The organism is Bradyrhizobium sp. S3.12.5, assembly GCF_040548225.1.
In the GTDB taxonomy this organism is placed as follows: Bacteria; Pseudomonadota; Alphaproteobacteria; order Rhizobiales; family Xanthobacteraceae; genus Bradyrhizobium; species Bradyrhizobium cytisi.
Genome location: NZ_JBEPRF010000003.1, coordinates 339292 through 396962, shown reverse-complemented (window position 1 = coordinate 396962; position 57671 = coordinate 339292). Strand labels below are relative to the sequence as shown.

The following is a 57671-nucleotide window of genomic DNA, read 5'->3' as shown; positions in this document are numbered from 1 at the left end:
TTGAGGCAACATGAACGACGATTTCGACTTCGATCTTTCGCCGGATCAATGGGCAGCCCTGCGCACACTTCGTAATCCCGTAGCGAACAATCGCCTCGCGAAGGCCTATCTCGTCGACAGCCTGGTCAAGCTTGGTCTCGTTGTCATTGATGATGGCGTGCCCGCGATGACCCCCATCGGACGCAAGGTGCTCGTGCGCGGATCGTGCCGACTGCTGGACCTCGCGGCTTGACGCACGCGTCAAAAGATCTGTGCGATCACGATCGCGTATGCGACGAACACGACCCCGAGTCCCCACACCATCGCCGGAATCTGCGACCGCCGGCCGACCGCCACTTCGAGAGCGATGTAGCTCAGCGTGCCCAGCGCCATTCCGTTGATGAGGTTGTTGGTCAGCACGGTGACGAGCAGCGTCAGCACGATCGGGACGGCGTTGACGAGATCGGTCATGTCGATGCGGGCAAGTCCTTGCATCATGAGCACGCCGACGAGCACCAGTGCGGGCGCAGTCGCTTGCGGCGGGATGATGACGAAGATCGGCCAGAAGAACAGCGCAAGGAAGAAGAATCCCGCAACTGTCAGCGAGGTCAGGCCGGTGCGACCGCCCGCCTGCACGCCGGTGATGGATTCGATGTAGGCCGTGACGACGGAGGTCCCTAGCAACGGTCCGACGATTGAAGCCGTCGCGTCGGTCGCAAAGGCGGCGGTAGCATTCGGGATGGAGCCATCGGGCTTGCGCAAATTGGCGGCCCCCGTCACGCCGATCAGCGTGCCCAGCGTCGAGAAGAATTCGGCGCACAGGAAATAGAACAGCAGCGGCAGGGCCACGACGAAATGGCTGAAGAGATAGCCGATGTCGAGCGCCATGAAGGTGCTGGTCGGCCAGCGCGGCCAAGCCATGATGGCTGATGGCACTGACGTCACCATCTTGCCGTTGGCGCCTGGGACGAAGAAGCCGATCAGCGTGAGCACCGCGATCGACAGGATCAGCGCCGCCGGCACCCGGCGCACCACCAGCACCGGGGTGAGCAGGAGGCCGAACAGCGTCAGCAGCACCGGCGGGCTGCGCAAGGAGCCCATGGCGATATAGGTCGACGGGTTCTGGACCACGAATCCGGCGCCCCGTAGCGCAATGAAGACGATGAGGGTGCCGACCGCAGCCTGGATGCCGATCTTCAGCGCTTCCGGCACGTCCTTTGCGACTTTCTCGCGCAGCTTCGACAGGCTGAGGATCAGGAATAGCACGCCGGTGAAGGCGACCATGGCGAGTGCGCCCTGCCAGGGCATCCCCATCTGCTTGACGATGACATAGGTGAAGATGACGTTCGAGCCCATCGCGGGTGCTACCGCAAGCGGCAGATTGGCCCACAGCCCCATCATCACCGAGCCGACGATCGCGGCGAGCGCGGTGGCGCTGACGAGATCGGCACGGTCCATCCCAGCGTTGGACATGATCGCAGGATTGACGGCGATGATATAGGCCATCGCCGCGAACGTCGTCGCGCCGGCCATCACCTCGCGACCGACGCTCGTGCCACGCCCGGTGAGGTCAAAGGTACGATCAAGCAGTCCCGAGGCTGCGCGCGGTGCCGGCTCGGCAGGAGCGGCTTGCGGCTTCGTCATCTCGTTCATCCCAGTTCTCCCCTACCAGACCACCGGGTGCGCTTCGCCGGTCTGCACATTGATGAAGCCGAGCGGCGCCTGCTCGCACGGCGCCACCAGCACCCAGCTCCAGGGCGCACAGGTCAGCGTCGCAAACATGAGCCTCTCCGGAAATCCCGGATACCAGCGCGGCCGGAACGTCGGCTCGTACATCCAGTCGACCTTGCGACCTTCCGCATAAAGCGCCTGCATCTCGTCATCGAGCGCCTGCGCCGAACGGCAGCTCATCAGCCCGCCGACCTCGAAACGCACGGTGGCAACGAGCTCGCCCTCGCGCACCAGCGCCCAGCCGCCCTGAAGCTCGATCAGCGCGTTGACCGCCTTTGCCATCGCCGCGTCGGACGAGCCGACCACCCAGATGTTGTGCTTGTCGTGCGCCACCGAGCAGGCAACCGCCGTCTCCGGCGTACGCGGACCACAGCCGCGCCAGAACATCTTTGCGATGCGCCCATCGCCGGAGAAGCGATCGACGATGGCGAATTTGGTGATGGCCTCGCTCTCGTCTCGCTGCACGGCACCGTCACGGACCGGCAGCTCGAGGGTGTAGAATTCGGGATGCCAATGGAAGGGACGGATCACCGCCGCCTTCATCGTGGAACGGCCAGGCTCGGCCGGCAGTTCGAAATCCTGAGGCTTGATCGAACGCTTGATGTTGATCGTCTGCGTTGCCCAATCCGGCCACTGGATTTCGGGCACCTGACCAAGATAGCGCTTGCCCTCGGAGACCTGCGCGCCATCGGCCCACACCTCGGCGATCGCGAGCTTGGCGACGTCCGAGAGCAGCACGACGTCGCCGAAACGCCCCGGGGCCAGACTGCCGACGAACGGCGTGATGCGCATATGCCGCGCCGGGTTGATGGTGAGACACTGGATTGCGATTTCAGGCGCAAGACCGGCTTCGATCGCAACCCGCGCATTGTGATCACTGGCGCCGAGCTCGAGCGTGTGGCTGGCACTGCGGTCATCCGTCGTGAACGCGATCTGCGACCAGTCCTGCAGACCCTTCGCGAGCAGCCATTTCACGATCTCATCCATCGCGTAGACACGCAGCTCGATGAACAAGCCGCGGGTGAGCTTGTCCCAGGTCTCTTCCGGAGTCTGCACTTCGTGGTCGGAGGCGAGCCCCGCCGCGGCGAAGGCGTTGATGGAAGGCAGGTCCCGCAGGCCGGAGGCGTGGCCTTCGACGACGCCGCGCGCTGCGAACGTCGCCTCGATCATGCCCCAGAGCCGCTTGTAGGAGGGATTGTCGGGATTCCACACCGCCGGCCAATCCATGACCTCGTCGAGCCCGGTGACCATCAGGCTCTCGCTCATGAAACGCGCCTGCTCATCGTGGCCATACCAGCCGCCACCCCATTCGTAGGCCGTCGGCGGCACCGCCGATCCCGGCTGCGGAAAGATCTTGAGCGGCGAGCCGCGTCGGCGTGCCTCGAACCAGAATTCGAGATTGCGCGCGCCGTTGACGTTGGAGAACTCGTGGCTCGCCTCGCAGGTCCAGGTATTGCCATGTGGCAGCACCAGTGCCGCCTCCCATTCCGGCGTCAGATGCGAGCTTTCGATGTGCTTGTGCACCTCGCCGAAGCCGGGGACGGCCGCAAGATCCAGCCGATGCACGCGCTCGCGGACCTCGCCGGGATAGCTGCCGGCCGGCCCGACCCAGGCAATGCGCCGGCCCTTGAAGACGATCTCCTGATCCTCGCTCCAGGTGCGGCTGTGCACATCGAGCAAGCTGCCGACCCGCAAGGAGCGATCGGCCGGGCGCCGGCCGAGCGCCGTCAGCACCAGGTCCTGGCGGATGCGAACCTCGTCGGGCGCGTTGATCAGGAGGTCGTCGGGGATTGCATTCATGGCCTGCCTCACTCTACGCCGGCGCTCTCGCGCGCGGTGGTTCGCTTGCGCGGCGATTTGCCAGCCTTGCCGTTGCGCGCTGCAGCGGCATCGCGCTGACGGACATCGTTCAAAAGGGTCGTGAGCGCCCACTCGACCGTGTCGGCGATCTCGACGCTGGACATGCCAAAGTCCTCACGCATCGCATTCCAGGCCAGCACGTTGTTGAGATAGGACGCGACCGCCTCCGCCTGGCGGACCTCCTTTGCGGGGAGGTGCCGCGCCAGCGGCGCCATCGCCTTGCGATGCTGCTCGATCAGGTGCCGCCGGAAGCCGGCACGCACCCGGCGGCCGGCCCGCGTCATCGCAATCGCGCGCGCCAGGTTCGGATGACGGTCGAACCGCTTGCAGAGCTTGCGGAAAATCTCCGGCAGCTCGTCGGGCGAGGTGAAGGGAATATAGCTGAAGACGTTGTCCTCGATCCACTCGCCGGCCGCCGCAAACAGCTCAGCGCGGGTCTTGAAGTGCCGATAGATGGTTCGCTCGGCCACTTTTGCGCGCTTGGCGACCGCGGCCATGGAAATGTCGTCGGCCGCCTCGTCCTCCAGCGTCTCGACAAAAGCCGCGACGATGCGCTGCCGCGTCATCTCGGCATATTCGTCGCGAAGGCTGGCGACATGTCGCTTTGCTGTACTCATGTCATAAGTCTGACATCAGGCGGATTGGAGGGTCAAGCCGAGACTTGAGGCACACCCCGCCGCGACAATGGGCGTCGGCATGCTCTGGGGCCGGGCGGCCCATGCGGGCACGGCTATGCCTGCCGCCTGAAAAATGGACTTTTGCGCGCTGCCAAAATCGGATTTGCTCTGCCGAGAACTGCGCGCAACGGCGTCGCGCGGATGGCAAGGAAGCCGACGTAGGGAGCTGATCATGAACGGGCTTGGCGGGTTGAACAAATCGCCTGAGGGCGTGGTCATCGGACTGGTTCAATTGCAGCTGCCGGTCGTCGTGACCAGGGCCGATCTCGCCAAGCAGACCGAGCGCATCGTCTGGATGGTCGGCAAGGCGCGCCGCAATCTCTCCACCATGGATCTGGTGGCATTCCCCGAATATTCGCTGCACGGCCTCTCGATGGACACCAATCCTGAGATCATGTGCCGGCTCGACGGGCCCGAGGTCGCGGCATTCAAGAAGGCCTGCATCGACAACAAGATCTGGGGCTGTTTCTCCATCATGGAGTTCAACCCGCACGGCAATCCCTACAATTCAGGCCTGATCATCGACGATCACGGCGAGATCAAGCTCTATTACCGCAAACTCCATCCCTGGATTCCGGTCGAGCCGTGGGAGCCGGGCGATATCGGCATTCCCGTGATCGAGGGCCCGAACGGGGCGAAGATCGCGCTGATCATCTGCCATGACGGCATGTTCCCGGAGATGGCGCGCGAATGCGCCTATAAGGGCGCTGAGATCATGATCCGGACCGCCGGCTACACTGCGCCGATCCGCGAGGCCTGGCGCTTCACCAACCAGGCCAATTCATTCCAGAACCTGATGGTGACGGCCAACGTCTGCATGTGCGGCTCGGACGGTTCGTTTGATTCCATGGGCGAAGGCATGATCGTCAATTTCGACGGCACCGTGCTGGCGCACGGCACCAATGGCCGGGCGGACGAGATCATCACAGCAGAAGTGCGGCCCGATCTCGTGCGCGAGGCCCGCATCAACTGGGGCGTCGAAAACAACATCTACCAGCTCTGGCACCGCGGCTATGTCGCGGTGAAAGGCGGCGCGATGGACTGCCCCTACAGCTTCATGCAGGACATGGTCGCGGGCACCTACCGGCTGCCATGGGAAGATCAGGTGAAGATCACCGACGGCAGCTCCTGCGGGTTCCCGACCCCGAGCCGGATGTACGGCAAGACGGCGAAAGCGGCCGAATAGCCCGCTTTCTGCAAAAGACGCGACATTCTGGCACGGTTGTTGCTCCTATTAACGATCAAGACGTCGTTGAAACGGGGGATTTGTCATGTCGACCATTGCCGCGGCCCCGGCCGCAGAGCGCAAGCCACTTTACGCCTCGCTGTTCGTCCAGGTTCTGGCGGCGCTGATCCTGGGCATCATCCTCGGCGTGGTCGCCCCGGACTTCGCCATCAGCCTCAAGATCCTCAGCGACGCCTTCCTGAAGCTGATCTCGATGATCGTGGCGCCGATCGTGTTCTGCGTCGTCGTGCACGGCATTGCCGGCGCCGGCGATCTCAAGAAGGTCGGGCGGGTCGGCGTCAAGGCGTTGCTCTATTTCGAGGTGATGACCACCGTGGCGCTCGTTGTCGGGCTCATCCTCGCCTACCTCTTCGGTCCCGGCCATGGCATGAACATCGATCCCTCGACGCTCGATGCCAAGGCGCTCAACACCTATGCCGACAACGCCCACAAGCTGCAAGGCGCCGGCATCGGCTCCTTCCTGCTCAACGTGATTCCCAGCACTTCGTTCGACGCGCTGTCACGCAACGACGTGCTTCAGGTGCTGTTCTTCGCGGTGCTGTTTGGCGTCGGCCTCGCGCTGGTCGGTGGAGAAAAGGGCAAGCTCGTCACGTCGATTATCGACGCGGCGTCAACCGTGCTGTTCCGCGTCATGGGGCTGATCGTCCGCGTCGCCCCGCTCGGCGTGCTGGGCGCGGTCGCCTACACGGTCGGCAAATATGGCGTCGGCTCGCTGAAGCAGCTGGTCTCGCTGGTGATGCTGTTCTACGTCTCGGTCGGCATCTTCGTCCTCGGCGTGCTCGGCAGCGTGATGGCACTCGCCGGCATCAACATCCTCAAGTTCCTCTCCTACCTGCGCGAGGAGCTGACCATCGTGCTCGCGACCGCCTCCTCCGACGCGGTGCTTCCTCAGATCATGAAGAAGCTGGAGCGGATGGGGGTGAAGGATTCCGTCGTCGGCCTCGTCATTCCGACCGGCTATTCCTTCAACCTCGACGCCTTCTCGATCTACCTGACGCTTGCCGTCGTCTTCATCGCGCAGGCCACCAACACGCCACTGTCGTTCGGCGATCTTCTGCTGGTGTTGGGCGTCTCCCTGATCACGTCAAAGGGCGCGCATGGCGTACCGGGCTCGGCGATCGTGATCCTGGCCGCGACGCTGAACGCAGTGCCGAGCATTCCGGCGATCGGCCTCGTGCTGGTGCTGTCGGTCGACTGGTTCATCGGCATGGCCCGCGCAGTCGGCAACCTCATCGGCAATTGCGTTGCGACGGTCGTCGTGGCCGCCTGGGAAGGCGACCTCGACCGCGCCAAGGCAACCAAGGTTCTCGGGGGCGGCGAGCTCGTCGACGTGACCGAGGGCTAGGCCGCGGCGCTTAGCGCAAGTGCCCACGCTCAAAATGGCTGCGCTCCGCTGCTGTCAGCGGGGGCCTGGCTGCATTCGCCGGCGTTACCGCAGCGAACACGGCGGTGCTGGATCGCTGCGCCGCCAGCACCAGCACGTCGACGCCGTCGGCGGTAACCTGCATCGCATAATCATGACCGCTGAGGAGCCGAGCCACCACCCGCCGCAGTGGTCCATCGAAGACCCCCGTGGTCTGCGTATCGAGCGCATCGATGGTGCGATAACGCAGATTGAAGTGCTCTTGCAGCGCAGCCAGCACATCCTGGAGCGAAGCGTCGTGGACTTCGAGGTGCACGGCCTCCGGCCTACCTCCGACCTTCACTTCGGCCGACGCAGCTTGACCGAAGGCCAGGAGAACGGCAGACGCGGTCAAAAGGAGCAGCGACGGTCGCAGCGTTGTCATGCCAGCTCCGCCTCCGGAATCTCGCGCGCCAGGCGCTCGCGCAGCGGTTTCAGCCGATCGGCATGGTGACGCCATTTGCCGACCGAGGAGGCGTAGACCGGTCGGCGCACCTGTACGGCACTGGCTGTTGCCGATGGCGCCGGGCTTTCATGAAAGCGCATCACCCCATCTTCCCAGGGCAGCCCGAGAAAGCGGATGATGTGCTGGCTGGCCGCCGTCTGATGCCGCACAATATCCTCGTAGTTGATCTCCATGAGCACATCCGGCGGCAGCACAGCGCGCCAGTGCCGCGACAGACGGCGATACGCCAGATAATACTCCGCAAGCTCGGTCTGCTGATATGAGAACGAGAACTTGCCGCGGAAGTGCGCCTTGTAGATCGCCCAGCACGAATCAATCGGATGCCGTTGCACGAGGATGATCTTCGCGGACGGAAGCGCCGCGTGAATGAGGCCACAATAAAGGTAGTTCTCCAGCGTTTTGTCGATGAAACGCACATTGACCGGCACGCGAAGCGCCGCGGCTGAATCCAGATAGCGCCTGCCGATGCCTTCGGGGTCGCGGCCGCCCGGACGCTTCGTAATCGCGCGGCGCATCTCAGCCGCGAACGCGCCGGTCTCGCCTGCGGAATCCATCGCCGAGTGGCTCGCGATGATTCGCTCCACCAGCGTCGTACCGGTGCGCGGCAGGCCGGTGACGAAGACTGGCGCGGCGTCGGCATAGCCGCTCGGCGCTGCATCGATCCAGCATCGCGTGTGCGCCTGGATGATGGCATCGATCTCGGCAATTTCGGCGGCCGGATCACGGGGAAGCGATCGACGCTGCAAATCGCAGCCCGCCTTGACATGATCGAAGGCGCGCCCCCAGAGCTCGACGTCCTCGTATTCCTTGCCGAGCGCAAAACGGAGCATGATTTCGCTCGAGGCGGACAAACCTCCCTCACCGATCAGCGCTTCCATCTCGTCGATATGATTGTGATTGGAGCTCTGAATACGCAGGTCCGATCGCAAATAGTGCGCAAGGCCGTAATGGCGGTCGCAGGCAACGGCCGCATCGCAATGCGCTTCGGCATCGCCGAGGGCGCCGATCATCCGCTCGGCAGCGGCAAGATTGAAAAGATATTGCGGCACATCCGGTCGCCCGAGGACGGCGCGACGAAAGAGCTCTCTCGCCCGCTGCTGTAGCCCGAGCAGACCAAACATCGCGCCAACCGCATCGAGCGCATCCGGCGTATCGTCGAGATGCCGTGCCGCGACGTCCGTCGCCGCACAGGCCTGACGTGTCTCGCCGGTCATGAACAGGCATTTCGCGCGCAATACCAGCGCAATCGGATTCGTCGGCGCGAGTGCGACGGCGCGATCGGCGCTGACGGCTGCTGCATCGTGCCGGCCTCGCAGCAGCGCAGTTTCTGTCAGCAATGCCCAGGCACGCCACTCGGAAGGATTCCGTCCGAGAATGCCCGCGCAGATCTGCTCGGCGACATCCAGTTTGCCTCCGGCAAACGCATCGCGCGCCGCATCGATCGAAGCGGCGCTTCCTGAGGGCGCAACATTCACGCAAAGTGCTCCATGCAACGACGAGTGATGAAATCGACCCGGTGGCAAGTCAGCCTCCGGGTCGACAAGTCTAAGATTATGAGTTGTGATCACTCATCGTCACGATCATCGTCGCGACGATCGGCGAAATTGAAATTGCCGAAGAGATCGCCGATCGCAGGCCGGTTGACGGGAACGTAGGGATTGTCATCCGAGGCTACAGGGTTTGGCAACGTGTCGCGCGTCTTGGGCCCGAGCGGCTTGAGATGCCAGTTGCGCTCAACGAACTTGGTGATGGAGACGTGATCGCCATATTCATGCGACACGTGTCCGCCGCGCGAATATTTCGACACGACCAGCAACGGAATCCGTGTGCCGTCGCCGAAGAAGTCGACCGGCTGGATATAGCCGGAATCGTAGTAGCCGCCGCCTTCGTCCATGGTGATGACGATGGCGGTCGACTTCCAAAGTTCCTTGTTGGACTTCACCTTGTCGACGATGTTCTTGGTGAACGCCTCGAAAATATCCACACGCGACGACGACGGATGACCGTCGTTGAAAGTGCTCGGCTTGACGAACGACACGGCCGGAAGATTACCGTCCGCGATGGCGTCGTAGAAATCGAGTGTGTCCTTCATATGCGCATTGCGCTGTGCCGCATTGGTCATGACCGAGGCGGAGAACAGGAACGGATTGCAGATGTTGCAATAGAGATAGGCGACCGGGTCCAGCGCGCCGAAATTGGTGCCTTCTCCGGGGGCGATCTTGAAGTCATTCCAACGCTCGCCGAAATAGGCCCAGGAGACATCGGCCTGGGTCAGCGCATCGCCGATATGCCGCTGCTTGATGACAGGCGGCAAGGTGAACGGACCGTTGTTGATCGGGTCGGTGGCGCCGCTGCCGATATAGGCCGGAACGTAGTTGTTCAGGAGATAATAGGCGTTAGGCGCACAACGCGGCGACACATGGATGGCGTTGAGGTAGGTGACGACGGCGCCAACGCCGGGCTGGCTCGGATCGGCGCAGTTCGAATAGCTGCCACCGCCATAGCCGTCGTTGAGATACCAGTTGTTCGTGCCAGGCGCCGGGTTGGGATTCTCGACCTCGTTGACATATTGCGGCGGATTGGAACCGGGGACCAGGACGTGGTCGGGCTTAGCGGGATCGCCCTTGTCGTCGGCATAATAGAGAGCATCGGCGTAGCCGATCATCATGTGATTGGCGAACGTGCCACCCATTACGCTCTGATGGAAATTGTCGTTGAGCGTGTACTTGCGCGCAAGCTCGGTCAGATAAGGCGCGTCGCCCCTGGCGACGTTGTAGAAGCCGAGCGCGATCGCACCTTCCTTCAGCGCGTGCGGGGTCGGATTGCCGTTGCTCCCCGAGGAGACGCTCGATTCCACAAAGGTGAAGAGATCGGCCTGGCAGCCGCTCGGATTATGGTGCGTGGCCTTGGCGACGTCGCAGTCTAGCTCTTGCCACATCTGGTAGAACCGGTGCACCGGGCTGCCGCCGTAGGTCTTGTAAAGGCTGGTGGGAGTTTCGCCGGCCTGCGCCAGTGTCACCAGCGGATAGGCACCATTCGGCAGATTGTCGAAATCCAGGACGCGCGCGTCCGGCGAATTGCCGGGCAGACCGGTCGCGCCAGTCGTCAGCAGCGGCAGGTCCTGCTTACTGAGGCCATAGTCGGCCTGCGCCGCGACTTGCAGAGTGGCGAGACATCCCGGACCATTGAGCGCGGCCTGATCGACTGATGTGTAGCAGGATTGCGGCGCGTAGGAGGTTCCCGGCGCCTGCACTTTGTTGGTCGTGTTGTTGTAAGGGGCCTTCTGGCCGGGGTTGATGGAGTAGGTGTTGTTGACCACGGCGGAGAATTGCGCCGACTTGGCGTAGTTCGGTCCGGGCAAGCCATCCTTGGTGATGATGCCCTTGGAAAGGAGGTTGTCGACACGCTCGCCCGGGCGGTGCGGTTCATAGGTCGCGAAGACGTGGTCGAAGGTACGGTTTTCGCCGAGGATGACGATCACATGCTTGATCGGCGACTCGGTCCGATCGCCGTTCCTGTTGCTCCCCCCGAGCGAATTGGCGTCGGCCGCATAAACGTCATATCCCATCAGCGACAGGATCGCGGCGGTGACCACGGTGCGATCGCGTAGACGTCGTGTCATTCTCGAAAGCATTGCACACCCCTTTGTTCTTTTCTGAAGGCTGAAAGATTGTTTCAGTGCACTTCAAGCTAGGGGGCGCACTTGTCAGAAGTGCTGCGCGAGGATGTCACTTGGATTACGCGATTATGACAACGTGCAGAGACACGTTGTCGCAACTGGCCGTCGCTTATGAATTGCTGCCAATGGCTTGCCAGCGATCTCACCCGAGGTTCGATCGCATGAAGGGCCCGGAGCGAGCGGGAAACCGCAAACTCGTTGAGGTGCCTTCAGTCATTCCAATGGAGCAAGGGCGTCCCGAAGGCCCTGCTCCAGACCGACAGGAAGCGCGGAAACCAGGAATGGGCCACCGCGCCTTTGTAGGCCCAGGTGCGATATTTCAGGCCCTGCTCGGAGATCAGCTCTTGATAACCGCCGTGGACTTCGGTCGCGGTGCGAATGTCCTTCAATATCCCTTGCGCGCAGGCGCGGTAGGTCTCGGTCCCCGCGAATTCGTCAAAGTCCAGCATACGGTCCGCGAACTCGACGTTGAACGTCGGCCAGGACGAACGCCCCTGATAGGCCGGCGCCGCGATCTTGTGGATCATCTTGTTCCGCGGATTATCCGCCGACACCAGGAAGTGGAATGTGCTGGGAATGCGGAAACGCGGCTCGGCAATGATCAAATCCGTCGTGGCCGCAAACAACGCGCGTTCGCTGGCATCGCTCATGTCCCAGAAGCCGCGATGCACGCTGACGAAATCCAGCGCGACCAGGGACACCGGCGTGCCAGCCGGTCCATCCAGCGAATGCCTGATATAGCCGTCCTTGCCGAACAGCCGGAGCAGGTCCCGCTTATACTGCCCGAGGTCGCGCCCAAGCAGCCGCTTCAGCTCGCTCTCGTCGACCACACCGAGCTGCACGCCCCACATGAAGGTCGTGTAGACGCAGGCATTGGTGACAAAACGCCGGCGCTCGGCGCGGGTGTCCGTTGCCGCAGAGCGAGGCCCGCTGGCATCGCACAGCAAATATCCGGCGCCGTCAGCCTCGAACGGCTCGAGCTCGCTTGCGAGCTTCAGGATCGCGCGCTTCAGATCGCCGCCGTGTTCGGCCAGCAACAGTCCACCGGCATGCGCGCATTGCGACATCGCCAGATAGGACGACGCCCGCTCCTCGGCGGAGAGCATCTGCCGGAGGCCAGCGAGAATGCCGAGCAGCGTGTCCGAAGGACGCGAGAAATAGTTCACGCCGAGATACCGGCCGCGTCCCGCCGGAACGATGGTAGTGGTGACGACGTCGGCGCGAACCGCCTCCAGCAGCAGGCGCACGCTCTTTTCGAGCAGGCGCGCCCGGCGCACGGCGTCCTGCGCATCCATGATGGTCTCGGGGTCGAGAACGTCGGGATAAAACCAGGCAAAGTCGCGCGGGTAATAGGCTGAGGCGTGCGGTGCGCCCGTGACGAGGAACGCCTCGGTCACCGAGAAGGCGCTGTCCATCGAGTGCCGGTAAAGGTCCTCGATGACTGACAAGGAATGATGCGACTGTCTCAGGAAGCGATCACCGAGAAAATTGACCGCCTGGAGCGCATTCGCGACAAAGGTCGCGGCCATGCCCTGGTAAAACCGGTTCTCTCGATGGGATGAAAGGGAAATATCGCTGTTCATCTGTGCAGGTCGGCCGATGACTGGTGATCCCGGAGCTGGGCAGTCGCTATTCTAGCCCTGCCTGATTCGTATCTCTACCCGGTGACTTGCGGGGGGCTTAGCCCACTCGCGGCCTGAAATTCTCGACCACCCGCAGCAGCACCCGTGCGCCGGCGTCGGCGTCGGCGAGCTCGACATGCTCGTCCGGATGATGGCTGATGCCGCCGCGGCAGCGGACGAAGATCATGCCGACATCAGCGATATCGATCATCGCCATGCCGTCGTGCCCTGCTCCACTCGGCAGCTCGAATGCGGAAAAACCTTCGGCGGCGATCGCCTGTGCGATCTGATCCTTCAGCCATGGCGCGCAAGGTGCGGTGCGGTTCTCATGGGTGACGTCGAGCTGAAGCGCCAGCTGCCGGCGCCTTGCGATCGCTTCGATCTGGCGGACGACGTCGGCGACCGCGCGGTTGCGATGCATGTCAGTCGGCGCGCGCATGTCGATGGTGAAGGATACTTCGCCCGGAATGACATTGGTCGCGCCTGGTCTCGCCTGGATATAGCCGACGGTGCCAACCAGGCCCCCCTCGTCGGTCCGGCAAAACTGCTCGATCGCGCCAATGCATTCGGCAGCACCACTGAGCGCGTCACGGCGCAGCGCCATTGGCACGGTGCCGGCATGCCCAGCCATGCCGGTGAGCCGGGCCGCCAGCCGCGTCGCACCCGCGATCGCGGTCACGACACCGACAGGGAGATTGCGGGCTTCGAGCACCGGCCCCTGCTCGATGTGCAATTCAAGATAGGCCAGCAGCTCGCGCCGCGCGCGCGCGGCCGCGCCGATATGGTCAGGGTCGAGGCCGAACTTGATAAGCGCATCGCGCATCGACACGCCGTCGCGGTCGCGCGTGTTCAAGACGCTCTCGTCGAAAGTGCCGGCGACCGCACGGCTGCCGAGCAGGGTCGAGGCGAAGCGCACGCCTTCCTCGTCGGCAAAGCCGACCACCTCGATTGCAAACGGAAGGCGCTTGCCGCGCCGGTTGAGCGCGGCGACGCAGGCGATCGCCGTGATCACGCCCAGCGGCCCATCCCATTTGCCGGCGTCACGTACCGTGTCGTAATGCGAGCCGAGCATCAGGCAGGGCGCCCCCGGCCGCTCGCCGTCGTAGCGGCCGCAGACATTGCCGATCGCATCGAGATGCGCGCTCATGCCGGCCTCACGCATCCAGCCAAGGATGAGGTCCGAGGCCGTGCGCAGTTCCTTCGTGAGATAGATGCGGGTGAGCTTGCCGTCTTCTTCCGAGATCGCCGCGAGCTCGTTGATCCGGCGCACGATCTCCTCGCCGAGCGATGCATGTTCAACGGCAGTCACGGCAGCCATCTCGGTCAAGCTTTCCATTCTGGAGACCGCGCCGCGGTCGCAACCCCAATCGATACAAGTTCGGTGCCAGCGAATTCAGGCCGCCGGCGCCGCTTCAAGTCAGCGCGTGGTTAGCATGAATGCGGGTGGTCGGCCGACCGCCCCGGTGCCCTCATGTACATGCGAGTGCGAGTTAAGACTGCTTAACTACCTTGCATACAATCGGACAATACTGCTCATAATTTAATCTGCCGGTTTCCTGATCAGGATTTCAGCAGCAGATATATCTTATAGTTTTCAATTGCCTATACCGAAATGCCCGCTCCAGAGTCTCTGGCACGAAGCTTGCGACATTCGGTTCCGGGCTACGCCAGACCGGCGCAGCCGCGAGATTGAGGCGGTCCAGCCGCCAAGGGGAGCAAGCAATGGATTTTGGCAGGATTTCACGACGTCACTTGTTGCAGGGCGGTGCCGCCCTGACCCTCGGTGCGGCGGCCGGCGCTCGCCCGGCCTTCGCGGCCGACACGACCATCGGCTTCATCTATGTCGGCTCGCGCGACGACTACGGCTACAACCAGGCCCACGCGCAGGGCGCGGCGGCGCTGAAGAAGCTTCCCGGACTGAAGGTTGTCGAGGAAGAGAAGGTGCCGGAGACCGACGCGGTCGAGAAGACGATCGAGTCCATGATCAATCTCGATGGCGCCACCCTGCTCTTCCCGACATCGTTCGGTTACTACAATCCGCACATGATCAAGATGGCCAACAAGTTCCCGAAGCTGCGCTTCGAGCATTGCGGCGGCCTCTGGACCGACAAGGACCCGAAGAACGCCGGCAGCTATTTCGGCTATATCGACGAAGCCCAGTACATCTCCGGCATCGTCGCCGGCTACACCTCCAAGAGCGGCAAGCTCGGCTTCGTCGCTGCGAAACCGATCCCGCAGGTGCTGCGCAACATCAACGCCTTCGCTCTCGGTGCAAAACTCGCCAATCCGAAGGCCACGACGCAGGTGATCTTCACCGGTGACTGGTCGATGCCGGTCAAGGAAGCCGAGGCCACCAACAGCCTGATCGACCAGGGCGTCGATGTTCTCACCTGCCACGTCGACGGCCCCAAGACCATGGTCGAGAACGCCGCCCGCCGCGGCGCCTTCGTCTGCGGCTATCACACCAACCAGTCGCCGCTTGCGCCGAAGGCGTATCTGACCGGCGCGGAATGGAATTGGGAAGCGCTCTATCCGAAGTTTGTGAAGATGATCGCCGCCGGCGAAAGCATTGCGAACTTCTACCGCGGCGGCCTCAAGGAGGAGATCGTCAAGACCTCGCCCTATGGCGAAGCAGTCTCTGCCGAGGCGCGCAAGCACGCCGACGAGGTCAAGGCAAAATTCCTCTCGGCCGAAGGCTACGCCATCTTCAAGGGTGGGCTGGTCGACAACAAGGGCAAGACGGTGATCGCGGCCGGCACCGATCGCGGCCAGAAGGATCCCGAGCTCGAGAAGATGGACTACCTCGTCGAGGGCGTGATCGGAGCGACTTCGTGACAGCAGAAGCGGCAGATTCTGCCGAGGCGGTCGGGACAATTGCCCCGGCCGCCAACCCGGGGTTTCTCCAACGCCACGGCCGCACGATCGAATATATCCTGATCCCGGGCGCGGCGCTTGCCGGCGCGCTCGTGGTCTTCGGCATCTTCGTCATGCTGTTCGGCAAGAACCCGCTCGACCTCTATTTCTACATGTACTACGGCGCCTTCGGCACCTGGTTCTCCTGGCAGAACACGCTGACGCGTGCTGCGCCCCTGATCCTCACCGCGCTCTGCACGGCGCTGCCGGCGCAACTCGGCATGGTCATCATCGGCGGCGAAGGCGCATTGCTGATCGGCGCGCTGTCGGCGACGAGCGCGGCGCTCGCACTCCAGGGCATGCCGCCACTCGTCATCCAGATCGCCATGGTCTGCGCCGGCGTCATCGGCGGCGGCTTGTGGATCATGTTGGCGGGCGCGCTACGCCAATATCGCGGCGTCAACGAAACGATCTCGAGCCTGCTGCTGGTCTACATCGCGCTCGCGATCCTCAACCATCTCGTCGAAGGCGCGATGCGCGACCCCGCGAGCCTCAACAAGCCGTCAACCCGCGAGATCGGCGCCGCCAACATGATCGGCTCGATCCCCGGCACCGACGTGCATTGGGGCCTGGTCTTCGGCCTGATCGCCGCGATCGCGGCTTACATCCTGATCTACCACACCGTGTTCGGCTTCGCCGCGCGCGTGGCAGGCGGCAATATCCGCGCCGCCAAGATCGTCGGCCTCGGCGTCAGCAAGCTCATCCTGACCATCTGCTTCCTCGCCGGCGGTGCCGCTGGACTTGCCGGCATGGTCGAGGTTGCGGCCGTGCAGGGCCGTACCAACGCCAATCTCGCCGCCGGCTATGGCTTCACCGGGATTCTGGTTGCCTTCCTGGCGCGGCAAAATCCGCTTGCGATCATTCCTGTCGCGATCCTGCTCGGCGGCATCAGCGCCAGCGGCGGCCTGCTGCAACGCCGCCTCGGACTGCCCGACGCGTCCGTCCAGGTACTCCAGGGCATTATCTTCGTCTTCGTGCTCGCCGGCGATGCGCTCTACGGCCGCATCGGTTTCCTGAAGGGAAAATCCTGAGATGGCAGACGGATCGATCGGACTCTGGACCGTCCCGCTCGCCGTGCTTGGCGGCGCCATCCGCGTCTCCACGCCCTTCCTGTTCGTGAGCCTGGGCGAATGCATCACCGAGCGTTCGGGGCGCATCAATCTCGGCCTTGAAGGCACGCTGGTGATGGGCGCAATGAGCGCCTATGGCATTTCCTACCTCACCGGCTCGCCCTGGTTGGGCGTACTCGCCGCCGGCATCACCGGCGCGCTTCTTGGCGCGCTGCATGCCGGCATCTGCTCACTGCCGCGCGTCAATGACGTCGCCGTCGGCATCGCGCTAATGCTGTTCGGCACCGGGCTCGCTTTCTATCTCGGCAAGCCGCTGATCGAGCCTACCGCGCCGCGGCTACCCGCAATCGATTTCGGCTGGTGGAGCGACATCCCGCAGCTCCGCGCCGCGCTGCGCGTCAATGTCCTGTTCCTGATCGGCGTCGCGCTGGCACCGATCCTCTATTGGGCCTTCCGCACCACGCGCTGGGGCTTGCTCATCCGCACCGCGGGCGAGAGCTCAGACGCCGCGCGTGCAATGGGCCACTCCGTGCTCCTGATCCGCCTGCGCGCGACCATGGTCGGCGGCTTCCTCGCCGGCATCGGCGGCTCCTTCCTATCGCTGTTCTATCCCGGGAGCTGGAACGAGGGCCTCTCCTCGGGCCAAGGCATCACCGCGGTGGCGCTCGTGATCTTCGCGCGCTGGGATCCTCTGCTCTGCCTGTGGGCCTCGCTCGCCTTCGGCGGCGCCGCGGCGCTCGGACCGGCACTGCAATCGGTCGGCGTTACCTCCGGCTATCACCTCTTCAACGCCGCGCCCTACATCCTGACGCTGGCGATCATGATCATCACCTGCTCGCCGAAACGCACGCTGACCGGAGCCCCGGCCGAATTGTCGATCACCCGCTAGAGAGCAAAACCATGCCCGAGCGTTATATTAAGTCGGAGCCCTACGCCTGGCCTTACAATGGTGATCTCCGTCCCGAGAACACGGCGCTCATTATCATCGACATGCAGACCGATTTCTGTGGCATCGGCGGCTATGTCGACAAAATGGGCTATGATCTGTCGCTGACGCGAGCGCCGATCGAGCCGATAAAGAAGCTGCTCGCCGCCATGCGGAGCCAAGGCTTTCACATCATCCATACCCGCGAAGGCCATCGCCCAGATCTCTCCGATCTTCCCGCCAACAAGCGCTGGCGCTCGCGCCAGATCGGCGCCGGCATCGGTGATCCCGGTCCCTGTGGCCGCATCCTGGTGCGCGGTGAGCCCGGCTGGGACATCATCGAAGAGCTCGCGCCGTTGCCGGGCGAGCCGATCATCGACAAGCCCGGCAAAGGCTCGTTCTGCGCCACCGACCTGGAGCTGATCCTGCGCGTGCGCGGCATCGAGAACATCGTCCTCACAGGCATCACCACCGATGTCTGCGTCCACACCACCATGCGCGAGGCCAACGACCGCGGCTTCGAATGCGTGCTGCTGCATGATTGCTGCGGCGCGACCGACAAGAGCAACCACGACCATGCGCTGAAGATGATCAAGATGCAGGGCGGCGTGTTCGGCGCCGTCTCAACATCGGATGCTTTCATCGGAGCGATTTCGTGATCATCGGCGAAGCGCCTCCGCCCTCCGGCGCCTTCGGCGTCGACGCCATCGCCATGACCATGCGCTTTGGCGAATTCGTTGCGCTGGACAATGTCGAGCTGAAGGTGCGGCCCGGCTCGTTCCATGCGTTGCTCGGCGAGAACGGCGCCGGCAAGTCGACCCTCGTCAAATGCATCATGGGCTATTACCACGCGACCGAAGGCGACATCCTCGTCGGCGGCCGCGAGCAGGCGATCGCCAATCCGAAGGACGCGCATGCGCTCGGCCTCGGCATGGTCTACCAGCATTTTACACTGGTGCCGGCCATGACGGTTGCCGAAAACCTCGTGCTGGCGCGCGACAATGTGCCGGCCGTGGTCGATTGGTCGAAGGAGATGAAGGAGCTCGAGGCGTTCCTGGCGCGGATGCCCTTCAAGGTGCCGCTCTCGGCAAAAGTTTCCGATATCTCGGCCGGCGAGCGGCAGAAATGCGAGATCCTGAAGCAGCTTTACCTAAAGCGCCGCTTCCTGATCCTGGATGAGCCGACCTCGGTGCTGACGCCGGCCGAAGCCGACGAGGTGCTCGGCATGCTCCGCGACATGGTCGTCAAGGGCGAGCTCACCATCCTGATGATCACACACAAGTTCCGCGAGGTCATGGCCTTCGCCGATGAGGTCACAATCCTGCGCCGCGGCAAGCTCGCCGGTGCCGGCAAGGTCGCCGAGCTGACGCCGGACGCGATGGCGCGCACCATGATCGGCGCAGAGGAGTTGACCGTGCAGCCGCCGCGGACCGGCGAAGCCGGACAGGCGCGGTTGGAGCTGGCAAAAGTCCGCGCGCTCGACGATGCCGGCGCCATCGCCGTGCATGACGTTTCCCTCACCGTGCGTGCCGGCGAGATCGTCGGGATCGCCGGCGTCTCCGGCAACGGCCAGCGCCAGCTGGTCGAAGTCCTGGCCGGCCAGCGCGAAGCGGAGGGCGGTGAAATCCGCGTCGCTGGCGATCCCTATCACGCCAGCCGCGAAGAGATGCGGCGCCACAGGATGTCGCTTCTGCCCGAAGAGCCGCTGAAGAACGCGTGCGTCGGCGGCATGAGCGTTGCGGACAACATCGCCTTCCGCGAGTTCGACCGCGCACCCTTCGCCAGCGGCGGCTGGTGGCTCAACCGCGGCGCCTTCCGCGACGACGCGAAGAAGAAGATTGGGCAGTACAAGATCAAGACCCGCACCCCGGATACGCCGATCTCGGCGCTGTCGGGCGGCAATGTCCAGCGTGCCGTGCTCGCCCGCGAACTTGCGGGCGATGTCGAGGTGCTGATCGCGGCCAATCCCTGCTTCGGCCTCGATTTCGCTGCCGTGGCGCAAATCCACGCCGAGATCATGGCGGCGCGCAACCGCGGCGCCGCAGTGCTGCTGGTCAGCGAGGATCTCGACGAATTGCTAGAACTTTCCGACAGGCTGGTGGTGATGTTCCACGGCGAATTCGTGTATGAAGCACGGACCAGCGAAGCCGATCTCACCGAGGTCGGCCGGCACATGGCGGGGCACTGACTAATCGTTTGAGCATGATTTTTTCGGAGAACCGCTGCACACTTTTCCGGATCATGCTGTGGGAGCATCGATGGAAGGCGCAAGCGAACGCGACGAGCACTTCTTGCGCCTGTCTTTCGCGGTCGCCCGCCGTTCCCTTACCCATGGCAACCATCCCTTCGGCTGCATCGTCGTCGATGCCGACGGGAGGGTGCTGATCGAGACCGAGAACGGCTATATGCCGGACCACGACGGCACCGCGCATGCCGAGCGCCTTGCGGCCACTCAGGCCTGCCGCACGCTGAGCCGCGGGGTGCTGGCGACGGCGACGCTCTATTCCTCCGCCGAACCCTGCGCGATGTGCGCCGGCGCGATCTACTGGGCCGGCATCGGCCGCGTGGTCTATGGCCTCAGCGAGCACCGCCTGCGCGGCGTCACCGGCAATCACCCGGAGAACCCGACGCTCGACCTGCCCTGCCGTGAGGTCTTTGCCAGCGGCCAGCGGCCGACGACGGTGGTCGGACCGCTGCTCGAAGACGAGGCCGAAGCGCTGCACAACGGCGTGTGGACGAAGTAGGCGCCCCAGCAATCGGTACCGTAGGGTGGGCAAAGGCGCGCTCGCGCCGTGCCCACCATCGGAATGCAATTTAGGCAGAGGTGGTGGGCACGCTTTCGCTTTGCCCACCCTACGGCAGCGTCTCTCCTCAACCACGAATGACGCCGCACATTTCTGCGCGGCGCCATCTTTGTAGCTCGGAGACCTTCAGCCGATCAGAACTTCACAGTGATACCACCGTAGACCGTGGACTCGGTGCAGCTCTTGGTGCTCTGGCCGGTCGCGGCGACCGTGCAGACGCCAGCCATGGCATTGTGGTCGAGGCCGAACTTGTTCTGCCAGTAGCGGTAGGCGACCCAGAGGTCGACGAAGTGCGAGTACTTGTCACCCAAAGCCGCCTTCGACGCATCGAAGGTCAGGCGGATCGGTTCGCTGTTCAACTCGGTCTTGGACTTGGTGCTGAAAATGCCAGTGCCCGAAAGCGCAGGAAGGCCGTTCGAGTCGCCCTTCGGTCCGTACCAGCCGGCGCGGCCGCTGATCGACCAGAACTGCATGTTCGGCGGCAGGAAGCCGAGGTCCATGTAGTAGTTGACTTCGACGGCCCAAGTCGGGTTGTAGCTGACATTGCCGTCGGAATTACAGGTCACGCCCGCGACGCCGGCACCGAACAGGCCGCACTGGGTGAAGGCGTTGTGGTTCAGGAACTCCCAATACATCAACGGAGCGACGTTGATATAGCCCTTGTAGGGAAGGTCGAAGGCGAACTGGAGACCAGCGACCACGTCACGCTTGGCAGGCGCAAGGAAGTTGTTCTCGGTATTGGCGTCCATACCGACTTCAAACGAGATGTTGTGCAGCGGCCCCATCGTGAAGGTCTTGGTGTTGAACAGCTCGTTCCAGCCGAAGGTCGAGCGGAACAGGCCATAGATCTCGGTTGCGCCTGCGCAGTTGCCGACACCGCCGGTGATGGTCACACCCGGCGCGACGCAGGGCGAGGCGGGGTCGTTATGACCCGACTTGAACATCGAGATCGTGAAGAAGTTGGTGCCGTAGGCCCAGAGGTCGAAGTGCGTGAACGAATAGACCTGCTTGGCGGTGGTGCCGTTGATGCTGCCGTCCGGGCGGGTGCTCCACATGCCGGGGTCGGTGCCTTTGGGCATCCAGGAGAACGACACGCGGTCGTCGATCACCAGGAAGAACGGGAGATCAGGAGCCTTCTTGGCGGCCTTGACCGGCAGATCCGCAGCCTGCGCCAGACCACCGGTGGCGAGCGAAGCAAGTGACAGCACTGCAGCTGCAATTGCCTTGAAACGAAACGACATTCTGAATACCCCCAAGCTTGGACACGCAAAAATTAATGTCCCTTGAGAGCGACACTTGCGCCGAAGTCCCGAAGTGAGAAGCCTCAACTTCTTTCAAGGCATGGCGCTTGTTTCGGCAGCGTATCGCATTTCACTGCGGAATTTTGAGGGTATCCGATGCGACATCGTCAACGGCCGTGGACAACGTCTTGCCGAACATTCCCGTTTGATTCTGTTTAGCTTTTGCATCGGCGCGATAACCCAAGCGCGACTGTCGAAGGCGGCCGTCGTGGTCACGGAGAAATGCATACAGGCGGGTGGCGCGACTTTGCTCAGCTTCAGGTCAGGCCTGCCTAGCGGGTTCCGATTTGGCTAGAACCGTCACAAATTTGCAACAGCCGCCGCGTGCAGCACGCAACCGCAAGGGCCGTGCAAGGGGCCGTTGGGACGCCTGGTGCCTGGAAACGGCCGCGACTCGCGCGACCGGCCTTCTGCCGAAGCGTTAAGCAAGGGATGACGCTTTTTCACACCTTACGCAGCGGTTCAAACTAGCCCAGTATTAAGGCACTTCATCCCATGCAAGCGCATCAGCGAATGTTAGATCCGACATCCAACGGCCTGCATTCCGGCGAGTCCCCGTTACTCAGGACGGTGGGACTCACCAAACGCTATGGAGATTTCCTTGCCAACGATTCCATCGACATCGAGATCTGGCCGAACGAAATCCACGCGCTGCTCGGCGAGAACGGCGCCGGCAAGTCGACACTGGTGAAGGCGATCTATGGGCTGATCCAGCCCTCTGCCGGCGAGATCCGCTGGCAGGGCGATCGAATCGTGCTGTCCGGCCCGTCGGAAGCGCGCAGCCGCGGCATCGGCATGGTGTTCCAGCACTTTTCGCTGTTCGACAATCTCACCGTCGCCGAGAACGTCGCGCTTGGGCTCGACGGCACGGAATCCTTCAAGGACATGTCGGCGCGGCTGGAGCAGGTGTCGAAGACCTATGGCCTGCCGCTCGATCCCAGACGCGAGGTCTGGCAGCTGTCCGTCGGCGAACGCCAGCGCATCGAGATCGTCCGCGCGCTGATGCAGGACCCGAAATTCCTGATCCTGGACGAGCCGACCGCGGTGCTGACGCCGCAGGAGGCCGACCAGCTCTTCATCGTGCTGGAGCGACTCAAGGCCGAAGGCCGCGCCATCCTCTACATCAGCCACAAGCTCGAGGAGGTGAAGCGGCTCTGCGATACCGCCACGATCCTGCGCGGCGGCAAGAAAATCCGAACCTGCAATCCCCGGCTCGAAACCGCAGCCTCGCTCGCACGCATGATGGTCGGCGGCGAGATCAAGGAAGTGAAGGCGACCGCAGGCCGGCAGACCACGATACCGCGGCTGGTCGTCAACGATCTCTCGCTCGCGCCCGACGAGGCGCATGGTGTGCGGCTCGAGCACATCTCCTTCGAGCTGAAGGGCGGCGAAATCCTCGGCATCGCCGGCGTTGCCGGCAACGGCCAGGACGAGTTGTTCGCAGCACTGTCCGGCGAACGGCTGTCGAAGGATCCCGGTACGGTGGTGATCGAAGGCATCGCCGCCGGCCACCTCTCGATCACCAAGCGGCGCAAGCTCGGCGCCGCCTTCGTGCCCGAAGAGCGGCTCGGCCATGGCACCGCACCGCGCATGAAGCTGTCGGAGAACGCGCTGCTCACCGGACACGCCGCCAGCGGCATGGTCCATCACGGCTTCATCGACACCGCGGCAACGCTGAAGACCGTCGACCGCGCCACCGAAACTTTCGACGTGCGCAAGGCCAAGCGCGATCCGGAAGCAGCATCCCTCTCGGGCGGAAACTTGCAAAAATTCATCGTCGGTCGCGAGATCCTGCGCAACCCGGCGGTGCTGGTGGTGAGCCAGCCGACCTGGGGCGTCGATGCCGGTGCCGCCGCCGTCATTCGCCAGGCGTTGCTTGATCTCGCCACCGCAGGCGCCGCGGTGCTGGTGACCAGCCAGGATCTCGATGAGCTCGCCGAAATCGCCGACCGCATCGCCGTGATGTTCCACGGCCGGCTCTCGGAGCCGCTCGCCACACGCGACGCAACACGCGAAAAGCTCGGCCTTCTCATGGGCGGCAGCAGCCTGGAGCCGAAGGAGGCAGCGCATGCAGTTGGTGCTTGAGAAGCGCGCCGAGCGCTCCAACACGATCGCGCTGGTCTCGCCGCTGATCGCGATCGGCTTGACGATCGTGACCATGACCATCCTGTTCGCGATCCTCGGCAAGAATCCGTTTCTCGCGCTGCAAGCCTATTTCGTCGCGCCTTTGATTGACAGCTATTCGCTCCAGGAGATTGCGGTCAAGGCGACGCCGCTGGTGATGATCGCGATCGGGCTGTCGCTTTGCTATCTCGCTAACGCCTGGAACATCGGCGCAGAAGGGCAATTCTTGATCGGCGCCGTCGCCGGAAGCTGGATCGCGGTGAAGACGCAAGGCACCGACGCCGGCCCTTGGGTGCTGCCGGCGATGTTGGTGCTCGCGGCCGCCGCAGGCGCGCTCTATGCGCTGATCCCGGCGATCTGCAAGGTGAAGTTCGGCGCCAGCGAGATCCTCACCAGCCTGATGCTGGTCTATGTCGCCGACCTCCTGCTGGACTATCTCGTGCGCGGTCCCTGGCGCGATCCGAACGGCTTCAATTTCCCGACGACGGCCGAGTTCGATCCGGTTGCGACGGTGCCCCTGCTGATCGCAGGCGGCCGGCTGCATCTCGGCTCGATCATCGCGCTGCTGGTGGTTGCGGCGGCTGCGATCCTGCTCGGGCGCACCATCAAGGGGTTCGAAATTCGCGTCGTCGGTGCCGCGCCGCGCGCGGCACGGTTCGGCGGCTTCAACGCCAACCAGCTGATCATCCTGACCTTCGCGGTGTCGGGCGCGCTGGCTGGCCTTGCAGGCATCATCGAGGTCGCCGGTCCCGTCGGACATCTCCAGCCCGGCATCTCGCCCGGCTATGGTTTCACGGCGATCATCGTCGCGTTCCTCGGCCGGTTGAACCCGATTGGAATATTAATTGCAGGCCTTTTTCTCGCACTAACCTTTATCGGTGGCGAGCAGGCGCAGATCGCAATGAAGATCCCGTTGGACGTCACCAAGGTCTTCCAGGGCATCTTGCTGTTCTACGTGCTCGCCTGCGATTCCCTCATCCTCTACCGCTTCAAGCTGGTCTTCCCGAGCCGACAGGTGGCCCGTGGAGCTGGTTGAAGCCATCATCCTGTCGGTGCTCTCGGCGTCGACGCCGCTCCTGATCGCGGCAACCGGCGAGCTCGTGACCGAGCGCTCCGGCGTGCTCAATCTCGGCGTCGAGGGCATGATGATCGTCGGCGCGGCCTGCGGCTTTGGCGGCGCGTGGCTGACGGGCTCGATCTTCGTCGGCGCGCTGTTCGGCATCGTCGCGGGCACGCTGATGTCGCTGATGTTCGCGCTGATGGCACTCGGGCTCGCCGTCAACCAGGTTGCGACTGGGCTGGCGCTGACCATTCTCGGCGTCGGTCTCTCCGGCTTGATCGGTGCCGGCTTCGTCGGCGAACGCATCACGCCGGCAGCTCATCTCAACATTCCCGGCCTCACCGACATTCCGCTGGTAGGTCGCGTGCTGTTCGGCGAAGACGCCTTCATCTATTTCTCCATTGCACTCATCATCGGCGTCTGGTGGTTCCTGTACCGCACGCGCGCAGGATTGATCCTGCGTGCCTGCGGCGACAACCACATCTCCGCGCATGCGCTCGGCTATCCCGTGCTGCACATTCGCACCCTCGCCGTCATGTTCGGTGGCGCCTGCGCCGGGCTGGCCGGCGCCTATCTCCCGCTCGCCTACACGCCCTTCTTCATTCCCGGCATGACCGCGGGCCGCGGCTGGATTGCGTTGGCCCTGGTCGTGTTCGCATCCTGGCGCCCGGGCCGGCTGGTGGTCGGCGCTTATCTGTTCGGCGCTGTGACGATCCTGCAACTGCATGCGCAAGGCTGGGGCGTCGGCATTCCCTCGCAATTCATGTCGGCACTGCCTTATCTCGCGACCGTCATCGTGCTGGTCCTGCTCTCCCGTGCGCGCACCGGCGGTTCGACCGCCCCGGCCGCGCTCGGCACCGTGTTCGTGCCTGACCGCTAGCGTTTTCATTTTCGCAACGTGCGCGATGGGGCGCGCACGTTGCGGATCGTGGCTTTCCCCTGATGTTTGGAGATTGATAATGAGGAAATCACTTCTTGCGCTGGTTGCCGGCCTTCTGCTTGCCGGGAGCGTCAGCGCAGCCTCCGCCGCCGACAAGCTGAAGGTCGGCTTCATCTACCTCGGCCCGATCGGCGATCTCGGTTGGACCTATCAGCATGAGCTCGCCCGGCAGGCTCTGGTAAAGGAGCTCGGCGACAAGATCGAGACCACCTATCTCGAAAACGTGCCGGAAGGACCCGATGCCGAACGCGCGATCGAGCAACTGGTCCGCGCCGGCAACAAGCTGATCTTCACCACCTCGTTCGGCTACATGGACCCGACGCTGAAGGTCGCCAAAAAATATCCGAACGTGCATTTCGAGCACGCCACCGGCTACAAGCGCGACAAGAACATGTCGACCTATTCGGCCAAATGGTATCAGGGCCGCTACATTCAAGGCCTGATCGCGGCCAAGATGTCGAAGTCCGGCGTGCTCGGCTATATCGGCTCGTTCCCGATTCCCGAGGTCGTCTCCGGCATCAACGCGACGATCCTCGCGGCGCAGACCATCAACCCGAACATCAAGGTCAAGATCATCTGGGCCAACACCTGGTTCGATCCAGGCAAGGAGGCCGACGCCGCCAAGGCACTGATCGACCAGGGTGCCGATATCATCATGCAGCACACGGATTCGCCCGCCGCGATGCAGATCGCCAGCGAACGCGGCAAGCTCGCTTTCGGCCAGGACTCCGAGATGATCAAGTTCGGGCCCAAGACCCAGCTGACCTCGATCCTCGACACCTGGGGCTCCTACTACATCGAACGCGTCAAGGCCGAGCTCGACGGCACCTGGAAGTCCGAGGACAGCTGGGGCGGTCTCGACAGCCACATGTTCGCGATGGCGCCGTATACCAACATGCCTGACGACGTGAAGAAGATCGCCGAGGATGCCCAGGCGGCAATCACCGCGGGCAAGCTGCACCCGTTCAAATGCCCGGTGATTGGGCAGGACGGCAAGGAGATCGAGTGCAAGGGCGGCGCCAATCTCGCCGACGGCCAGATCCTCGGCATGAATTTCTACGTCAAGGGTATCGACGACAAGCTGCCGGGCAAGTAGCACGCTTCTTGCATTGACTAAATCACCTGCTCCTCCCGGAGGAGGTTCGGAGGGGGTGGCCAGAAGCACCCGGCACTTGTGGTCGCCCCCTCCTTCTATTTTACCCCGCCCGCATCGCCCGCGCCGCGGAACTGTGCCGGCGGATGAGGTCCGGCACGTCCAGTCCCGGGATCGCGCCATCGACCACGGCCCAATTCCCCGCCACCATCACCCGATCGGCCCGATGCGCCCCGCACAGAACCAGTGCAGCCACGGCATCACCGTGGCCGGAGAAGCGCAGCTCGTCCAGCTTGAACAGCGCGAGGTCGGCGGCTTTGCCGACCGCGATCTCGCCCAACTCCGGCCGACCGACACACGCCGCCGAGCCCTTGGTAGCCCAGCGCAGCGCATCCTTGTGGCTAACCCTGGTCACACCGTAGCGCGCCCGCTGCAGCAGGAACGCGGCCCGCACCTCCTGCATCAGGTTCGATCCGTCGTTGGAGGCCGAGCCGTCGACGCCGATGCCGATGCCGACGCCAGCCTCTTCCATCTCGCACACCGGACAGCATCCGGAGGCCAGCAACTGATTGCTGCACGCACAATGGCTGATGGTGGTCTTGGCCTTGCCGAGCCGCTTCATCTCGTCGGCATTGAAGAAGATGCCGTGGGCGAGCCAGGTCCGCGAATTAAGCCAGCCGCATTGCTCGAGATAGTCGAGCGGACGGCAGCCATACATCTGCTGGCAGAATTTGTTCTCATCCTCGGTTTCGGCGAGATGGGTATGCAGGCGCACGTCGAGCTTGTCGGCGAGATCGGCGGTGCCGCGCATCAGCGAGGTCGTTACCGAGAAGGGCGAGCAGGGCGCAAGCGCGATCTGCACCATCGCATCCGCACCACGCTGGTGATATTTTGCCACAACACGCGCACTATCGGCGAGGATCGTATCCTCGTCCTGCACGACGCTATCCGGCGGCAGGCCGCCGTCGCGCTGCGACAGGTTCATCGAACCTCGCGTCAGCAGCACGCGCACGCCGAGCCGCTTTGCGACGCCGACCTCGATGTCGACGGACTGTTCGAGCCCCGCCGGGAAGACATAGTGATGATCGGTCGTGGTGGTGCATCCCGACAGCAGCAGTTCGGACATCGCCAGGGTAACACTGAGCTCCAGCGATTCCGGAGTCATCCTTGCCCACACCGGATAGAGTGCCTGCAGCCAGGGAAACAGTTCGCGGTCCATCGCCGCCGGCAGCGCCCGCGTCAGAGTCTGATAGAAGTGATGATGGGTGTTGATGAGACCCGGCAGCACGACATGTTCGCTCGCATCGAATACCGCGACATCTGCCGTCGCAGGCGTGCCGCCCGCCGGCACGAGCTCAATGACGCGACCATCCCGCACAACGATTCCGCGCCCGGCACCATCGGCGAGAATGGCCAGGGGATCCCTGATCCAGATCGGCTTTGCGTCGCTCATGATCCTGTTTCTCCTCGCCTCGTTAACGAATGGCCTGCAAGGCGGAGGCCATCCCGAGCGCGTTATTGCTGCGACTTGTTGTTGCCACTTGGCGCTGGTCTTGCAAGAGTTTCCGGGAGAATAATGCGTTCGGTGGAAGCGTTGGCGCAGCCATGGACTTGAATACCATCACAGCGGTCGCCCATCCGCAAACGCGCGCGCAATTGCCCGCTTGGACGTCAGGTGATGCTTGGCTCGCGGGCGGCACGTGGCTGTTCTCGGAGCCGCAAGTCCACCTCACACGGCTCATCGATCTCACCGATCTGAAATGGCCGGCGTTGACGATCACCGAGAGCCATCTCGGCATCGCCGCCACCTGCACGATCTCGCACCTCGATGCGCTCACCTGCCCGACCGACTGGCTCGCGGCACCGCTGATCAGCCAATGCTGCCGTGCTTTTCTCGCCTCCTTCAAGATCTGGAAGACGGCGACCGTGGGCGGCAATCTCTGCATGTCGCTGCCGGCAGGACCGATGATCTCGCTCACCGCCGCGCTCGATGGCGTCTGCACGATCTGGAAAGCCGGCGGCGGCGAGCAGAGGATTCCCATCGTCGAATTCGTCACGGGCAACCAGCGCAACCGCCTGTCGCCGGGCGATCTGCTGCGGCAGATCGACATTCCACTTGCCGCACTGAAGCGCCGCTCCGCGTTTCGCCAGATCTCGCTCGCGCCGGTCGGCCGCTCCGCGGCCCTTCTGATCGGAAGCCTTGACAGCGCTGGCGCGCTGAAGCTCACCGTGACCGCATCGACCGTGCGCCCGATCCCGTTGTCGTTTCCAAAGCGGCCCGATGCGAACGCGCTTCGAACGGCAATAGCCGAGGCAATCACGGATGATCTCTATCACACCGACATTCATGGCAAGCCGCTCTGGCGCAAGCACATGACGCTGCGGCTCGCCGAGGAGATCCGCGTCGAGCTCCTGGGAGCAACGCCGCCATGAGCTTCGAGGTCAATGGCGCGACATTTCCGCAAGCCCCACGCGCGGGCCAGTGCCTGCGCACGTTCCTGCGCGAGCTTGGCCATTTCGGGGTGAAGAAAGGCTGCGACGCCGGCGACTGTGGCGCCTGCACCGTGCTGCTCGACGGTGAGCCCGTGCACAGCTGCCTGATTCCCGCGTTTCGCGCAGAGGGACGCGCAATCACCACGATCGAAGGTTTCGGCGGCGAACATGGCGCGCATCCGATGCAGCAAGCCTTCCTCGACGCGCAGGGATTCCAGTGCGGCTTCTGCACCGCCGGGATGATCCTTACCTGCGCCTCGCTGAACCAGGCGCAGCGCACCGATCTCGGCGCCGCGCTGAAGGGCAGCATCTGCCGCTGCACCGGCTATCGCGCGATCGAGGATGCGATCCACGGCAAGACCAATGTCGAGCCGAATGTCGAGGCCGGCGGCGCGTTCGGCCGCAGCCTGCCGGCGCCCGCGGGCCCGGACGTCGTCCGCGGCACGGCGCGCTATACGTTCGACACCACGATCGAAGGCCTGTTGCACATCAAGCTGCTGCGCTCGCCGCATGCGCACGCAAGAATCGTCGCGATCGACCGATCGGCGGCAATGGCCGTGCCCGGCGTGCACGCGGTCCTGACGCATGAGGATGCGCCTTCGGTGCTGTTCTCGACGGCGCGGCACGAGAAGGACTGGATGGACCCCGAGGATACCCGCATCCTCGACGACGTCGTCCGCTTCATCGGCCAGAAGGTCGCCGCCGTCGTCGCCGAGAGCGAAGGCGCGGCCGAGGAGGCATGCCGAAGGCTGAAGGTCGACTACGAGATCTTGCCTGCGCTGATCGATCCCGAACAGGCAATGATGCCGGGCGCGCCGCTCGTGCATCCCGATCGGACCGGCGCGAACCGCGTTGCCGACGCCCGGCGCAATCTCGTCGCGGAGACGCATGGCGAGTTCGGCGACGTCGCCTCCGCCCTCGCTACATCTGCGGTCACCTTTGATGCCACCTTCCACAGCCACCGTGTGCAGCACGCGGCGCTGGAGACCCATGGCGGCCTCGCCTGGCTCGACGATGCAGGTGTCCTCAACGTCCGCACCTCGACGCAGGTGCCGTTCCTGACCCGTCGCGCGCTGTCTGACATCTTCCAGCTTCCCATGGACAAGGTCCGCGTGTTCTGCGAGCGCGTCGGCGGTGGTTTTGGCGGCAAGCAGGAGATGTTCGTCGAGGACATCTTGGCACTCGCCGCGCTGCGGACCGGTCGGCCGGTCAAGCTCGAGCTCACCCGCGAGGAGCAGTTCATCGCGACCTCGACGCGGCACCCGATGCGGGTCCATATCAAGGCCGGCGCCGATGCTGACGGCAGGCTCACCGCGCTGCAGCTCGACGTGCTCTCCAACACCGGCGCCTACGGCAATCACGCGGGGTCCGTGATGTTCCACGCGGTGTCGGAGTCCATTGCCGTCTACAACTGCCCGAACAAGCGGGTCGACGGCTTCGTCGTCTACACCAATACGGTGCCGGCCGGTGCGTTTCGCGGCTATGGCTTGCCGCAGACATTGATCGCGGTGGAGGCTGCGATCGACGAACTCTCCAAGCAACTCGGCATCAACCCTTACGAGATGCGCCGGCGCAACATCGTCAAGCCCGGCGATCCCATGCTGTCGCCGCCGCCGTCGGAATATCACGACGTGCTGTACGGCTCGTACGGTCTCGACCAGTGCATCGACCTCGTCGAGCGCGCGATGCAGGCCGATGGCCCGCAGCCCGAGCTGTCGGGCGAATGGCTGATCGGTGATGGCGTTGCCTTGACCATGATCGACACGGTGCCGCCGGCCGGCCACATGGCCGACGCGATGATCGCGCTCAACGACGATGGCGGCTTCGATCTCACCGTCGGCACCGCCGAGTTCGGCAACGGCACCAGCACCGTGCACGGGCAGATCGCCGCGACCGTTCTCGCGACCACCGTCGACAGGATCCGCCAGCGCCAGTCCGACACCGCCCATGGCGGCCACGACACCGGCGCCTATGGCAGCACGGGCACGTTCGTTGCCGGCAAGGCGACGCAAGCCGCAGCCATGCAGCTTGCGACCGAATTGAAGGCGGCCGCCGCCAGCGCATGGCTTTGCGATGTCGCGACCTGCACGCTCGAGGGCGAGTTCGTCGTCAGCGGCGTGCGGCGAATGTCCTTTGCCGAGCTGGCGAAGCTCGCGCGCGAGGCGGGTCGTCCGCTCGTCGCGCACGGCAATTCCGAGGGAACGCCGAGATCCGTCGGCTTCAACGTGCAGGGCTTTCGCATCGCCGTGAACAAGGGCACCGGTGAGATCAGGATTCTCAGGAGCGTGCAGGCAGCGGATGCGGGCGTTGTCGCCAATCCCATGCAGTGCCGCGGCCAGGTCGAGGGCGGGGTTGCGCAGGCCCTCGGTGCGGCGCTCTACGAGGAGATGGTGATCGATGCGAATGGCCGCGTCACCAATCCCAAATTCCGCGACTACCATCTGCCGTCCTTCGCGGACGTGCCGCGCACGGAAGTGTTGTTCGCCGAGACATCCGACACGATCGGACCGTTAGGGGCGAAGTCGATGAGCGAGAGCCCGTACAATCCGGTCGCAGCCGCACTGGGCAATGCGATTGCCGATGCCACCGGCATCCGCTTCACCGCACCGCCGTTCAAGCCGGATCGGTTGTTTCCGGCGCTGCACGAGAAGTTCGGCGACTAACTGCCGCGATAGGTCGAATAGCTCCAGGGCGTAACCAGCAGCGGCACGTGATAGTGGCTCTCCGGCTCGCTGATCGCGAACCGCAGCGGGATATCGTCGAGGAATGGCGGATCTGACAGCTGCACGTTGCGCTCGGCGTAGTATCTGGCGACGCTGAAGCGGAGCTCGTAGCGACCGATCGGCAGCGGACGTCCGCCGATCAGCGGTTGGTCGGTGCGACCGTCTACATTGGTGAGGGTGCGCGCGATGACGCGGCTCTCGCCGAGACTCGCGAGCTCAATCAACTCGACCGCGATGCCCGGCGCGGGCTTGCCCGCGTGATTATCGAGCACATGCGTCGAGAGCCGGCCGTGCACCTTGAGCTTGTCATCCGCGATGACGAGCTGGTCGAGCCGCAGAGCAGCGATACGAGATATTTCCTCGAGGGCGCGGCGTGTCTCGGTCTTAGCGATGTTCTGCAGTCGCGCCTCGAAGTCCTGCAGGATGGAATCCTTGGTGTGCCGGCGCGCGCAGACGATATACGGGATGCCAAATTTTTCGCGATACGCATTGTTCGCCCGCTCAAAGGCCGCATATTCGGTGTCCGACAGACGGTCGAGACCGGCGCTGTTCTGCTCGGCACTCGAGTCAGGCGTGAGTCCCGCTGCGCGCTGGGTCTTGTTGGCGAGGTCGGGATGCGCGCGTATCAGCGCCAGTTGCACCTCGGGCTCAGCGCTCGCGATCGCCGCCTTGATCGCGTCGAGCAGTGGATTGATGCCGGCAAACGGACGGCGCGCCGCGGCTTCTTGAGCAATCCAAGGCGAATATTCGACCACGTTTTCAAGTACAGCGACGAAATCGTCGAAGCTCGCGGCATTGAGATCAGACAAGGCGATCTGCGACATTGCTTCCCTACCCGATCTCGAACGCGTCGGTGGCAAGATGCGCAAGCTTGTCGTGCCAATGCTGCGCGATCTGCAGCCGCGTCGGCACCCAGACGCGCTCGTGCTTGCTTATATAGTCGAGAAAGCGGATCAGGCCTGCCGCGCGACCCGGCCGGCCGGCGAGACGGCAGTGCAGGCCCACCGACATCATCTTCGGCGCGGTCTCACCCTCGGCATAGAGCACGTCGAAGGCATCTTTCAGATAGGTGTGGAATTGCTCGCCCTCGGCAAAGCCTTGCGGGTTGATGAAGCGCATGTCGTTGGCATCGAGCGTATAGGGAATGATGAGCTGCTTGCCCGTCGCGCCCTTGACCCAATAGGGCAGATCGTCGGCATAGGAATCAGAGAGATAGAGGAAGCCGCCCTCCTCCATCAGCAGACGGTTGGTGTTGATCGAGGAGCGGCCGGTGTACCAGCCGAGCGGCCGAGAACCGGTCGCCTCGGTATGGACGCGGATCGACTCGGCAATCTCGGCGCGCTCCTGCGCCTCGGTCATATCCTTGTGCTCGATCCATTTCAGGCTGTGGCTCGCGATGTCCCAGCCGGACTCCTTCATCGCGGCGACGATTTCCGGATTGCGCTTCAGCGCGGTGGCGACACCGAACACGGTGGTCGGCCATTTGCGCTCGTTGAATATCCGCCACAGCCGCCAGAAGCCGGCGCGCGAGCCATATTCGAACATAGATTCGATATTGGCATGACGCTGGCCGGGCCAGGGCTGCGCGCCCAGCACGTCGGACAGGAACGCTTCCGACGCGCGGTCACCGTGCAGAATGTTGTTCTCGCCGCCTTCCTCGAAATTGACGACGAACTGCACCGCGACCCGCGCGTCGCCGGGCCATTGCGGATGCGGCGGATTGCGGCCGTAACCGCGGAGATCGCGCGGGTAGCGGGCGTCAGTCACTCAGACTTCCTCGAAGCGGATCGGCAGTGCGCCCTTCCACAGCACGCTCTTGCCCAGCGTCGCGAGATTCTCGAGGCCCGAGGTTACCGTGATGAAGTGGTTGCCGGCGAGCTGGCCCATCTTGCTGGCGAAATGCACGCCGCCATAGGCCATCAGGATCTCGGTCTCGCTGATGCCACCGGGATAGAGGATGATCTGCCCGGGTGCGGGATAGCTCGTGTGGTTCTCGTAGCCGACGCCGAAGTCGAGATCGCCGAGCGGCATCCAGACGCCTTCGCCGCTCCAGCGCACATGGATGATATGGCTCTCGAACGGCAGCGCCTTGCGGAACGCCGCGACGGTCTTGGGCGCCGCCTGCTCCTCGAAGCGGGCGTCGAAGGTGAAATCGCCGGCGCGGATAACGAGTTTGCTCATCTCATCTCTCTGGATCGGGGACGGTGGCCCCACGGGGAACTTGCAAGCAAAGAGCATTCCAGCGAGCTTCGCGCAAGTGGCGCTCGCTCCTCACCTGCGGTCGTAAGACCAGCCGAACAGACCGCTCCGCCGCACCTCAGGCTCGGACTCGGCAGCCGGTGCGGGCGCCTCCTTCAGTTCCGCCTGCGGCGGGGGCGGAGGCGGCGCCGGCAGGTTCTCGCACTTCATGGAATAGACCAGCTTGCCGTCCGCGGTGCGTCCGATCGGCGCGCAGGGGTCGGGACGCGCCGCCGAGGTTTTGGGAGCAGGTTTCACCTGCGCCACAGCCGGCGAGGCGATCAAAAGCAGGACCAGCAGATATTTCGACATCGTTGTCGCGCCTGAAACCTTCATTGGCCCTATTCAACCGGATTGCGCCGGTCAAGTCCATCGGGCCCGGCCGGGCGATTGCCGAATATTTAGCCGGGACCAAAAAAGTTGCTCGCCCCATCGTGAAGCCGCGTTGCCGATCGTGAAGCCGGCGACGGTGACACTCGGCCGGACGCATCGCCATGTGAGCGTCAACGACGCGCAGATGAGATCGTCCTCAGTCGGAAGCGTCGTCACGGGAGAAGCAACCATGCAGAAGACTCTTGCCATTCTTGGCGCTACGCTGATAACCGCCATCACCATCCAGACCGCCGCGGCGAGCGACCGCCATCACGCCCGCAAGCCCCAGCCTGCTCCCATCACCCAATCGGTCCGCGACTCCAACGCCGCCGTGTGGCCATCGCAGCCGACCGTCCCCGACTGGTCGCGCTACGCCAACGGCGCAATGTCGGCGCCTGCGGGCAGGTGATGTTGGGAGGGTAGAGCGCGGTTGCTCCAACCTCGTCCTTGCGAGCGCAGCGAGGCAATCCAGAGTCTTTCCGCGGGACAGACTGGATTGCTTCGCTGCGCTCGCAATGACGGAGCAAGGGGCGGCATTGCCATCCTCCAATGCATGTTCCAACTCGCAGACACACCTTCGCATTCTCGCGGCTGATTTCGCCCGAGCTTTGCCTGGTCACTCCACCCTCTTGTCCAAGAGGGCGCAGGGAAGGCCGGGTGCTGACCTCGCACCCACGGTCCGCTGTGCGCAAGTAGCGCAAGGAAAAATGCACAGCGGCATACAGGTGAAGCCGAACACACGGCCTTCCCTGCGCAGTGGGTTGACGGCTTATGCCGTGCTCTCCCGGGAGCCGAATTCCTTCTGGCCTCCCTCGCCTCGCAGATTAGCGATGCGGTTAACCCGGTTGGGCGCTCCGCACCTCCGCGAAAAGCTTGGCCGTAGCGACGACGGCCAGGACCACACGATTTTGCCGTACGCGCTCAGCGCCGTCCGTCTACACGTGGCCGCGGACTCACGGGGACTACCCGCCCTGCCCTTAACCTCTCGTGCCGACGCTGCCGCGTCCACCGCAAGTCCGGCTCTCGATCAGTGACGACGTACGATCGCCCCTCCAGGTCGAGCCGGGATGGGCGATACATACGTCATTTCCGAATTTCGGTAAAGCGGAATATTTTTACCGGGAGAGGTTGACAGGCCGCGCAGGTGTTTTGCCCGTCGGGCAACCCTCAATACGGATTGTAGTAGCGCGGGCCGCCATAGTACCCATAGCCGGGACCATAATAGCGCGGGCCGCCATAGTAATAGTTGTCGTAGTACTCCTGGCGCCGGCTCTCGGCGATCGCGCCTCCGATCAGACCGGCCGCGACGCCCATGAAGGCGAGGCCCGCAGCGTTCGGTCCGCGCCGGTAATAGTGGCGACGCCGCGCAGAGCTGAAATCGGTAGCATTGGATGAGCCTTGCCCTGCCACGGTCGAGGGCGTTGCCCTGGCCGGCGTGGGGGACGCGGCGGCCGACGGCGAGATAGACGCCGCGACCAGGGCCAGACTGGCGAACGCGGCCAGCGCTGCGTTGCGGCCAACTCTCGAATTCACGGACCTGTCACTCATCTTCACGTCCTCTGTTCTCGCCCAATGAAAGATATGGAAACAGCATATAATGCGCAAAGCACTGAAATGGTTTCGTGATGGCGGCAATCTGCCACGCTTGGAACGCTTTGGATCAACCCGGATGACACCACGCACGACCTCTAGGCCCGATAGCTCCAGTATTTCCGGAGTGCATCGCCTGAGGCCTGGAGGTCGAAGCGCCGGTCGGGGGCGAGTTGCTGTGCGATCAAATTGAACATGTCGTTCAGGATCGAACGCTTCTCGCCGAAATAGGAGTGGTGCAGGCCGACCAGGCTGGTGTCGACCAGCGACGCATCGATCGTATCGATGCCGTCAACGATCGTCAGGGCCTCGCCGGCCTCGCCCGCCCGGGGATAGCCGTGCACGAATTTCGAGGCCAGCAGCGCCACGTCGCGCGACGAGGCATAGAGCGTGACGCGCGCAGCACAGCCTTTGAACTTCGCCGCGAGCTGGATGAAGCGGTCGCGGTCGATGTCGGGCGCGGCAAAGATGATCTGACCGAGCTTTGCGGCGCCGGCCGGCAGCTGCCAGGAGGTGACGCGTTCGAGCGTGTTGATCACCGCGCGATTGCCCATGCTGTGGGCGATGATGTGAACCTTGCCGGCGCCGATTTCGCCGAGCGCGAGCTGGAGAAACGCCTCGAAATGATCGCGCGACCAGTCGATCGTGCTCTCGTCCACCGTGTACTTCCTGGTGTCAGCCGCCGACGCCCAGCTATACAGCAGCGTCCGGCCTGCGAATTTCAAATCCACGGCAAGCTGCCCGGCCCGCCGCGCCGCATCCTCGAACGTCACGTTGTAGCCGTGCACGAAGATTAGGACGTCATGATCGCTCGCCGCGGCAAGCGAGTCCTTCAGGCTCGTGACGAAGGCATCCCGGCCAAGCGCCCCGACGGTCTTGAGGATCACGTGCTTTTCGGGATTGGCCGAGAATTCGAAGTGCCACCAACTGGGACCGGTGAGCTCGCCGAGGTCGCGGCCGCGCGTGGGCACGCTGACCTCCGCGACGCCTAAGGACAGCGTGCCGCGCGCGCCGCCAAAATAACGCGCCGGCGTGTCGTCGCCCCGGGCGCGGTCGGTGCCGTAGAAGACCGGGATGGTGACGACGCCGGTCGTCTCATTCGTGGTCGGCCGGACTGTGTCCGGGACGACGGGCGGCGACACCCGGCCGCGACGGGTCACGGTCTCCCTGGCGGTGGTGGGCGCCGCCATGTCTGCCATCAAGCGCTCGACAAGCTCCATGGCCGGCGGCTCCGCAAGTAGCCGTACGACCAGCAGGTCGAGCGACCGGCGAAGCTTGTCCGGATCTTCGCCGCGGCCGGCGCGCCCGGCGAGCTCCTGCAATTCTTCGCCGTAAGGGAGCCATTTGTCGCCCAGCAGATCCTTCAACCGGGGCCCTAGCTCGAGCAAGGCAAGCAACAGGCGAAGCGTGTCCGACATCGCACGTCCCTCGTCGCTGAATGCGGCCAGGCACCAGCCCCGCCGTCCATCGCTAGCCTAGAGGTTGTGAACGATCTGGCAAGTCCGCTGCGCGTGCCAGCGTCAACTTGCCCGGGGCGCGGCGCGCGCTTTACGACAATGCGCCCAGCACGCCGCGCGTTGCCTTGTCGATTTCCTCGACATAGCGGCGCCGGGCAAAGGTCTCGGTGAGGAAGCCGACGACCTTGCGGCTGTCGGTGGAATCGACCACCGCCAGCATCTCGGCCTCGGCCTCGTCGAACACCGCCATCGCGCTCTTCACGTTCATTTCCGGGATCAGAACGATCTCGGTCAGGCGTGCGAGCTCGATGACCTGGATATCGTCGGCGATGGCGTCGAGGTCGCTGGAGAACAAATCGGGCAGCAGGACGAGGCCGACATATTCGTCAGCATTGTTGACGATGACGATGCCGGGCCGCGACCCCAACGCGAATTCCCCCCGTGTCGCGGCGATGGTGGTGGTCGACGGCACCTTGCCGACATCGGAGCGCATCAGCCGCTCGACGGTGAGGTTGCGCAGCCAGCCGACGTCGTTGGCGCTGCGGATGGTCTCGCCGCGCAGATGCAGGCGCCAGGTCGAGAAGGAGTGGCCGAACATGAAGCGGACGCAGATCGAGGTGACGATGCAGCCAGCCAGCACCACGGCGGTGACGTCGACATTGCGGGTCATCTCGAGCACGAGGAACGACATGGTCAGGGGACCGCCGACGATGGCGACGCCGAGCGTCGCCATGCCGGTCAGCATCGCCACTAGCGGATCGATCACGAAATTCGGGCTGATCAGCAGCAGGACACCCGAGAAGAACTTTCCGATCAGGCTGCCGACGAACAACGAGGCGAAAAAGAGACCGCCGCGGAAACCGGAGGCCAGCGAGATCAGGCAGGCCGTCACCTTCAGCGCGATGATGATCGCGATCAGGCCGATGGTCATGTCGTGGAAGAGATCGAGCACCATGGCGCCGTGGCCGGCCGCGAGCACCTGCGGCGTGATGATCGCAAAGCCGCCGACGATGAGACCGCCGATCACCGGGCGCAGCCAGACCGGCAGCCACTTGAATAGCCGCTCGAACACCGAGGACGAGCGCATCACCGCGATGCCGACGCCGCTGGTGACGAGTGCGAGCACGATCAATGCGAGATATTGCTCGACGCCGACGGCGCTAACCCTGGGAATTTCGATCGAATAAGGCGCACCGCCGAGCCATTGCGCGGTCAGCGCGCCCGCGAGCGAGGCCGCCAGTATCGGGGCTGCGCTGCCGACCGAATAGACGCCGACGATCAGCTCGCAGGCGTAGAAGGCGCCGGTGATCGGCGCGCCGAAGGCCGCCGCGATCGCCGCCGCAGCGCCGCAGCCCACGATCAAGCGGAGGTCGTTCCGGCGGAGATTGAAGAACTTGCCGAGCAGCGAGGCGATGCCCGAGCCGATCTGGGTGTAGCCGGCCTCAAGGCCGACCGAGGCGCCGCAGCCGTTCGAGATCAGGGTCTGGCTCGACACCACCACGCTGTCACGCATCGACAGATTGCCGCCGCGCAGCGCATTGGCCTCGATCGGGTCGACTGCGCTCGAGAGCTTCAGCCGTCGCCGCCACCATTCCATGATGCCGAGCACCAGACCGCCAAGCGCCGGCGCGATCATCGCCGCCCAGGGACTGATATAGGTGTTGGCGGAGAGGCGCACGTCGATCGGAATGCCGTAGATCACGACATGGGCGATCTGCGCGATCTCGGCCATCAGCGTCACGATCGCGCCGGCCAGCGTGCCGATCACGAGCGCCAGCGGGATCAGGTAGAACTCGTTGCTGCGCAGGAGCGCGCGCAGCCGGACCATGGTGCGGTTCGTCCCCTTGCCGTCGACGAAATATCTGATCCGCGCGAACACCGCCTGCCCTACCCCTCCGACATGCCGTAGCCGGCCATGCGTTGGCGGACCCGTTCGATTTCGGCGCTCGACAGCAGCGGCGGTTTGCCGATCTGGAGACAGCCGTGATATTGCCGCGCCAGCGTCTCGACCTCGACGGCGAGCCACATCGCCTTGTCGAGCGTCGCGCCGATCGCGATCATGCCGTGATGGTCGAGCAGGCAGGCGAGCCGGTCGACCAGCGCGCGCACCGCGTGCCCGGACAGGTCCGCCGTGCCGAAAGTGGCATAGGGCGCGCAGCGGATGCTGTCGCCGCCGGCGGCCGCAATCATGTAGTGCACGGGCGGGATGTCCATGCCCATGATCGCCAGAATGGTGCAATAGGTCGGATGGGCGTGCACGACGGCGTTGACGTCGGCACGCGCCTTCAGGATGTCCAGATGGAAGCGCCACTCGCTGGACGGCTTCTGGCCGGGGGCATGCGAGCCGTCCATCGCCATGAAGACGATCTGGTCCGGCGTCATGACGTCATAGGGTACGCTGGTGGGCGTGATCAAGAGCCCGTCCCCATGCCGCAGGCTGATATTGCCGGACGTGCCCTGGTTGATGCCGAGCGCGTTCATGCGGCGGCAGGCGTCGATGATGGCCTGTTTCTTGTCGAGCTCGTCCGTTGTCATCGACATCCCGATTTCATCTCGACCTTCTTGGCGATGGGCGCTTGTTAGACCCGAAGTACGTCAAAGCAACATGGCAGTGCAAGCGAAAGCGGACCTGTTCAGGCGCCGTCGTGCCGGCGAGCCCGCCACACCGATAATTATATCGTAAAATCAACAGATTAACAGATTGCCGCAGCCTAATGACAGGCTCGCCCGGACGGCCGCGATCCCGTTGATCACAAACTGCACCGAATAGGCCGCGAACAGCATGCCGAGGACGCGCGACAGCACGGCATTACCGGTGCGCCCCAGCGTCCGCGCGATCAGGCTCGCCGAGACGAAACAGAGCATGCAGAGCAGGCAGACCGCGAGCACGATCGCGATGATGATCGTGACTATCGCCTTCGGCGCCGCGGAACAACTCCGCGGCGTCGATGCGTCAGACTGCAAGGGCCTGCTCCGCTTCGAGGAGCCAGGCATGCTCCCAAGCGCGCGATGCTGGAATTTGCTGGAACCATCACCATATCCTCGCTTTCCAACCACAGCGCCTTCCCCGAGTTTTTGCCATGCAACCCAAAAACCCCTTCGACTGGATGCTGTCCGAAGCCCTGGACCAGCTGACCCGCGGCGAACGGCTGCGCCAGCAGTTCGGCCGCCAGGAAGCCTGCTGGGAGCCGCCGATCGACGTGCTCGAGACCGAGCATGAGCTCCTGATCCTGGTCGCGCTTCCCGGCGTCAGCCCGGACAATGTCGAGACGGTGATCGAGGACGGCGTGCTCATCATCTCCGGCCAGCGCACGCTTCCGCCCGAGCTTCGCAACGCCCGCATCCACCGGCTCGAGCTGCCGCAGGGGCGTTTTGAGCGACGCATTGCATTGCCCCTTGGCCGCTACGCCATCAGCCGCTTCGTGATGGACGGCTGCGTCGCACTGCGCCTCGCCAAATCCTGAGGTCGATCATGGCCACCGAACAGATGACTACCGCACAGACCAGTCCTGACGTGAAGATCCCCCAAGACGCACTGATCATCATCCCCGTGCGCGAGATGGTGCTGTTCCCCGGCGCCATCGCGCCGATCGCGATCGCGCGGCCGAAGTCCGTCGCCGCCGCGCAGCAGGCGCTGCGCGAGCAGCGGCCGATCGGCATCGTCCTGCAGCGTAGCCCCGAGACCGAGGAGCCCGGCCCGGACGATCTCTATCGCGTCGCGACCATCGCCAACATCGTGCGCTACATCACCGCGCCCGACGGCAGCCATCACATCGTCTGCCAGGGCGTGCAGCGCGCGCGCATCCTCGACTTCCTGCCGGGGACGCCGTTCCCGGCCGCGCGCATCCAGCAGATCCCCGAGCCGATCACGAATTCGCCCGAGATCGAGGCGCGGGCCCTGAACCTGCAGCGCCAGGCCATCGAGGCGATCGAGCTGCTGCCGCAGGCGCCGCCCGAGCTGGTCGCGATGTTCCAGAACACCACCGCGCCCGGCGCGCTGGCGGATCTGGCGACCTCGTTCATGGACATCAAGCCGCAGGACAAGCAGGAGGTGCTGGAGACCATCGACCTCGCTCTGCGCGTCGAGAAGGTGTCGAAGCATCTGGCCGAGCGGCTGGAGGTGCTGCGCATCTCCAACGAGATCGGCCAGAAGACTCGCGCCAGCTTCGACGAGCGGCAGCGCGAGGCGATCCTGCGCGAGCAGCTGGCGACCATTCAGCGTCAGCTGGGCGAAGGCGACGGCAAGGCCGCCGAAGTCGCCGAGCTGACGGCTGCCATCGCCAAGGCCAACATGCCGCCGGAAGCGGATGCGCATGCGAAGAAGGAGCTTCGCCGCTACGAGCGCATGCCCGAGGGCGCCGGTGAATCCGGCATGGTCCGCACTTATCTCGACTGGCTGATCGAGCTGCCGTGGGCGCTGCCCGCGGAGAAGCCGATCGACATCAAGGAAGCGCGCCGCATCCTGGATGCCGATCATTTCGGCCTGGAGAAGATCAAGAGCCGGATCATCGAATATCTGGCGGTGCGCAAGCTCGCACCGCAAGGCAAGGCCCCGATCCTGTGCTTCGTCGGCCCGCCCGGCGTCGGCAAGACCTCGCTCGGCCAATCCATTGCGCGCGCGATGGATCGCCCCTTCGTGCGTGTCAGCCTGGGCGGCGTGCATGACGAGGCCGAGATCCGCGGCCACCGGCGCACCTATATCGGCGCGCTGCCCGGCAACATCATCCAGGGCATCAAAAAGGCTGGCACGCGGAACTGCGTCATGATGCTGGACGAGATCGACAAGATGGGCCGCGGCGTGCAGGGCGATCCCTCTGCCGCCATGCTGGAGGTCCTAGACCCCGAGCAGAACGGAACGTTCCGGGACAATTATCTGGGCGTGCCCTTCGACCTCTCGCGCGTGGTGTTCATCGCGACCGCCAACATGCTGGACCAGATTCCGGGTCCGCTCCTGGACCGCATGGAGCTGATCAGCCTTGCCGGCTACACCGAGGAGGAGAAGCTGGAGATCGCGAAGCGGTATCTGGTACGGCGGCAGCTGGAGGCCAACGGCCTGACGGCCGAGCAGGCCGAGATCGAGCCGGAGGCGCTGAAGCTGGTCGTCAAGGGTTACACCCGCGAGGCCGGCGTGCGTAACCTCGAGCGCGAGATCGGCAAGCTGTTCCGCCACGCCGCGGTGCAGGTCGCCGAAGGCACGGCTGCGAAGGTCGTGGTGACGCCGAACGACATCGGCACCGTGCTCGGCCAGCCGCGCTTCGAAGGCGAGATCGCGCAGCGCACCAGCATTCCGGGCGTGGCCACCGGCCTTGCCTGGACGCCGGTCGGCGGCGACATCCTGTTCATCGAGGCCTCGCGCGTGCCCGGCCGCGGCGGGATGATCCTGACCGGGCAGCTCGGCGACGTCATGCGCGAGAGCGTGCAGGCGGCGATGACGCTGGTGAAGAGCAGAGCCACGCAGCTCGGCATCGATCCCCAGGTGTTCGAGAAGAGCGACATCCACGTTCACGTGCCGGCGGGTGCAACCCCGAAGGACGGACCGAGCGCGGGTGTGGCGATGTTCACGGCCCTGACGTCGCTGCTCACCAATCGCACGGTGAGGAGTGACACCGCCATGACCGGCGAGATCTCGCTGCGAGGGCTGGTGCTGCCGGTTGGCGGCATCAAGGAGAAGGTGGTGGCCGCCGCCGCCGCCGGACTGAAGCGGGTGATGCTGCCGGCACGCAACAAGCGGGACTACGACGACATCCCGAAGAGCGCGCGGGACAACCTCGAATTCATCTGGCTGGAGCGCGTCGACGAGGCCATCGCGGCGGTGCTCGAGCCGGCTGAGGCCAAGGTCGAAGCGGCGGAGTGATGTGATGAAGAAACTGCTGGAAGAAGCGAAGAGATCGCGGAAGACGCAGCGGCTGCGTCAGTTGCTCGATCGGGCCATCGACCGGGTGCGCGATGCGCTCGCAGGACCCGAGCCGCGGCTTCAGCCGATCCCGGTCCGGGTGAAGCGCCGCAAGGGCTGAACCCCTCCGCCTCAGCCCTCGCGGTCACATACTCAGTACAAAAGGCCCCCTCTCATCGAGGGGGCCTTTGCGTGATCAGGCCACGGCGTCCTTGGCAGCCTTGACCGGGCGGGCGCGGACGATCTTCCGGGCCGGCTTGGCCTTGAACATCATCTCTTCACCCGTGAACGGGTTGGTGCCCTTGCGCGCCTTGGTCGCGGGCTTCTTGATGACGACGAACTTGGCGAAGCCCGGCACCAGGAACAGGCCGTTCTTCTTGAGCTCCTTGTGGCCGACGTCGGTCAGCGTCTCCATGACGCTCTTGACGTCGCGCTTGGAAAGCTCGGTGGCGGTCGCAATCTTTTCGATCAACTGCGATTTGGACATTTGGGCTGGCATCGTGTCTCCTCTGATTCGTTGCCGGTTGCATATTAGACCAACCGGCGAAGGCCTAGAGCCTTCTGCACAGTTTTGTCGCGGTTTTACGGGCTTTTTTGGCCCCCTGAGGCAAAAAACCCTGCATTTTAGCGGCTTCCTGAGCGGAAGGCGCCTCGGGCAGCGGTTTTTGCCTTGTTTCAAAGGCCCGCAAGCAGCCTTGCTAAAGCTGATTCGATGCTTTCGACAAGCGACGACCGGCCTCTTTGCCCGAGGAGGAGCGCGTTTCACCCTAGAAAATAAGGCTAGATCCGTTCGATGATGATAGCCGGTGCCATGCCGCCGGCCGCGCACATGGTGACGAGACCACGCTCGAGGTCGCGCCGTTCGAGCTCGTCGAGCACGGTGCCGATCAGGATCGAGCCGGTCGCGCCGATCGGATGGCCGAGCGCGATCGAGCCGCCATTGACGTTGACCTTGGCGCGGTCGAGCTTGAGATCGCGGATATATTTTTCCGCAACGACCGCAAAGGCCTCGTTGATCTCGAACAGATCAATGTCATCAATGGTGAGCCCGGCCTTCGCCAGCACCTTGCGCGTCGCCGGCACCGGCGCGTTCAGCATCAGGGTCGGCGAGTCTCCCATATTCGCCATCGCCACCACGCGGGCACGCGGCTTGAGACCATGCGCCTTGGCGTAGGACGGCGATGCCAACAGGATCGCAGCGGCACCATCGACGACACCCGACGAGTTGCCGGCGTGGTGCACGAAGTCGATGTTGAGATCAGGATATTTCTGCAGGATCAGGCCGCGATAGGTCGTGCCCTTGTCGTCCAGCGCATAATCGGCAATCGCGGGGAAGGCGGGCTTCAAGCTGCTGAGCCCTTCCATCGTGGTCTGCGGCCGCGGATATTCTTCGTGGTCGAGCGCGAGGCTGCCGTCCTCGCGATGAACGGGCACGAGGCTCTTCTTGAAGTGGCCACCGGCAATCGCCTGCGCCGCCCGTTTCTGGCTTTCGAGCCCGAGCGCATCGACGTCCTGCCGCGTGATGCCTTCCAGCGTCGCAATCGCATCGGCGCAGACGCCCTGATGCGACTGCGGGTGCCGCGCACGCAGGCGCAGATTACCGCTATCCATCATCATCGGACCGCCGCCGCGACGCCCCTCCATCGACATCATCTCGCATCCGCCGGCGATGACGAGATCTTCCGCGCCAGCCATGATCGAGGACGCCGCCATGTTGACGCTGGTGATGCCGGAGCCACAAAAGCGATCGAGCGTCACGGCGCTGGCGCGCACGTCATAGCCGGCATCGAGCGCCGACATCCGCCCGAGATCGCCGCCCTGCGTTGCGACCTGTGCGCTGCAGCCCCAGACGATGTCGTCGACATCGGCGGTGTTGATGCCGGTGCGATCGGCGAGCGCGCGCAGCACGGTGGCGCCAAGCTGCTGCGGATGAATGCCGGAGAGTGCTCCCTTGCCCGCCTTGCCGACGCCCCGCGGGGTGCGGCAGGCATCGATGATCAGCGCGTCGGTCATGGCGTTGTCCTCTTGTCATGAGCGTTGAAGGCGGTTTTGAATCACGGGGAGAGCGGAGTCAATGCGCGGCGTTTACGCCCCCGCCGCGTTGTTTGCGATCACGTTGCGGTAAAAGCTCGCGCTGAGTTTTGGCGTACGCACCTGGGTGTCGAAATTGACGTGATAGAGCCCAAAGCGCTTGTTGAGCCCGAACACCCATTCGAAATTGTCCATCAGGCTCCAGAGGAAGTAGCCGCGCACCGGTACGCCCTCGGTGGTGGCGCGCTGGAGCTGGGCGAGATAATTGCGCAGATACATGATGCGGTCGGTGTCATAGATCTTGCCGTCCTGCATCACCTGGTCGTCGCCGGACGTGCCATTCTCGCTGATATATATCGCATCTGTCTTCCAGATATTTGCAGCCAGCTTCGGCACCCAGTAGATCGTCTCGGGGCCAACGCGGAGCCAGTCCGAATTCATGTGCGGAAACGCTTTCGGGATCGGCAGCGGCATGAAGCCCGCACCCTGGTCGGACGCAACGATGTAGTGCTGCGGCGCGTAGATGTTGAGGCCGAGGAAGTCGACCGGCGAGGAGATGATCTTCAGCTCGGCGTCGGTGTATTTCGGCGCATCGGCGCCGGCATATTTCAGGAATGCGTCGGTGTAGCGGCCTGTCATGATGACGTTGAGATAGCCGGCATTCAATTCGCGCAGCGCGATCTCGGCAGCGCGGACGTTCTCGGGCGTGTCGATCGCGGGAATGCAGGCATCGATATTCTCGGCCGGCCCGACGCGCGTGCCGCGTCGGCCATGAGCGCGCACCGCCTGCACCGCAAGCCCGTGCGCGAGCGCGCTGTTGTGCCGGATCTGGTTCAGTTCAGCCTGCGGCAGGGTCAAGCCCGGCGCATCGATGCCGATGCCGTAGCCGAAATAGACGAAGCGGCCGCTCTCGTTCAGCGTAAAGACGCTCCTGACGCGATCGGTCATGTGCTCGGCGACATAGGCCGAGTAGTCGCCAAAGATCTTGCAGGTCTCGGTCGAGCGCCAGCCACCAAAACGGTCCTGCAGCGATTGCGGCAAGTCCCAGTGATAGAGCGTCAGCCACGGCTCGATGCCGTTTTTCAGGAGCTCGTCGACCAGGCGATTGTAGAAGTCGAGCCCTTTCGGGTTCGGCTTGCCGTCGCCGTCCGGAAACACCCGCGGCCAGGCCACCGAGAAGCGATAGGCCTTGCAGCCGAGCTCCTTGATGAGTGCAATGTCCTCCTTGTAGCGGTGATAATGCTCGTTGGCGCGGTCGCCGTTGGTGCCGTCCTCGATCTTGCCGGGGATGCGGACGAACTTGTCCCAGATCGAGGCCCCTCGCCCGTCCTCCTCGACCGCGCCCTCGACCTGATAGGACGAGGTCGCCGTGCCCCAGAGGAAATTTTGCGGAAAGCCGCCGGCGCTATGCGGCACCGCTGCCGGCATGGCGTCGGCGAGCTCCAGGGGGGCAGTCATTCCGGCTGCGGACAACCCCGCGATTTTCGCGAACTGGCGACGCGAGAACTTGTCCGGCATTGGTACTGCTCCGCTTCCATCGTTTTCGGGCTGCACAATGACGAGTTCCGGCCGATTTGAGAAGCAACCTCCCTGGTGTCTCGACTGCAATCGGCGCTCACACCTGTCGTCTCCGACGTGGAGCGCCGATAAAGCGTTATCGGACCAAACCATGGTTTAGCTTGAAGAGAACCCGGTTCCTGAGGTCTCATCTGGACGGCTTGCACCGAAGCGGATCGGACGTTCCCCCGTTGTGGATACCGGGACTTATCTGTGTCCAAGGCATGAAACTCGCATGACAAGGTACCGGGAGACCCGTAACTTTTCGCCTTGAAGGCGCACGAGGGGACAGGGATGATTCACGCTGGCGTAAGCCTGATGGCGTTGCGTGGTGATCGGCCCGGCCAGGATGTCGCTGCCGGCCTCACCCCAGGCCTTTCGTTCGCTTTGGTGCGACTTGCGCCGCGAGAGATGCTGCGCGTTTTACGGCGCGGCTCTACCGTCACCGTGGAGATCCATTGGCCGTCCGGAGAGGCAGGCCTCTTCCTGCGATGCCGTATCGAGCTGAACGCGAGAGACCAGTGGCGGTTGCAGCATCGGTGGCACGCCCATCAGGCTGCGAACCATCAATCTTCTCAATTGGCGATCCTTGCAATGACATTGCTGCTGGCCATCTGCGGCTGGATCGCCGGCGGAGCCGAGGGCATGCAACGGGCGCTGTTGGGAAGCACGCCCCGTCCCGACGAAACGGTCCTCTCGCGCGAGAATGTGTATCGCTGGTTCGGCGCCCGCCTGCTGTCCCCTGCCGCGGTGCCGGACCTGTTCGCCATTCTGACGAAAGTTTGCAGCCGGGCCGGCCTGGTGCGATTGCCGGATCTCTATTGTCTGCCGGCACCGCGCGACATGAATGCCTATGCACTCGGCGGACCGGAACGCAGTGCGATCGTGTTGACCGAAGGCCTGCTACGCGGCCTGACGCACGACGAGATTGCCGGGATATTGGCCCATGAAGTCGCTCATATTCGCAACAATGACGCCCGGACGATGGGCTGGGCGACAGCGTTGCGACACGCAATCGATTGGACCTCGCTCGCCGGTCTCGCGCTGCTGCGAACCAGCCATCATCACGGTGGCATGACGTCAAGCCGGCCATTGGCGATGCTGCTGAGCGCAGCACCGACTCTCGGCCAGCTCCTTGGACTTGCTCTGTCGCGCGTTCGCGAACTGGATGCAGATGCAACGGCGCTCGAACTGACCGGCGACTCGCGAGCGCTCATCGCCGCACTCGACAAGCTGGAGCGCCATCACACCGGCTCTGCACCAAGCCGCACGTCCGCATTCGTGCATGATCCGATGCGCTTGCTTCGCAGCCATCCCGCCACCTCCGAGCGCGTCGGCACATTGCTCAACCTCGCCTATTAGCGTTCGCTGAAGTTGACACAGATGCACATCGGAAGGCTCGCTAACCAGGCAAAGAGTGCTGACGAAAATCCCGCGGCTTGAAACTTTTGTGAAATTTGATTGCCGCCAAAATATCGCCGCGCTTGCGCGAAACCATTTGGAGGTGAGTACGTTTTCCGCGTCTCTGCTCATTGCAGAACCGGGGAGAAACCAGCGTAATTGCCGAACGCTTGAGCGGGACGTAAGACATAAATGGCTGGCCACCATGCCAGCGAGGAAAATCCGCTCCCATATCTCTCGACGGCTATCATTTTGCCGCTCTAAAACATTTCACCGTCGGCTTGTCACCTTGAGGGGACGCAGCTCGCGCCTCCCAAGCGGGTGATATTGCTTGCGGCTGAGACTTCCGTGCCAAGCATTTGAACTTGAAGGTCCAACGCCGACTCACCGGCGTGATGGACGGCCATTTCCAGCGAAGGGGTCGCGCATGCGACCGGCCTGGGCAGGATTTTGGGCTGAGGGCACCAACCATCGCAAGGAGATCAAGCGATGACCTACTATGACACCCTTCAACAGAACCTCGCGCATGGTTCGCCATTTGGACAGTTCGGTCCGCAACAATGGGGATCCGGAGCTTTCGGTTCGCAAGGCGGCCAACAGTATGGAGGAGGCGGTCTTGGACTGGGCCAGGCTGCCTATGGACAGCAATACGGGCAGTTCGGCGGTCAGCCGCCCTTTGGCGCGTCTGGATTTGGCCCCGGCTGGGGCGGGCAAATGGGTGGGGGACAGCAGCACTGGGGCGGCCAACAGCGCCAGCTTTCGCCACAGGACGTGAATGAGGTCGTGCGCCAATTGGTACCCGCGCTACCTCAAATTCTCGCGCAAGCTCAGACTCCGTTCGGGGGAATGGGCTATGCGGCTTACGGCCAGGCGCCGCGGCAGCTAAGTCCGCAAGACGTGAGCGAGGTCGTGCGACAGATCCTGCCCATCGTGCCGCAGATCGTGGGAATGCTGCAGGGCCAGCCCCAAATGCAGCATTCGGCCATGCACGGCGGTCCCGGTCAGGGTCAATTCGGAGGCCTTGGTCAATTCGGTCTCGGCTATCCGACGCAGACTCAGCCGGCGCAGATGTGGGGTGCGCAGTTCGGCGCGCCGCAGTTCCAGGCGGCATTCGGCGGTCCGACCGGCTTTGGCCAGCAGCGACAACTAACGCAGCAAGATGTCGCCGATATCACCCGCCAGTTGATCGGCGTCATTCCCCAGGTCATCGGTAACCTTCAGGCCTACGGCCAGCAGCGGATGATCTGACCGTGCGGTAAGGCGCGACCGCCGCCAAAAGCGGCGGTCGCGCCTGCCGTTGCGAACGCTTCCTCCGAAGGAGAACCCTCATGTCGGATTCCAATCCCTCTGCCGCAACCGCGTCACAGCGGCACTCGTCAGACATTCAGCAACTCGTGGGCCTGCTCAGCAATCTGATGCCGCTGCTCTTGCGCCTGCAGTCCCAAGGGTTCGAGCAGCCGTTCCGGACCATGCCCGGCACCTTCCCGATACCGAACCCGGTGCTCGATCATCAGGCTGCGGAAAACATGATCGGAGACATGACCGCAGAATCGCTGCGTTCGCTCTCTGCCTATCTCGAGGCCAACGCCGCACAGCATGCGGGCCTCGAAAACTGCGTCTCGATCGTCACCCAGGCAGCCAACAAGTTTACCGAGCGGGATTTTGCGCAGGCCTTCAACCTGATCTATTTCGCCTATCGCGCGATCGAAGCCGCCCGCGCAGCCGATCCCCACCTTCCGTTGCTGCGACAGGCTTCGATCGATCGCACGCAATCTTCTATCCACTGAAATCAAAGGAGGCGACGCCATGGCAACGAGTCCAGATGATGCGCGACCGACCTCGAGCGACAATCGACGCAAACCAGTGCGCACCACTCAATACATGATCGCGCCGGCGGGCGCCGGCATCAGCGCTCAAACGCTGGCCGAACAACTGAACCAGTTCGGCAACATCCTGTGGACCCACGACCAGCGCGGCGTCAGTGGCCCGCCAATTGCGATCGTGCGCATGCCCGACGAAGTCGCCGCCGCCTTGCGCCGCTCCACGGCCGGCAGCCTGATCATCGAGCCGGACAGCCATCTGCGGGCTGCATCCTTTGCCGGCTCGGCCTCCTCTTTCATCCCGGCGGCCACGACGATGACCGCGCTCGGGCCGGACTTGAAAGTGACGATCCGGGTTCTCGGCGAAGCAGGTGCACCTGTGGAACATGCAACTGTGCGGCTCGTTGGCGAGCAGGCGTCAGCTCAAGGACGGACCGACCGTGATGGCAACGTCGATCTTGCGCTGCTGGGCGAAGTACCGGAAACAATCGCCGCCATTTTCGTCAGTGCGCGCTCCGGCCATTGGGGCTTGTGGCAACAGCGGCCCTATATCGAGGCCGATGCGGTGAACACCCTCACCCTGAAACCGTTGCCGCTACATGGCCGGCTGGATTGGGGCGGCGAAGCGATGCACTTCGATCAGGTTCCTGACCACTGCCGTGGAGCTGACGTCAAGATCGCGCTCATCGACAACGGCGTGGCGACCAGCCACAAGCAATTGGCTGACATCAAACACGGTACCGATGCCCGAGGTGGCGAAGATCGCTCATGGTCAAAGGACGTCACCGGCCACGGCACGCCTTGCGCCGGCATCATCAATGCGGCCGCACAGGCAGATCACGGCGTCCGCGGCTACGCCCCGGACAGCGAGCTGCATGTTTGCAAGCTTCCCCTGGATGCCCGTTGCAGCGACCTGATCGCAGCGCTCGATGATTGCCTGCAAAACGGCATCGACGTGGCGTGCATCGGAGTCGGTTGCGAGCGCGGCTCCGTGCTGGTTGAGCAGCACATTGCCATGGCCAAGCAGCAAGGCGTCAGCATCATCGCGGCCGCCGGCAACGCCGGAGAGGGCATGCTGTTTCCGGCCTGTTCTCCGCATGTCGTGGCGGTCGGTGCGGTCGGACAGATGGGAAGCTTCCCGGAAGACAGTCCGCAGGCGGCGCAGGCCGCAGCCGCCACTGCGGCGGCGGGCGGGTTGTTTGTACCGCCGTTTTCTTGCCGCGGGTCCGAACTCGACCTCTGCGCGCCCGGTGTTGCGGTCATTGCCTGCCAGTCGCCGGACGGCTACGCGGTCTGCGACGGCACCTCGCTTGCAGCGGCTTACGTCGCCGCGCTTGCAGCCCTGATCCTCGCCGACCACATCGACTTCAAGGGCGACTTCGTCGCCAAGGATGCCCACCGGGTCGAACGGCTGTTCCAAATTCTGAAGGATACGGCGCAGCCCATCGGCCAACCGTGGCAGACCGGGGCCGGGTTGCCGGACGCAGCCCGCGCGCTCGGCGTCTGGTCCGATCAGCGGCCCCTCGCCATGCCCCTGAATGCGGGATTGCGCGAGATGCGCGGCGCCATTCGGCAGCTCGACCGGATTCCATTCGGCGCAAGCCAGGCGATGATGTTCGAGCCGCTGCGCGGCCCTGCCAACGTGACGCGGCTTCCGCTGAATCCGGCCCCTCTGGCGTTCCAGGCTGCCGGCGGGGGAACAGCGACGGTGCATGAACTCAGAGCAGCGATGGCGCTCGCGGGTCTAGCGGAGGGACCTTAGAGAATGATCGGGACCCCGCAGTCCTAGAACGTCACCCGCGCGCCCGCGTAAAACGCGCGCGGCCTTGCCGGGCTCAGCGAGCGCGGATCGGTGAAGGGGTTTCCGCCATTGGTGAAGTTCGGCAGAGCGCCGGTGTCGAAGAACTGTCCGTAGGTCGCGTAGCGATTGTCGAAGACGTTGTCGATCTTGCCGTAGATCTGGAAATTCTTGGCGACCTGGTAGGACGTGTGCAGATTGAAGACCGTATAGGATGACAGCTTGGAATACTGGTTGGATTCGTCGCCGACCAGGTATTGGCTGGAGACAAACAGCGCATTGCCGCCAACCTTCCACTCATCGGTAACAGCGTAGTCGATACCGACCTTGACCCGGTGACGCGGGATCGCGGGTATCTGGTTGCCGGGCAAGACCTGGATGTTTCCGTCGGCATCGGCGAACGGGCTGTTCGAGCCGAGCGTCAATGCGTCGAGGAAGCGGGCATCGACGAAGGTGTAGCTGGCCTGGAACTGAAGCTTCGGTGATTTGATGTTGACCTCGGCCTCGAGCCCCTGCCGTCGTGTCCTGCCGACATTGGTGAAATAGCCGAAGCCGGTCCGGCCGGGAACGGGGACGGCCAGGATGTCATCATAGTTGGTGGCGCGGAAGCCGCCGATCTTCCATCCGAGCGTGCCGATGTTCAGCTCCCTGGTACCGCGCAGGCCAGCCTCCACCGTTTTGGACACGACCTGCTTCAACGGCGGGTCGGAGACCAGAAACGCCGCGATGAGACACGGATTGTTCGGATCGGCGCAGCCGAGCTCGAGCGGTGTCGGCACGCGGTTGGCCTCGGAATAGCCGGCATAGGCGGTCAGCTCCGGCGTGATCTTGTAGGTCCCGCCGATCACCGGATTGAACCGGGTGTAGGTGTAGTCGCCGTTGAGCGCAGTGCCGAGCTGGTCCTCCAGCGAGATGCGCGCCACGTTGAAGCGGCCTCCGCCGGTGATCGCGAAGGCATCCGTGACGTTGAACGTGTCCATCGCATAGAGGCCGTTATATTGATTGACGGTCCGCAGCGAGACGGGACCGGCAAACCCGGTATCGATCGTGCCGGTCGGCCCCAGGAAGACGCCGCCGCCGCTCACGACATAGTTCTCTCCGATCGAACCGATCTCGGCGGTGGCATCGTAGCGCGTGACGCTGGCATCATAGCTTGTGCCGATCACGAAGCGGTTGTCATGCCCAAACAACTGATCGGTGTTGGTGGCCTGCCCCGATGCGCCGAAGCTGGTCGACCGTATCGAGCTCCGGTCGATCTCGCCGAGGATCGTTCCCGGCGCAAAGGGATTGCCAAGCTGCACGCCGTTCGTGCCATTCGCGGGCGTCGCACCGTCGCCGAAGCACAGCAACGTCGCGTCCGCCGTGCACTCGCCGACGTTGGTTGGATTGCCGTCCATGATCTTCTGCTCGTACCTGCGCACATGCGCGGTGCCTTCGAGCGTCCAGGTCGGCGTCGCGTCGGCCCTGGCGGTCAGGTTGAGATAGCCGACGCGGTTGGCGCTGGTTTGCGGTGTCGTGTAGGTCGCGCCCCAATATTTACCCAGGAGCTCGGCCGGAACGGTGGCGTTGGCGCCGAAATCGTTCTTGGCGACCCCCATATTGATGTGGAATTCGCTGTCGCCGGCCTTGTAGCCGACGTCACTGTAGAAGCGCCGCACGTCCGATTGGGAGAAGTTGCGAAAACCGTTGTCGTGCAGGCCTTCGAGCGCGGCGTAGATGCCGTAGTTCTGGTCGACCACCTTGCCCCATTGCGCCGAGCCCTGGATGCGGCCGAACGAGCCGCCCATGGCATCAAGCTCCGCGCCTTGATAGGTGAAGCCATCCTTCATTTGCAGATTGATCGCGCCTCCGAGCGCGTTCAGGCCGAAGACCGGGTTATTGGTCACCAGCGTCACCGACCTGATCGCCGCGGTCGGGATCAGGTCCCAGTTGGCGGCGTCCGAGAACGCTTCGTTGATCCGCACGCCGTTCTGGTACACCGCGAGTCCTTGCGGCGTGCCGGTCACGGGCGAGGCGACAAAGCCGCGAAACTCGACGTTCGGCTGGAACGGGTTGCCGGTCACCTCGCTGATGCTGACCCCGGCAATGTTGTCGCGCAGCGCATCCGTGACGTTGAGCGAGCCGGTGCGCTTGATCTGGTTGGCGTCAACGGCGTTGATCGCCGACGGAACCTTGTCGACATCGAGACCCCTGCCGGTGCCAGGCGCGGTCGGGTAGACGTAAATCCTGCCCTCCCTCGGCTTGCCGGAGCTCGCAGCCGTCCGCGCGACCGGCCGCGGCGACGCGCGCCGCGGGGTCGGCTGCGGCGCCACCACCTCGACTGCGGGCAGGTTTTGAACGTTGGTCTCTTCGTCCTGCGCAGCGCGGGCGCTGGTCCCGAAACAGAGTCCGGACACCAACCCGGTCGCGACCAAGGCCATCAGCAGACGCCGCGTGTGTCCCAGCTTGCGCATTCCTAGTATTGTCCCACCCGTAACCTTCAGCTGTTTTGGTTTTCACCGTTGGTTGTGACGAGTGTATTCGGCGGCGGCTCATGCACCAGCCGCAAAAGGTCGGGCACAATCCGTACCCGTTTTCCCGACCAAATCGGGAATTCTTCCCGATCGAACCGGACGCGATCAGGCCGCAGCGGTTGGAACCAGCGCCTCTACGGTGACGCCGCCCTCGCCCGACGCCACGTTGAGCGTGCCGCCCAGCGCCAGAATACGCTCGCGCATGCCGACGAGGCCGAAGCCGAGCTTCTGGCCCGGCTCCATGCCGTGGCCGTTGTCGCTGACCCGGACCCGGGCGCAGCAGCGACCGTCGCGGCCGGGCTGCTCCGCCGGCTCGATCACGACATTGATCGCGGTCGCGCCGGCGTGGCGGAACGCATTGGTCAGCGCCTCCTGCACGACGCGATAAATCGTCAGGTCCGCGGTCTCGCCCGTAACCCCAAGCGCCGGCGAGATCGTCGTCTCGATGTTCACGTCGGGATGCGATTCCCGCCACAGCCGCGACAGCGATTCCAGCGCCTTGCCAAGGCCAAGCTCGGCAAGGCCGACGGGCCTCAAGCGCTCCAGCACGCGACGGGTGAACTGCTGCAGCGCATTGATCTGCTCCAGCAAGGCTCCGCCGTGTTTTCGCACTGCATCTGCACTTGGTGCGCGTCCGTCGGCGAGCTTTGCGAGAGCGCTGGCATGCGCGCGCAGCGAGAACAGATACGGCCCGAATTCGTCATGCAGCTCGCGCGCGATCTCCTTGCGCTCGACGTCCTGGAGCGACACCGCGCGCTCGGCAAGCCGCCGCTTGTCCTCGACCGCCTCGCCAAGCGTCGCCGCGAGATGATTGAGCTTGGTGCAGATCGCAGCGAGCTCAGGCGCGCCGTCGGGCACTGCACGCGCGTCGTAGCGGCCGTCCTCGAGCTCACCCATCGTCTGTGTCAGCGACTCAAGCGGCGCGAGCGCGCGGCCGACGACCGTCATCATCACCAGAAACAGCACCAGCGCGATGACTGAACCGACCTCGAGCTGCGTGACGATGGCATCCCATATCTCGGCAATCTCGTCATTGGGATGCGAGGTAATCACCAGCGAGCCAGGCTTGCCATGGACCGAGACCGGCACGTTGACGGCGGTCTGCTCGGGATGAACCAGGCTGACGAACCAGGCCGGTGGCCCGGACGTGTCGTCATCGGCCTCGGTGCGCGGCGGCGTCAACGGGTTCCCACCTGCGTCCCGAAGCGCAATGCTGACATGGCGGAGCCGATTGAGGTCACGCGCGATCTGGCTCAGCCTGGCGTCGGGATCCGGCGCCTCGTTGAGATCGGCAACGATCATCTCGATGAACTCGCGCGCCAGCCGGATCACGCTCTGGTCCTCGGCCTGGACGCGGGGACCGGCCTCCGCCACCTGTCGGGCGATGTTGACGGCGAGCCCGAGCGCAAGCAGCAGCGCCAGCAGGAGGTTGATGCGCCCGCGCAAGGATAGATTTTGCCACATTGCTCTCGCCTGCCCCACGAAGGATCGCTCGCGCCTGTCCGATAGCGTTGACAGAGACGAAGCGCCCGATATCTAATCGGAAGCGTACAGCAATCCCGGCCGGGTTGCATGACCCGACATGAGGCGCGCGTCCGTCTCGTCCGGAATCATGCGGCGCGAAAACAGGCAAATTCTTTCACGGGGATGCGCTGTCACGGGGAACGCCTATGCGCATTCTGATAGTCGACGATCATCCCATTGTCGCTTCCGGCTGCCGCGCGGTGCTGGCCGACGAAGGCGAGATCGAGATTTTGGAGGCCGCCGATGCCGAAGACGGCGAGTGCGTGTTCATCGTCGAGCGCCCCGACCTCTGCGTCATCGACATCAACCTGCCGACCGTCTCCGGCTTCGAGCTTGCGCGCCGCATCCTCGAACGCGCGCCTGATGCCCGCATCATCATGTTCAGCATGAACGACGACCCGGCCTTTGCCGCGCGCGCGATCGAATGCGGAGCCAAGGGCTACGTCTCCAAGACCGGCGACCCCGACGATCTCGTTGAGGCGATCCGCACCGTCGGCGGCGGCGGCACTTATCTTCCGAGCGCGATCGCGCGCAGCATCGCCTTCGCAGGGCCCATGCTGGCGCAAAGCCCGCTGTCGAAGCTGAATGCGCGAGAGATGGAGATTTTGCGGCTGCTCAGCGCGGGAAAGAGCCTGTCCGAGATCGCCTGGCTGGTGCAATCGTCCTACAAGACGGTCGCCAACACCTCCTCGATCATGCGCCAGAAGCTCGGGGTGAAGACCTCGGTCGAGCTGGTGCGGCTGGCGATCGACAGCGGTGTCGCCTGACCCTGGGTCAGCCTTTGCGTTCCCGCGCTAATTCGGACACTCGAGCATTGCATTCTTGATGTGGTGAGATGCCACGGAGCAAACCGGCATGACGATCCAGACTGTCTCGACCAACACTTCCTATGGCGGCGTACAGGGCGTGTATCGCCATGCGAGCCAGGCGACCGGCACCGACATGGTGTTCTCGGTCTATGTTCCCCCGCATGCCGACGGCACCAGGCTGCCCGTGGTCTGGTATCTCTCCGGCCTCACCTGCACCCATGCCAACGTCACCGAGAAGGGCGAATTTCGCAAAGCCTGCGCCGAGCTCGGCCTGATCTTCGTCGCGCCCGACACCAGCCCGCGCGGCCCCGACGTGCCGGGCGACGCCAACAATGCCTATGATTTCGGCTTGGGCGCGGGTTTCTACGTCGATGCGACCGAAGCGCCGTTCGCGCGCAATTATCGCATGTGGAGCTATGTCACCGACGAGCTGCCGAAGCTCGTGGCGGGACATTTTCCAGTCGATGCCAAGCGGCAATCGGTGATGGGCCATTCCATGGGCGGCCACGGTGCGCTGACCGTGGCGCTGCGCAACCCCCACCGCTATCGCGCCGCAAGCG

48 protein-coding genes and 1 pseudogene (1 of these 49 running past the window's edge) are annotated in these 57671 nt (G+C 64.0%); 25 read left to right on the top strand and 24 right to left on the bottom strand.

Features of this window, described 5'->3' with window-relative positions; all coding sequences use genetic code 11:
• The first annotated feature begins 10 nt into the window (after positions 1-10).
• Positions 11-232 (top strand): hypothetical protein, encoded by a 222-nt coding sequence (locus ABIC09_RS05945; RefSeq protein ID WP_148753448.1) that lies wholly within the window; start codon positions 11-13, stop codon positions 230-232.
• Positions 233-240: 8 nt separating this feature from the next.
• Here ABIC09_RS05945 and ABIC09_RS05940 read toward each other — a convergent pair whose 3' ends face one another.
• The 3 genes from ABIC09_RS05940 to ABIC09_RS05930 are packed head-to-tail and all read right to left on the bottom strand — an operon-like array spanning position 241 to position 4187.
• On the bottom strand, positions 241-1632 hold the full coding sequence (locus ABIC09_RS05940; RefSeq protein WP_148753449.1) for an NCS2 family permease: 1392 nt from the start codon (positions 1630-1632) through the stop codon (positions 241-243).
• Positions 1633-1644: 12 nt separating this feature from the next.
• On the bottom strand, positions 1645-3510 hold the full coding sequence (locus ABIC09_RS05935) for an adenine deaminase (RefSeq protein WP_354108681.1): 1866 nt from the start codon (positions 3508-3510) through the stop codon (positions 1645-1647).
• Between the two features lie 8 nt (positions 3511-3518).
• Complete coding sequence (locus ABIC09_RS05930; RefSeq protein WP_354108680.1) at positions 3519-4187, bottom strand: TetR/AcrR family transcriptional regulator; 669 nt, start codon at positions 4185-4187, stop codon at positions 3519-3521.
• 232 nt (positions 4188-4419) lie between these two features.
• Here ABIC09_RS05930 and ABIC09_RS05925 point away from each other — a divergent pair, with 232 nt between their 5' ends.
• Both ABIC09_RS05925 and ABIC09_RS05920 read left to right on the top strand, forming a co-directional pair.
• Entirely contained in the window at positions 4420-5433 is a 1014-nt protein-coding gene (locus tag ABIC09_RS05925) for a formamidase (protein ID WP_354108679.1), read from the top strand.
• 85 nt (positions 5434-5518) lie between these two features.
• The gene (locus tag ABIC09_RS05920) at positions 5519-6838 is read left to right on the top strand and encodes a dicarboxylate/amino acid:cation symporter (RefSeq protein ID WP_148753453.1); all 1320 of its coding nucleotides are present in this window, start codon (positions 5519-5521) and stop codon (positions 6836-6838) included.
• A 10-nt stretch (positions 6839-6848) separates the two neighbouring features.
• Here ABIC09_RS05920 and ABIC09_RS05915 read toward each other — a convergent pair whose 3' ends face one another.
• The 5 genes from ABIC09_RS05915 to ABIC09_RS05890 all read right to left on the bottom strand — a co-directional run bounded on the left by ABIC09_RS05915 (position 6849) and on the right by ABIC09_RS05890 (position 13980).
• Positions 6849-7280 carry a hypothetical protein gene (locus ABIC09_RS05915; RefSeq protein WP_354035464.1) on the bottom strand — a complete coding sequence of 144 codons (432 nt, stop codon included), beginning with the start codon at positions 7278-7280 and terminating at the stop codon, positions 6849-6851.
• Positions 7277-8836, bottom strand: a complete 1560-nt coding sequence (locus tag ABIC09_RS37395; protein ID WP_502917644.1) for a tetratricopeptide repeat-containing sulfotransferase family protein — start codon at positions 8834-8836, stop codon at positions 7277-7279. The genes ABIC09_RS05915 and ABIC09_RS37395 overlap by 4 nt, the downstream gene beginning before the upstream one ends.
• 89 nt (positions 8837-8925) lie before the next feature.
• Positions 8926-10983, bottom strand: a complete 2058-nt coding sequence (locus ABIC09_RS05900; protein ID WP_354108678.1) for an alkaline phosphatase family protein — start codon at positions 10981-10983, stop codon at positions 8926-8928.
• Positions 10984-11249: 266 nt separating this feature from the next.
• Positions 11250-12623, bottom strand: a complete 1374-nt coding sequence (locus ABIC09_RS05895) for a hypothetical protein (protein WP_354108677.1) — start codon at positions 12621-12623, stop codon at positions 11250-11252.
• Between the two features lie 97 nt (positions 12624-12720).
• Positions 12721-13980, bottom strand: a complete 1260-nt coding sequence (locus ABIC09_RS05890; protein WP_354108676.1) for an allantoate amidohydrolase — start codon at positions 13978-13980, stop codon at positions 12721-12723.
• A 404-nt stretch (positions 13981-14384) separates the two neighbouring features.
• On the opposite strand from ABIC09_RS05890, the gene ABIC09_RS05885 reads away from it, so the two are divergent.
• From ABIC09_RS05885 to ABIC09_RS05860, 6 genes are all read left to right on the top strand, one after another.
• Positions 14385-15497, top strand: coding sequence for a BMP family ABC transporter substrate-binding protein (locus tag ABIC09_RS05885; RefSeq protein WP_354083272.1), 1113 nt, complete (start codon positions 14385-14387; stop codon positions 15495-15497).
• Entirely contained in the window at positions 15494-16606 is a 1113-nt protein-coding gene (locus ABIC09_RS05880; protein ID WP_354108675.1) for an ABC transporter permease, read from the top strand. The genes ABIC09_RS05885 and ABIC09_RS05880 overlap by 4 nt, the downstream gene beginning before the upstream one ends.
• A 1-nt stretch (position 16607) precedes the next feature.
• Positions 16608-17534 carry an ABC transporter permease gene (locus ABIC09_RS05875; RefSeq protein ID WP_188096507.1) on the top strand — a complete coding sequence of 309 codons (927 nt, stop codon included), beginning with the start codon at positions 16608-16610 and terminating at the stop codon, positions 17532-17534.
• An 11-nt stretch (positions 17535-17545) separates the two neighbouring features.
• The gene (gene biuH, locus ABIC09_RS05870; protein WP_354035456.1) at positions 17546-18229 is read left to right on the top strand and encodes a biuret amidohydrolase; all 684 of its coding nucleotides are present in this window, start codon (positions 17546-17548) and stop codon (positions 18227-18229) included.
• Positions 18226-19758 (top strand): ABC transporter ATP-binding protein, encoded by a 1533-nt coding sequence (locus ABIC09_RS05865; protein WP_354108674.1) that lies wholly within the window; start codon positions 18226-18228, stop codon positions 19756-19758. The genes biuH and ABIC09_RS05865 overlap by 4 nt, the downstream gene beginning before the upstream one ends.
• Positions 19759-19828: 70 nt before the next feature.
• Entirely contained in the window at positions 19829-20314 is a 486-nt protein-coding gene (locus ABIC09_RS05860) for a nucleoside deaminase (protein WP_354108673.1), read from the top strand.
• Between the two features lie 194 nt (positions 20315-20508).
• Here ABIC09_RS05860 and ABIC09_RS05855 read toward each other — a convergent pair whose 3' ends face one another.
• Positions 20509-21615: a hypothetical protein gene (locus tag ABIC09_RS05855; protein WP_354108672.1), complete on the bottom strand. Its 1107-nt coding sequence runs from the start codon at positions 21613-21615 to the stop codon at positions 20509-20511.
• 573 nt (positions 21616-22188) lie between these two features.
• Here ABIC09_RS05855 and ABIC09_RS05850 point away from each other — a divergent pair.
• The 4 genes from ABIC09_RS05850 (at position 22189) to ABIC09_RS05835 (ending at position 26895) form a co-directional block, all read left to right on the top strand.
• Positions 22189-23760, top strand: coding sequence for an ABC transporter ATP-binding protein (locus ABIC09_RS05850; RefSeq protein ID WP_354108671.1), 1572 nt, complete (start codon positions 22189-22191; stop codon positions 23758-23760).
• Positions 23744-24835 (top strand): ABC transporter permease, encoded by a 1092-nt coding sequence (locus ABIC09_RS05845; protein WP_354108670.1) that lies wholly within the window; start codon positions 23744-23746, stop codon positions 24833-24835. Before ABIC09_RS05850 ends, ABIC09_RS05845 begins: the two co-directional genes overlap by 17 nt.
• On the top strand, positions 24822-25739 hold the full coding sequence (locus ABIC09_RS05840) for an ABC transporter permease (RefSeq protein ID WP_354108669.1): 918 nt from the start codon (positions 24822-24824) through the stop codon (positions 25737-25739). Before ABIC09_RS05845 ends, ABIC09_RS05840 begins: the two co-directional genes overlap by 14 nt.
• 79 nt (positions 25740-25818) lie before the next feature.
• A complete protein-coding gene (locus ABIC09_RS05835; RefSeq protein ID WP_354083278.1) occupies positions 25819-26895 on the top strand; it encodes a BMP family ABC transporter substrate-binding protein in 1077 nt (358 codons plus the stop codon).
• Positions 26896-26995: 100 nt separating this feature from the next.
• Here the strand turns inward: ABIC09_RS05835 and ABIC09_RS05830 are convergent, their stop codons facing one another.
• Positions 26996-28345 carry an 8-oxoguanine deaminase gene (locus ABIC09_RS05830; RefSeq protein ID WP_354108668.1) on the bottom strand — a complete coding sequence of 450 codons (1350 nt, stop codon included), beginning with the start codon at positions 28343-28345 and terminating at the stop codon, positions 26996-26998.
• 152 nt (positions 28346-28497) lie between these two features.
• Here ABIC09_RS05830 and ABIC09_RS05825 point away from each other — a divergent pair, with 152 nt between their 5' ends.
• Both ABIC09_RS05825 and ABIC09_RS05820 read left to right on the top strand, forming a co-directional pair.
• Entirely contained in the window at positions 28498-29325 is an 828-nt protein-coding gene (locus ABIC09_RS05825; protein WP_354108667.1) for an FAD binding domain-containing protein, read from the top strand.
• Positions 29322-32048, top strand: a complete 2727-nt coding sequence (locus ABIC09_RS05820) for a molybdopterin-dependent oxidoreductase (RefSeq protein ID WP_354108666.1) — start codon at positions 29322-29324, stop codon at positions 32046-32048. The genes ABIC09_RS05825 and ABIC09_RS05820 overlap by 4 nt, the downstream gene beginning before the upstream one ends.
• Here ABIC09_RS05820 and uraD read toward each other — a convergent pair.
• From uraD to ABIC09_RS05800, 4 genes are all read right to left on the bottom strand, one after another.
• The gene (gene uraD, locus ABIC09_RS05815) at positions 32045-32932 is read right to left on the bottom strand and encodes a 2-oxo-4-hydroxy-4-carboxy-5-ureidoimidazoline decarboxylase (protein WP_354108665.1); all 888 of its coding nucleotides are present in this window, start codon (positions 32930-32932) and stop codon (positions 32045-32047) included. The genes ABIC09_RS05820 and uraD overlap by 4 nt on opposite strands.
• Positions 32933-32939: 7 nt before the next feature.
• Complete coding sequence (gene puuE / locus ABIC09_RS05810; RefSeq protein ID WP_354108664.1) at positions 32940-33875, bottom strand: allantoinase PuuE; 936 nt, start codon at positions 33873-33875, stop codon at positions 32940-32942.
• Complete coding sequence (locus ABIC09_RS05805; protein ID WP_027531871.1) at positions 33876-34289, bottom strand: DUF3830 family protein; 414 nt, start codon at positions 34287-34289, stop codon at positions 33876-33878.
• Between the two features lie 90 nt (positions 34290-34379).
• On the bottom strand, positions 34380-34658 hold the full coding sequence (locus tag ABIC09_RS05800) for a hypothetical protein (protein WP_187435119.1): 279 nt from the start codon (positions 34656-34658) through the stop codon (positions 34380-34382).
• A 250-nt stretch (positions 34659-34908) separates the two neighbouring features.
• Here ABIC09_RS05800 and ABIC09_RS05795 point away from each other — a divergent pair, with 250 nt between their 5' ends.
• Positions 34909-35127, top strand: coding sequence for a hypothetical protein (locus ABIC09_RS05795; RefSeq protein ID WP_187435114.1), 219 nt, complete (start codon positions 34909-34911; stop codon positions 35125-35127).
• A gap of 758 nt (positions 35128-35885) precedes the next feature.
• Here ABIC09_RS05795 and ABIC09_RS05790 read toward each other — a convergent pair.
• The 5 genes and pseudogenes from ABIC09_RS05790 to ABIC09_RS05770 all read right to left on the bottom strand — a co-directional run.
• Complete coding sequence (locus ABIC09_RS05790; protein ID WP_354035436.1) at positions 35886-36266, bottom strand: hypothetical protein; 381 nt, start codon at positions 36264-36266, stop codon at positions 35886-35888.
• Between the two features lie 140 nt (positions 36267-36406).
• Positions 36407-37726 carry an alpha/beta hydrolase gene (locus ABIC09_RS05785; protein ID WP_354083285.1) on the bottom strand — a complete coding sequence of 440 codons (1320 nt, stop codon included), beginning with the start codon at positions 37724-37726 and terminating at the stop codon, positions 36407-36409.
• Positions 37727-37856: 130 nt separating this feature from the next.
• Positions 37857-39644, bottom strand: coding sequence for a chloride channel protein (locus ABIC09_RS05780; protein WP_354083286.1), 1788 nt, complete (start codon positions 39642-39644; stop codon positions 37857-37859).
• An 8-nt stretch (positions 39645-39652) separates the two neighbouring features.
• Entirely contained in the window at positions 39653-40306 is a 654-nt protein-coding gene (locus tag ABIC09_RS05775) for a class II aldolase/adducin family protein (protein ID WP_354108663.1), read from the bottom strand.
• 144 nt (positions 40307-40450) lie between these two features.
• A pseudogene (locus ABIC09_RS05770) lies at positions 40451-40675 on the bottom strand (MarC family protein); the annotation flags it as partial.
• 170 nt (positions 40676-40845) lie between these two features.
• Between ABIC09_RS05770 and ABIC09_RS05765 the strand changes: the two are divergent.
• From ABIC09_RS05765 to ABIC09_RS05755, 3 genes are read left to right on the top strand one after another with little or no spacing between them, the layout of a single operon-like run.
• Positions 40846-41229: an Hsp20/alpha crystallin family protein gene (locus ABIC09_RS05765; protein WP_354108662.1), complete on the top strand. Its 384-nt coding sequence runs from the start codon at positions 40846-40848 to the stop codon at positions 41227-41229.
• An 8-nt stretch (positions 41230-41237) separates the two neighbouring features.
• The gene (lon, locus tag ABIC09_RS05760; RefSeq protein WP_354108661.1) at positions 41238-43619 is read left to right on the top strand and encodes an endopeptidase La; all 2382 of its coding nucleotides are present in this window, start codon (positions 41238-41240) and stop codon (positions 43617-43619) included.
• 4 nt (positions 43620-43623) lie between these two features.
• Positions 43624-43779: a hypothetical protein gene (locus tag ABIC09_RS05755; RefSeq protein ID WP_167358281.1), complete on the top strand. Its 156-nt coding sequence runs from the start codon at positions 43624-43626 to the stop codon at positions 43777-43779.
• Positions 43780-43854: 75 nt separating this feature from the next.
• Here ABIC09_RS05755 and ABIC09_RS05750 read toward each other — a convergent pair whose 3' ends face one another.
• The 3 genes from ABIC09_RS05750 to ABIC09_RS05740 all read right to left on the bottom strand — a co-directional run bounded on the left by ABIC09_RS05750 (position 43855) and on the right by ABIC09_RS05740 (position 47207).
• The gene (locus tag ABIC09_RS05750; protein ID WP_008139488.1) at positions 43855-44157 is read right to left on the bottom strand and encodes an HU family DNA-binding protein; all 303 of its coding nucleotides are present in this window, start codon (positions 44155-44157) and stop codon (positions 43855-43857) included.
• A 281-nt stretch (positions 44158-44438) separates the two neighbouring features.
• Complete coding sequence (locus ABIC09_RS05745) at positions 44439-45671, bottom strand: acetyl-CoA C-acetyltransferase (protein WP_148755774.1); 1233 nt, start codon at positions 45669-45671, stop codon at positions 44439-44441.
• Positions 45672-45743: 72 nt separating this feature from the next.
• Positions 45744-47207, bottom strand: coding sequence for a GH1 family beta-glucosidase (locus ABIC09_RS05740; protein WP_354108660.1), 1464 nt, complete (start codon positions 47205-47207; stop codon positions 45744-45746).
• Positions 47208-47540: 333 nt separating this feature from the next.
• Between ABIC09_RS05740 and ABIC09_RS05735 the strand changes: the two genes are divergently transcribed.
• The 4 genes from ABIC09_RS05735 (at position 47541) to ABIC09_RS05720 (ending at position 52229) form a co-directional block, all read left to right on the top strand.
• Positions 47541-48608 (top strand): M48 family metalloprotease, encoded by a 1068-nt coding sequence (locus ABIC09_RS05735; protein ID WP_354108659.1) that lies wholly within the window; start codon positions 47541-47543, stop codon positions 48606-48608.
• A 528-nt stretch (positions 48609-49136) separates the two neighbouring features.
• Complete coding sequence (locus ABIC09_RS05730; protein ID WP_354108658.1) at positions 49137-49895, top strand: hypothetical protein; 759 nt, start codon at positions 49137-49139, stop codon at positions 49893-49895.
• A gap of 80 nt (positions 49896-49975) precedes the next feature.
• On the top strand, positions 49976-50434 hold the full coding sequence (locus tag ABIC09_RS05725; protein ID WP_148755778.1) for a hypothetical protein: 459 nt from the start codon (positions 49976-49978) through the stop codon (positions 50432-50434).
• A 76-nt stretch (positions 50435-50510) separates the two neighbouring features.
• On the top strand, positions 50511-52229 hold the full coding sequence (locus ABIC09_RS05720) for a S8 family serine peptidase (protein ID WP_354108657.1): 1719 nt from the start codon (positions 50511-50513) through the stop codon (positions 52227-52229).
• A gap of 23 nt (positions 52230-52252) precedes the next feature.
• Here the strand turns inward: ABIC09_RS05720 and ABIC09_RS05715 are convergent, their stop codons facing one another.
• Entirely contained in the window at positions 52253-54718 is a 2466-nt protein-coding gene (locus tag ABIC09_RS05715; RefSeq protein WP_354108656.1) for a TonB-dependent receptor, read from the bottom strand.
• Between the two features lie 165 nt (positions 54719-54883).
• The gene (locus tag ABIC09_RS05710; RefSeq protein ID WP_148756479.1) at positions 54884-56242 is read right to left on the bottom strand and encodes a histidine kinase; all 1359 of its coding nucleotides are present in this window, start codon (positions 56240-56242) and stop codon (positions 54884-54886) included.
• 206 nt (positions 56243-56448) lie between these two features.
• Between ABIC09_RS05710 and ABIC09_RS05705 the strand changes: the two genes are divergently transcribed.
• Together ABIC09_RS05705 and fghA are read left to right on the top strand one after the other, a co-directional pair.
• Positions 56449-57069 (top strand): response regulator, encoded by a 621-nt coding sequence (locus ABIC09_RS05705; RefSeq protein WP_354035419.1) that lies wholly within the window; start codon positions 56449-56451, stop codon positions 57067-57069.
• Positions 57070-57157: 88 nt separating this feature from the next.
• Positions 57158-57671, top strand: partial view of an S-formylglutathione hydrolase gene (gene fghA, locus ABIC09_RS05700; protein ID WP_354108655.1) — the 5' portion only. The gene runs 332 nt beyond the window's last position; 514 of the gene's 846 nt are visible here — the first part of the coding sequence; its start codon is at positions 57158-57160; its stop codon lies off the right edge, out of view.

Bases quoted from the DNA above. Each gene is read 5' to 3' on its own strand.
- ABIC09_RS05945 (WP_148753448.1), top strand. From the start codon at position 11: ATGAACGACGATTTCGACTTCGATCTTTCGCCGGATCAATGGGCAGCC.
- ABIC09_RS05940 (WP_148753449.1), bottom strand. From the start codon at position 1,632: ATGAACGAGATGACGAAGCCGCAAGCCGCTCCTGCCGAGCCGGCACCG.
- ABIC09_RS05935 (WP_354108681.1), bottom strand. From the start codon at position 3,510: ATGAATGCAATCCCCGACGACCTCCTGATCAACGCGCCCGACGAGGTT.
- ABIC09_RS05930 (WP_354108680.1), bottom strand. From the start codon at position 4,187: ATGAGTACAGCAAAGCGACATGTCGCCAGCCTTCGCGACGAATATGCC.
- ABIC09_RS05925 (WP_354108679.1), top strand. From the start codon at position 4,420: ATGAACGGGCTTGGCGGGTTGAACAAATCGCCTGAGGGCGTGGTCATC.
- ABIC09_RS05920 (WP_148753453.1), top strand. From the start codon at position 5,519: ATGTCGACCATTGCCGCGGCCCCGGCCGCAGAGCGCAAGCCACTTTAC.
- ABIC09_RS05915 (WP_354035464.1), bottom strand. From the start codon at position 7,280: ATGACAACGCTGCGACCGTCGCTGCTCCTTTTGACCGCGTCTGCCGTT.
- ABIC09_RS05900 (WP_354108678.1), bottom strand. From the start codon at position 10,983: ATGACACGACGTCTACGCGATCGCACCGTGGTCACCGCCGCGATCCTG.
- ABIC09_RS05895 (WP_354108677.1), bottom strand. From the start codon at position 12,623: ATGAACAGCGATATTTCCCTTTCATCCCATCGAGAGAACCGGTTTTAC.
- ABIC09_RS05890 (WP_354108676.1), bottom strand. From the start codon at position 13,980: ATGGCTGCCGTGACTGCCGTTGAACATGCATCGCTCGGCGAGGAGATC.
- ABIC09_RS05885 (WP_354083272.1), top strand. From the start codon at position 14,385: ATGGATTTTGGCAGGATTTCACGACGTCACTTGTTGCAGGGCGGTGCC.
- ABIC09_RS05875 (WP_188096507.1), top strand. From the start codon at position 16,608: ATGGCAGACGGATCGATCGGACTCTGGACCGTCCCGCTCGCCGTGCTT.
- biuH (WP_354035456.1), top strand. From the start codon at position 17,546: ATGCCCGAGCGTTATATTAAGTCGGAGCCCTACGCCTGGCCTTACAAT.
- ABIC09_RS05860 (WP_354108673.1), top strand. From the start codon at position 19,829: ATGGAAGGCGCAAGCGAACGCGACGAGCACTTCTTGCGCCTGTCTTTC.
- ABIC09_RS05855 (WP_354108672.1), bottom strand. From the start codon at position 21,615: ATGTCGTTTCGTTTCAAGGCAATTGCAGCTGCAGTGCTGTCACTTGCT.
- ABIC09_RS05850 (WP_354108671.1), top strand. From the start codon at position 22,189: ATGTTAGATCCGACATCCAACGGCCTGCATTCCGGCGAGTCCCCGTTA.
- ABIC09_RS05845 (WP_354108670.1), top strand. From the start codon at position 23,744: ATGCAGTTGGTGCTTGAGAAGCGCGCCGAGCGCTCCAACACGATCGCG.
- ABIC09_RS05835 (WP_354083278.1), top strand. From the start codon at position 25,819: ATGAGGAAATCACTTCTTGCGCTGGTTGCCGGCCTTCTGCTTGCCGGG.
- ABIC09_RS05830 (WP_354108668.1), bottom strand. From the start codon at position 28,345: ATGAGCGACGCAAAGCCGATCTGGATCAGGGATCCCCTGGCCATTCTC.
- ABIC09_RS05825 (WP_354108667.1), top strand. From the start codon at position 28,498: ATGGACTTGAATACCATCACAGCGGTCGCCCATCCGCAAACGCGCGCG.
- ABIC09_RS05820 (WP_354108666.1), top strand. From the start codon at position 29,322: ATGAGCTTCGAGGTCAATGGCGCGACATTTCCGCAAGCCCCACGCGCG.
- uraD (WP_354108665.1), bottom strand. From the start codon at position 32,932: ATGTCGCAGATCGCCTTGTCTGATCTCAATGCCGCGAGCTTCGACGAT.
- ABIC09_RS05805 (WP_027531871.1), bottom strand. From the start codon at position 34,289: ATGAGCAAACTCGTTATCCGCGCCGGCGATTTCACCTTCGACGCCCGC.
- ABIC09_RS05800 (WP_187435119.1), bottom strand. From the start codon at position 34,658: ATGTCGAAATATCTGCTGGTCCTGCTTTTGATCGCCTCGCCGGCTGTG.
- ABIC09_RS05795 (WP_187435114.1), top strand. From the start codon at position 34,909: ATGCAGAAGACTCTTGCCATTCTTGGCGCTACGCTGATAACCGCCATC.
- ABIC09_RS05790 (WP_354035436.1), bottom strand. From the start codon at position 36,266: ATGAGTGACAGGTCCGTGAATTCGAGAGTTGGCCGCAACGCAGCGCTG.
- ABIC09_RS05785 (WP_354083285.1), bottom strand. From the start codon at position 37,726: ATGTCGGACACGCTTCGCCTGTTGCTTGCCTTGCTCGAGCTAGGGCCC.
- ABIC09_RS05775 (WP_354108663.1), bottom strand. From the start codon at position 40,306: ATGTCGATGACAACGGACGAGCTCGACAAGAAACAGGCCATCATCGAC.
- ABIC09_RS05765 (WP_354108662.1), top strand. From the start codon at position 40,846: ATGCAACCCAAAAACCCCTTCGACTGGATGCTGTCCGAAGCCCTGGAC.
- lon (WP_354108661.1), top strand. From the start codon at position 41,238: ATGGCCACCGAACAGATGACTACCGCACAGACCAGTCCTGACGTGAAG.
- ABIC09_RS05755 (WP_167358281.1), top strand. From the start codon at position 43,624: ATGAAGAAACTGCTGGAAGAAGCGAAGAGATCGCGGAAGACGCAGCGG.
- ABIC09_RS05750 (WP_008139488.1), bottom strand. From the start codon at position 44,157: ATGCCAGCCCAAATGTCCAAATCGCAGTTGATCGAAAAGATTGCGACC.
- ABIC09_RS05745 (WP_148755774.1), bottom strand. From the start codon at position 45,671: ATGACCGACGCGCTGATCATCGATGCCTGCCGCACCCCGCGGGGCGTC.
- ABIC09_RS05740 (WP_354108660.1), bottom strand. From the start codon at position 47,207: ATGCCGGACAAGTTCTCGCGTCGCCAGTTCGCGAAAATCGCGGGGTTG.
- ABIC09_RS05735 (WP_354108659.1), top strand. From the start codon at position 47,541: ATGATTCACGCTGGCGTAAGCCTGATGGCGTTGCGTGGTGATCGGCCC.
- ABIC09_RS05730 (WP_354108658.1), top strand. From the start codon at position 49,137: ATGACCTACTATGACACCCTTCAACAGAACCTCGCGCATGGTTCGCCA.
- ABIC09_RS05725 (WP_148755778.1), top strand. From the start codon at position 49,976: ATGTCGGATTCCAATCCCTCTGCCGCAACCGCGTCACAGCGGCACTCG.
- ABIC09_RS05715 (WP_354108656.1), bottom strand. From the start codon at position 54,718: ATGCGCAAGCTGGGACACACGCGGCGTCTGCTGATGGCCTTGGTCGCG.
- ABIC09_RS05710 (WP_148756479.1), bottom strand. From the start codon at position 56,242: ATGTGGCAAAATCTATCCTTGCGCGGGCGCATCAACCTCCTGCTGGCG.
- ABIC09_RS05705 (WP_354035419.1), top strand. From the start codon at position 56,449: ATGCGCATTCTGATAGTCGACGATCATCCCATTGTCGCTTCCGGCTGC.